The 56,774-nt window shown below is 54.7% G+C and carries 54 protein-coding genes (2 of these 54 running past the window's edge); 34 read left to right on the top strand and 20 right to left on the bottom strand.

What is annotated here, in order from left to right; all coding sequences use genetic code 11:
* From rlmD to BMF08_RS00820, 8 genes are all read left to right on the top strand, one after another.
* Positions 1 to 1,186: the 3' portion of a 23S rRNA (uracil(1939)-C(5))-methyltransferase RlmD gene (rlmD, locus tag BMF08_RS00855; RefSeq protein WP_072569954.1), read on the top strand. Its footprint begins 128 nt before the window's first position; the window shows 1,186 of its 1,314 coding nt (coding positions 129–1,314); its start codon lies beyond the left edge, outside the window; the stop codon is at positions 1,184 to 1,186.
* 48 nt (positions 1,187 to 1,234) lie between these two features.
* Positions 1,235 to 3,478, top strand: a complete 2,244-nt coding sequence (gene relA, locus BMF08_RS00850) for a GTP diphosphokinase (protein ID WP_072569955.1) — start codon at positions 1,235 to 1,237, stop codon at positions 3,476 to 3,478.
* Positions 3,479 to 3,537: 59 nt separating this feature from the next.
* Positions 3,538 to 4,329, top strand: a complete 792-nt coding sequence (gene mazG / locus BMF08_RS00845) for a nucleoside triphosphate pyrophosphohydrolase (protein ID WP_072569956.1) — start codon at positions 3,538 to 3,540, stop codon at positions 4,327 to 4,329.
* 227 nt (positions 4,330 to 4,556) lie between these two features.
* Positions 4,557 to 6,194 (top strand): glutamine hydrolyzing CTP synthase, encoded by a 1,638-nt coding sequence (gene pyrG / locus BMF08_RS00840; RefSeq protein ID WP_072569957.1) that lies wholly within the window; start codon positions 4,557 to 4,559, stop codon positions 6,192 to 6,194.
* 78 nt (positions 6,195 to 6,272) lie between these two features.
* Entirely contained in the window at positions 6,273 to 7,568 is a 1,296-nt protein-coding gene (gene eno, locus BMF08_RS00835) for a phosphopyruvate hydratase (protein ID WP_072569958.1), read from the top strand.
* A 199-nt stretch (positions 7,569 to 7,767) separates the two neighbouring features.
* A complete protein-coding gene (locus BMF08_RS00830; protein ID WP_072569959.1) occupies positions 7,768 to 8,085 on the top strand; it encodes a hypothetical protein in 318 nt (105 codons plus the stop codon).
* A 12-nt stretch (positions 8,086 to 8,097) separates the two neighbouring features.
* Positions 8,098 to 8,883, top strand: a complete 786-nt coding sequence (locus BMF08_RS00825) for a DUF4225 domain-containing protein (protein ID WP_072569960.1) — start codon at positions 8,098 to 8,100, stop codon at positions 8,881 to 8,883.
* A gap of 4 nt (positions 8,884 to 8,887) precedes the next feature.
* Entirely contained in the window at positions 8,888 to 9,235 is a 348-nt protein-coding gene (locus BMF08_RS00820; RefSeq protein ID WP_072569961.1) for a hypothetical protein, read from the top strand.
* 143 nt (positions 9,236 to 9,378) lie between these two features.
* Here the strand turns inward: BMF08_RS00820 and BMF08_RS00815 are convergent, their stop codons facing one another.
* A complete protein-coding gene (locus BMF08_RS00815; RefSeq protein ID WP_072569962.1) occupies positions 9,379 to 10,203 on the bottom strand; it encodes a MurR/RpiR family transcriptional regulator in 825 nt (274 codons plus the stop codon).
* A gap of 170 nt (positions 10,204 to 10,373) precedes the next feature.
* Here BMF08_RS00815 and BMF08_RS00810 point away from each other — a divergent pair, with 170 nt between their 5' ends.
* Genes BMF08_RS00810 through queE form a run of 3 tightly spaced genes read left to right on the top strand, consistent with a single transcriptional unit; the run spans position 10,374 to position 13,357 of the window.
* Positions 10,374 to 11,930, top strand: a complete 1,557-nt coding sequence (locus tag BMF08_RS00810; RefSeq protein ID WP_072569963.1) for a maltose/glucose-specific PTS transporter subunit IIC — start codon at positions 10,374 to 10,376, stop codon at positions 11,928 to 11,930.
* Complete coding sequence (locus BMF08_RS00805) at positions 11,927 to 12,631, top strand: N-acetylmannosamine-6-phosphate 2-epimerase (RefSeq protein ID WP_072569964.1); 705 nt, start codon at positions 11,927 to 11,929, stop codon at positions 12,629 to 12,631. The genes BMF08_RS00810 and BMF08_RS00805 overlap by 4 nt, the downstream gene beginning before the upstream one ends.
* A 54-nt stretch (positions 12,632 to 12,685) precedes the next feature.
* Positions 12,686 to 13,357: a 7-carboxy-7-deazaguanine synthase QueE gene (queE, locus tag BMF08_RS00800; protein WP_072569965.1), complete on the top strand. Its 672-nt coding sequence runs from the start codon at positions 12,686 to 12,688 to the stop codon at positions 13,355 to 13,357.
* 42 nt (positions 13,358 to 13,399) lie between these two features.
* On the opposite strand, the gene queD is transcribed toward queE, so the two are convergent.
* Positions 13,400 to 13,762 (bottom strand): 6-carboxytetrahydropterin synthase QueD, encoded by a 363-nt coding sequence (gene queD / locus BMF08_RS00795; RefSeq protein ID WP_072569966.1) that lies wholly within the window; start codon positions 13,760 to 13,762, stop codon positions 13,400 to 13,402.
* 304 nt (positions 13,763 to 14,066) lie between these two features.
* Between queD and cysJ the strand changes: the two genes are divergently transcribed.
* From cysJ to cysH, 3 genes are all read left to right on the top strand, one after another.
* A complete protein-coding gene (cysJ, locus tag BMF08_RS00790; RefSeq protein WP_072569967.1) occupies positions 14,067 to 15,884 on the top strand; it encodes an NADPH-dependent assimilatory sulfite reductase flavoprotein subunit in 1,818 nt (605 codons plus the stop codon).
* Complete coding sequence (gene cysI / locus BMF08_RS00785; protein WP_072569968.1) at positions 15,884 to 17,596, top strand: assimilatory sulfite reductase (NADPH) hemoprotein subunit; 1,713 nt, start codon at positions 15,884 to 15,886, stop codon at positions 17,594 to 17,596. The genes cysJ and cysI overlap by 1 nt, the downstream gene beginning before the upstream one ends.
* A 145-nt stretch (positions 17,597 to 17,741) precedes the next feature.
* Positions 17,742 to 18,476: a phosphoadenosine phosphosulfate reductase gene (gene cysH / locus BMF08_RS00780; RefSeq protein WP_072569969.1), complete on the top strand. Its 735-nt coding sequence runs from the start codon at positions 17,742 to 17,744 to the stop codon at positions 18,474 to 18,476.
* Positions 18,477 to 18,748: 272 nt separating this feature from the next.
* Here the strand turns inward: cysH and BMF08_RS00775 are convergent, their stop codons facing one another.
* The 3 genes from BMF08_RS00775 to BMF08_RS00765 all read right to left on the bottom strand — a co-directional run bounded on the left by BMF08_RS00775 (position 18,749) and on the right by BMF08_RS00765 (position 21,093).
* Positions 18,749 to 19,156, bottom strand: coding sequence for a hypothetical protein (locus BMF08_RS00775; protein ID WP_072569970.1), 408 nt, complete (start codon positions 19,154 to 19,156; stop codon positions 18,749 to 18,751).
* Complete coding sequence (locus tag BMF08_RS00770; RefSeq protein WP_072569971.1) at positions 19,134 to 19,523, bottom strand: polymorphic toxin type 44 domain-containing protein; 390 nt, start codon at positions 19,521 to 19,523, stop codon at positions 19,134 to 19,136. Before BMF08_RS00770 ends, BMF08_RS00775 begins: the two co-directional genes overlap by 23 nt.
* Before the next feature lie 529 nt (positions 19,524 to 20,052).
* Positions 20,053 to 21,093 (bottom strand): aminopeptidase, encoded by a 1,041-nt coding sequence (locus BMF08_RS00765; RefSeq protein ID WP_072569972.1) that lies wholly within the window; start codon positions 21,091 to 21,093, stop codon positions 20,053 to 20,055.
* A gap of 238 nt (positions 21,094 to 21,331) precedes the next feature.
* Between BMF08_RS00765 and cysG the strand changes: the two genes are divergently transcribed.
* The 13 genes from cysG to rpoS all read left to right on the top strand — a co-directional run bounded on the left by cysG (position 21,332) and on the right by rpoS (position 32,539).
* Positions 21,332 to 22,747, top strand: coding sequence for a siroheme synthase CysG (gene cysG, locus BMF08_RS00760; RefSeq protein ID WP_072570144.1), 1,416 nt, complete (start codon positions 21,332 to 21,334; stop codon positions 22,745 to 22,747).
* A gap of 9 nt (positions 22,748 to 22,756) precedes the next feature.
* Positions 22,757 to 23,665: a sulfate adenylyltransferase subunit CysD gene (gene cysD, locus BMF08_RS00755; protein ID WP_072569973.1), complete on the top strand. Its 909-nt coding sequence runs from the start codon at positions 22,757 to 22,759 to the stop codon at positions 23,663 to 23,665.
* Between the two features lie 9 nt (positions 23,666 to 23,674).
* Positions 23,675 to 25,102, top strand: coding sequence for a sulfate adenylyltransferase subunit CysN (cysN, locus tag BMF08_RS00750; protein WP_072569974.1), 1,428 nt, complete (start codon positions 23,675 to 23,677; stop codon positions 25,100 to 25,102).
* Positions 25,102 to 25,707, top strand: a complete 606-nt coding sequence (cysC, locus tag BMF08_RS00745; protein ID WP_072569975.1) for an adenylyl-sulfate kinase — start codon at positions 25,102 to 25,104, stop codon at positions 25,705 to 25,707. Before cysN ends, cysC begins: the two co-directional genes overlap by 1 nt.
* A 48-nt stretch (positions 25,708 to 25,755) precedes the next feature.
* Positions 25,756 to 26,076: a DUF3561 family protein gene (locus BMF08_RS00740; protein WP_072569976.1), complete on the top strand. Its 321-nt coding sequence runs from the start codon at positions 25,756 to 25,758 to the stop codon at positions 26,074 to 26,076.
* Between the two features lie 170 nt (positions 26,077 to 26,246).
* Positions 26,247 to 26,558 (top strand): cell division protein FtsB, encoded by a 312-nt coding sequence (gene ftsB / locus BMF08_RS00735; protein WP_072569977.1) that lies wholly within the window; start codon positions 26,247 to 26,249, stop codon positions 26,556 to 26,558.
* A 20-nt stretch (positions 26,559 to 26,578) separates the two neighbouring features.
* Complete coding sequence (gene ispD, locus BMF08_RS00730) at positions 26,579 to 27,289, top strand: 2-C-methyl-D-erythritol 4-phosphate cytidylyltransferase (RefSeq protein ID WP_072569978.1); 711 nt, start codon at positions 26,579 to 26,581, stop codon at positions 27,287 to 27,289.
* Entirely contained in the window at positions 27,289 to 27,768 is a 480-nt protein-coding gene (gene ispF / locus BMF08_RS00725) for a 2-C-methyl-D-erythritol 2,4-cyclodiphosphate synthase (protein ID WP_072569979.1), read from the top strand. The genes ispD and ispF overlap by 1 nt, the downstream gene beginning before the upstream one ends.
* Positions 27,765 to 28,814, top strand: coding sequence for a tRNA pseudouridine(13) synthase TruD (truD, locus tag BMF08_RS00720; protein ID WP_072569980.1), 1,050 nt, complete (start codon positions 27,765 to 27,767; stop codon positions 28,812 to 28,814). The genes ispF and truD overlap by 4 nt, the downstream gene beginning before the upstream one ends.
* A complete protein-coding gene (surE, locus tag BMF08_RS00715) occupies positions 28,795 to 29,556 on the top strand; it encodes a 5'/3'-nucleotidase SurE (RefSeq protein ID WP_072569981.1) in 762 nt (253 codons plus the stop codon). Before truD ends, surE begins: the two co-directional genes overlap by 20 nt.
* Entirely contained in the window at positions 29,550 to 30,176 is a 627-nt protein-coding gene (locus BMF08_RS00710) for a protein-L-isoaspartate(D-aspartate) O-methyltransferase (RefSeq protein WP_072569982.1), read from the top strand. Before surE ends, BMF08_RS00710 begins: the two co-directional genes overlap by 7 nt.
* A gap of 116 nt (positions 30,177 to 30,292) precedes the next feature.
* Positions 30,293 to 31,423, top strand: coding sequence for a murein hydrolase activator NlpD (gene nlpD / locus BMF08_RS00705; protein ID WP_072569983.1), 1,131 nt, complete (start codon positions 30,293 to 30,295; stop codon positions 31,421 to 31,423).
* A gap of 123 nt (positions 31,424 to 31,546) precedes the next feature.
* The gene (gene rpoS / locus BMF08_RS00700; RefSeq protein WP_072569984.1) at positions 31,547 to 32,539 is read left to right on the top strand and encodes an RNA polymerase sigma factor RpoS; all 993 of its coding nucleotides are present in this window, start codon (positions 31,547 to 31,549) and stop codon (positions 32,537 to 32,539) included.
* A gap of 81 nt (positions 32,540 to 32,620) precedes the next feature.
* On the opposite strand, the gene BMF08_RS00695 is transcribed toward rpoS, so the two are convergent.
* Positions 32,621 to 33,049, bottom strand: coding sequence for an OsmC family protein (locus BMF08_RS00695; RefSeq protein ID WP_072569985.1), 429 nt, complete (start codon positions 33,047 to 33,049; stop codon positions 32,621 to 32,623).
* Positions 33,050 to 33,197: 148 nt separating this feature from the next.
* Positions 33,198 to 35,759, bottom strand: a complete 2,562-nt coding sequence (gene mutS / locus BMF08_RS00690) for a DNA mismatch repair protein MutS (RefSeq protein WP_072569986.1) — start codon at positions 35,757 to 35,759, stop codon at positions 33,198 to 33,200.
* Between the two features lie 249 nt (positions 35,760 to 36,008).
* Here mutS and BMF08_RS21215 point away from each other — a divergent pair, with 249 nt between their 5' ends.
* On the top strand, positions 36,009 to 36,176 hold the full coding sequence (locus BMF08_RS21215) for a hypothetical protein (protein ID WP_199775940.1): 168 nt from the start codon (positions 36,009 to 36,011) through the stop codon (positions 36,174 to 36,176).
* Here the strand turns inward: BMF08_RS21215 and BMF08_RS00685 are convergent.
* The 3 genes from BMF08_RS00685 to mmuP form a co-directional block, all read right to left on the bottom strand.
* Positions 36,173 to 36,790 carry a Fic/DOC family protein gene (locus tag BMF08_RS00685; protein WP_072569987.1) on the bottom strand — a complete coding sequence of 206 codons (618 nt, stop codon included), beginning with the start codon at positions 36,788 to 36,790 and terminating at the stop codon, positions 36,173 to 36,175. The genes BMF08_RS21215 and BMF08_RS00685 overlap by 4 nt on opposite strands.
* 160 nt (positions 36,791 to 36,950) lie before the next feature.
* Positions 36,951 to 37,883: a homocysteine S-methyltransferase gene (gene mmuM, locus BMF08_RS00680; RefSeq protein WP_072569988.1), complete on the bottom strand. Its 933-nt coding sequence runs from the start codon at positions 37,881 to 37,883 to the stop codon at positions 36,951 to 36,953.
* Complete coding sequence (gene mmuP, locus BMF08_RS00675) at positions 37,870 to 39,270, bottom strand: S-methylmethionine permease (protein ID WP_072569989.1); 1,401 nt, start codon at positions 39,268 to 39,270, stop codon at positions 37,870 to 37,872. The genes mmuM and mmuP overlap by 14 nt, the downstream gene beginning before the upstream one ends.
* Positions 39,271 to 39,797: 527 nt before the next feature.
* Between mmuP and BMF08_RS00670 the strand changes: the two genes are divergently transcribed.
* The 3 genes from BMF08_RS00670 to BMF08_RS00660 all read left to right on the top strand — a co-directional run bounded on the left by BMF08_RS00670 (position 39,798) and on the right by BMF08_RS00660 (position 45,913).
* Complete coding sequence (locus BMF08_RS00670) at positions 39,798 to 43,616, top strand: glycosyltransferase (RefSeq protein ID WP_072569990.1); 3,819 nt, start codon at positions 39,798 to 39,800, stop codon at positions 43,614 to 43,616.
* 235 nt (positions 43,617 to 43,851) lie between these two features.
* On the top strand, positions 43,852 to 45,462 hold the full coding sequence (locus BMF08_RS00665; protein ID WP_072569991.1) for a reprolysin-like metallopeptidase: 1,611 nt from the start codon (positions 43,852 to 43,854) through the stop codon (positions 45,460 to 45,462).
* A gap of 274 nt (positions 45,463 to 45,736) precedes the next feature.
* The gene (locus BMF08_RS00660) at positions 45,737 to 45,913 is read left to right on the top strand and encodes a general stress protein (protein WP_072569992.1); all 177 of its coding nucleotides are present in this window, start codon (positions 45,737 to 45,739) and stop codon (positions 45,911 to 45,913) included.
* Between the two features lie 142 nt (positions 45,914 to 46,055).
* Here the strand turns inward: BMF08_RS00660 and BMF08_RS00655 are convergent, their stop codons facing one another.
* The 3 genes from BMF08_RS00655 to BMF08_RS00645 form a co-directional block, all read right to left on the bottom strand.
* A complete protein-coding gene (locus BMF08_RS00655) occupies positions 46,056 to 46,553 on the bottom strand; it encodes a 2-oxo-tetronate isomerase (RefSeq protein WP_072569993.1) in 498 nt (165 codons plus the stop codon).
* A gap of 65 nt (positions 46,554 to 46,618) precedes the next feature.
* Positions 46,619 to 47,518: a manganese catalase family protein gene (locus BMF08_RS00650; protein WP_072569994.1), complete on the bottom strand. Its 900-nt coding sequence runs from the start codon at positions 47,516 to 47,518 to the stop codon at positions 46,619 to 46,621.
* 63 nt (positions 47,519 to 47,581) lie between these two features.
* Positions 47,582 to 48,088 carry a ferritin-like domain-containing protein gene (locus BMF08_RS00645; RefSeq protein WP_072569995.1) on the bottom strand — a complete coding sequence of 169 codons (507 nt, stop codon included), beginning with the start codon at positions 48,086 to 48,088 and terminating at the stop codon, positions 47,582 to 47,584.
* Between the two features lie 527 nt (positions 48,089 to 48,615).
* Here BMF08_RS00645 and BMF08_RS21290 point away from each other — a divergent pair.
* Entirely contained in the window at positions 48,616 to 48,711 is a 96-nt protein-coding gene (locus BMF08_RS21290; RefSeq protein WP_318364272.1) for a hypothetical protein, read from the top strand.
* Positions 48,712 to 48,803: 92 nt separating this feature from the next.
* Here BMF08_RS21290 and BMF08_RS00640 read toward each other — a convergent pair whose 3' ends face one another.
* Both BMF08_RS00640 and BMF08_RS00635 read right to left on the bottom strand, forming a co-directional pair.
* Complete coding sequence (locus tag BMF08_RS00640; protein WP_072569996.1) at positions 48,804 to 50,051, bottom strand: MFS transporter; 1,248 nt, start codon at positions 50,049 to 50,051, stop codon at positions 48,804 to 48,806.
* Between the two features lie 121 nt (positions 50,052 to 50,172).
* Positions 50,173 to 50,379 (bottom strand): SymE family type I addiction module toxin, encoded by a 207-nt coding sequence (locus BMF08_RS00635; RefSeq protein WP_234007202.1) that lies wholly within the window; start codon positions 50,377 to 50,379, stop codon positions 50,173 to 50,175.
* A gap of 287 nt (positions 50,380 to 50,666) precedes the next feature.
* On the opposite strand from BMF08_RS00635, the gene BMF08_RS00630 reads away from it, so the two are divergent.
* The gene (locus BMF08_RS00630) at positions 50,667 to 51,632 is read left to right on the top strand and encodes a sensor domain-containing diguanylate cyclase (protein ID WP_072569998.1); all 966 of its coding nucleotides are present in this window, start codon (positions 50,667 to 50,669) and stop codon (positions 51,630 to 51,632) included.
* A 9-nt stretch (positions 51,633 to 51,641) separates the two neighbouring features.
* Here the strand turns inward: BMF08_RS00630 and BMF08_RS00625 are convergent, their stop codons facing one another.
* The 5 genes from BMF08_RS00625 to BMF08_RS00605 form a co-directional block, all read right to left on the bottom strand.
* Positions 51,642 to 52,829 carry an EAL and HDOD domain-containing protein gene (locus tag BMF08_RS00625; RefSeq protein WP_234007201.1) on the bottom strand — a complete coding sequence of 396 codons (1,188 nt, stop codon included), beginning with the start codon at positions 52,827 to 52,829 and terminating at the stop codon, positions 51,642 to 51,644.
* A gap of 291 nt (positions 52,830 to 53,120) precedes the next feature.
* Positions 53,121 to 53,942: an iron/manganese ABC transporter permease subunit SitD gene (gene sitD / locus BMF08_RS00620; protein WP_072570000.1), complete on the bottom strand. Its 822-nt coding sequence runs from the start codon at positions 53,940 to 53,942 to the stop codon at positions 53,121 to 53,123.
* Complete coding sequence (gene sitC / locus BMF08_RS00615; protein ID WP_072570001.1) at positions 53,942 to 54,799, bottom strand: iron/manganese ABC transporter permease subunit SitC; 858 nt, start codon at positions 54,797 to 54,799, stop codon at positions 53,942 to 53,944. Before sitC ends, sitD begins: the two co-directional genes overlap by 1 nt.
* Positions 54,796 to 55,635, bottom strand: coding sequence for a manganese/iron ABC transporter ATP-binding protein (locus tag BMF08_RS00610; protein WP_072570002.1), 840 nt, complete (start codon positions 55,633 to 55,635; stop codon positions 54,796 to 54,798). Before BMF08_RS00610 ends, sitC begins: the two co-directional genes overlap by 4 nt.
* A complete protein-coding gene (locus BMF08_RS00605) occupies positions 55,632 to 56,549 on the bottom strand; it encodes a metal ABC transporter substrate-binding protein (protein WP_072570003.1) in 918 nt (305 codons plus the stop codon). The genes BMF08_RS00610 and BMF08_RS00605 overlap by 4 nt, the downstream gene beginning before the upstream one ends.
* Before the next feature lie 190 nt (positions 56,550 to 56,739).
* Here BMF08_RS00605 and BMF08_RS00600 point away from each other — a divergent pair, with 190 nt between their 5' ends.
* A protein-coding gene (locus BMF08_RS00600; RefSeq protein WP_072570004.1) for a nitrous oxide-stimulated promoter family protein crosses the window boundary here: on the top strand, positions 56,740 to 56,774 show its start. Its footprint extends 310 nt past the window's final position; 35 of the gene's 345 nt are visible here — the first part of the coding sequence; the start codon lies at positions 56,740 to 56,742; its stop codon lies off the right edge, out of view.

The following is a 56,774-nucleotide window of genomic DNA, read 5'->3' as shown; positions in this document are numbered from 1 at the left end:
ACTACTGCCCGGCGAACGGGCGGAAATCATGGTGACGGAAGACAAACGTCAATATGCTCGCGGGCAGGTTAAGCGTCGTCTTAACGACAGCCCGGAACGGGAAACGCCGCTGTGCCCGCATTTTGGCGTCTGCGGCGGCTGTCAGCAGCAGCACGCCAGCGTGGCGCTGCAACAGCGCAGTAAGCGCAGCGCGCTGGCCCGCATGATGAAACGCGAGGTGGACGAAGTGATCGCCGACCAGCCCTGGGGCTATCGTCGTCGCGCGCGCCTGAGCCTGAACGTGGCGGCAAAAAGCCAGCGTCTGGAAATGGGTTTTCGCAAAGCGGGTTCAAACGACATCATCGACGTGAAGCGTTGCCCGATTCTGGTGCCCCGTCTTGAGGCGCTGCTGCCATCATTGCGCAGCTGTCTGCAGACGCTGGACAATCCGCACCATCTTGGACACGTCGAACTGGTGCTGGCCGATAACGGCCCGCTGCTGGTATTGCGTCATACCGCGCCATTAAGCGCCAAAGATCGTGAAAAACTGGAACGCTTTTCGCATTCCGGGGACGTGGCGCTGTTTCTTGCGCCGCAAAGCGACATACTGCAACCCGTAACCGGCGAGGCGCCCTGGTACACCTCGGACGGGCTACGCTTAACCTTCAGCCCGCGTGATTTCATTCAGGTGAATGATGGAGTGAATCAGCAGATGGTGGCAAAAGCGCTGGCGTGGCTGGACATTTCCCCTGGCGATCGGGTGCTGGATCTGTTCTGCGGGATGGGCAATTTTACCCTGCCGCTGGCGAAACGCGCTGCAAGCGTGGTGGGCGTGGAGGGTGTCGCGGCGCTGGTGGAAAAAGGGCGGCAAAACGCCGAACAGAATGCGTTGCACAATGTGACATTTTTTCATGAAAACCTGGAAGAAGATGTCACCACGCAGCCCTGGGCGCGCCACGGCATAGACAAAGTGCTGCTCGATCCGGCGCGCGCCGGTGCGCCGGGCGTCATGCAGCACATAATAAAACTTGCCCCGTCAAAAGTAGTCTATGTTTCCTGTAACCCGGCCACGCTTGCCCGCGACAGTGAAGCATTATTAAATGCGGGGTACCAGATTCAGCGGCTGGCGATGCTGGACATGTTCCCGCACACTGGGCATCTGGAATCTATGGTGTTATTTGCACGCAGTGTGAGCACAGGTAATTAACTTCGGCTTGTCGAATTCGACAGGCTTCGTCCCTGAAAGGAGAGGACAATGGTTGCGGTAAGAAGTGCACATCTTAATCGGGCAGGAGAATTCGATTCTGAAAAATGGATCGCCAGTCTGGGAATTTCCAGTCAGCCCTCGTGTGACCGCTTAGCCGAAACCTGGGCGTACTGCCTGCAAAAAACCCAGGGCCATCCTGACGCCGATCTGCTGTTGTGGCGCGGCGTCGAGATGGTGGAAATCCTCTCCATGTTAAGCATGGATATTGAAACGCTGCGCGCGGCGCTGCTGTTTCCGCTGGCGGACGCCAACGTCGTCAGCGAAGACGTACTGCGCGAGAGCGTCGGTAAAGCCATTGTCGATTTGATCCACGGCGTGCGCGATATGGCCGCTATCCGTCAGCTGAAAGCCACGCACAACGACTCCGTTTCTTCTGAACAGGTGGATAACGTTCGCCGGATGCTGCTGGCGATGGTCGATGATTTCCGCTGCGTGGTGATCAAACTGGCCGAGCGCGTGGCGCATCTGCGGGAAGTGAAAGATCTGCCGGAAGATGAACGCGTACTGGCGGCGAAAGAGTGCACCAATATCTATGCGCCGCTGGCGAACCGCTTAGGTATCGGTCAGCTGAAATGGGAGCTGGAAGATTACTGCTTCCGCTATCTGCATCCGGATGAATACAAGCGCATCGCTAAACTGCTGCATGAGCGCCGTATCGATCGTGAACATTACATTGATGAATTTGTGGGTCATCTGCGCGCGGAAATGAAAACCGAGGGCGTGAAGGCCGAGGTGTACGGCCGTCCGAAGCACATCTACAGCATCTGGCGCAAAATGCAGAAAAAGCAGCTCGCCTTTGACGAGCTGTTTGACGTGCGCGCGGTGCGTATTGTGGCCGAGCGCCTGCAGGACTGCTATGCGGCGCTGGGTATCGTACATACTCATTATCGCCATCTGCCCGACGAGTTTGACGACTACGTCGCCAACCCGAAACCCAACGGTTACCAGTCCATTCACACCGTGGTGCTGGGGCCGGGGGGCAAAACCGTTGAGATCCAGATCCGTACCCGTCAGATGCATGAAGATGCCGAACTGGGCGTGGCGGCGCACTGGAAGTACAAAGAAGGGGCAGCCGCGACAGGCGCGCGCGCGTCCGGCCACGAAGATCGCATTGCCTGGCTGCGTAAGCTTATCGCCTGGCAGGAAGAGATGGCCGACTCCGGCGAAATGCTCGACGAACTGCGCAGTCAGGTGTTCGACGATCGCGTTTACGTCTTTACGCCGAAAGGCGATGTGGTCGACTTACCGGCAGGCTCCACGCCGCTCGACTTCGCCTACCACATTCACAGCGACGTCGGCCATCGCTGCATCGGGGCGAAAATCAGCGGACGCATTGTGCCCTTTACCTATCAGCTTCAGATGGGCGATCAGATCGAAATCATCACCCAGAAGCAGCCGAACCCCAGCCGCGACTGGCTGAATCCTAACCTTGGCTATGTCACCACCAGCCGCGGACGGGCTAAGATCCATAACTGGTTCCGCAAACAGGATCGCGATAAAAATATTCTCGCCGGGCGGCAGATCCTTGATGACGAGCTTGAACATCTGGGGATCAGCCTGAAAGAGGCGGAAAAACAGCTGCTGCCGCGCTACAACTTCAACGAAGTGGAAGAGCTGCTGGCGGCGATTGGCGGCGGCGACATTCGCCTTAACCAGATGGTTAACTTCCTGCAGGCGCAGTTTAATAAACCGAGCGCCGAGGAACAGGACGCCGCTGCGCTTAAACAGTTGCAGCAGAAAACCTGGGCGCCGCCGCACCGTAACACCAACAAAGATAAAGGCCGCGTGGTGGTGGAGGGCGTTGGTAATCTGATGCACCACATCGCCCGCTGCTGCCAACCGATCCCCGGCGATGAGATCACCGGTTTTATCACTCAGGGGCGCGGCATCTCTATTCACCGCGCCGACTGCGATCAGCTGACCGAACTGCAATCCCACGCGCCTGAACGTATTGTCGACGCGGTATGGGGCGAGAGCTACTCGGCGGGCTATTCGCTGGTGGTGCGCGTGACCGCTAACGATCGCAGCGGTCTGCTACGCGATATCACCACCATTCTCGCCAATGAGAAGGTCAACGTGCTGGGCGTGGCAAGCCGTAGCGACACCAAACAGCAGCTGGCCACCATTGATATGAATATCGAAATCTATAATCTGCAGGTGCTTGGCCGCGTCCTCGGTAAACTGAATCAGGTGCCGGATGTGATAGACGCGCGTCGCCTGCACGGCGGTTAATTTTACTTTTTCGGCCCGATGGCGAATTGCTGTCGGGCCTGTGTTTTCAGGACATTCCAATGACGCAAATCGATCGCCTGCTGGGCATCATGCAACGCCTGCGCGACCCGGAAAACGGCTGCCCGTGGGATAAAGAGCAGACCTTTGCCACCATCGCCCCTTACACCCTCGAAGAAACCTATGAAGTGCTGGACGCCATTTCCCGGGAAGATTTTGATGATCTGCGCGGCGAACTGGGCGATCTGCTGTTCCAGGTGGTGTTTTACGCGCAAATGGCGCAGGAAGGGGGGCGTTTTGACTTCAATGACATTTGCGCGGCAATCAGCGACAAGCTGGAACGCCGTCACCCGCATATCTTTGGCGATGCCACGGCAGAAAACAGTACTGAGGTATTAGCGCGCTGGGAGCAAATTAAGCACGAAGAGCGCGCCGAAAAAGCGCAGCATTCGGTGCTGGATGACATCCCGCACAGCTTCCCGGCGCTGATGCGCGCGCATAAAATTCAGAAGCGCTGCGCCTCGGTCGGCTTTGACTGGGCCACCCTCGGCCCGGTGGTGGAAAAAGTTTACGAAGAGATCGATGAAGTGATGGACGAGGCGAAACAGGCGGTCGTCGATCAGGCGCGGGTGGAAGAAGAAATGGGCGATTTGCTGTTCGCCACCGTGAATTTATCCCGTCATCTGGGCGTCAAAGCGGAAGTGGCGCTGCAAAAAGCGAACCTCAAATTTGAGCGTCGTTTCCGGGAAGTGGAGCGTATTGTTGCTGCCCGCGGGCTGAGCATGACCGGTGTTGATCTGGAAACCATGGAAGAAGTCTGGCAGCAGGTAAAGCGGCAGGAATCTGATCTCTAACGACTTTTGCGGATCAAGCGCGATTTGTGTGATTTTTTAAATAACAAGCGCTTGATTTGCGTCAAAAACATTTAGCCAAAAGGGGCTATTTTCTCACTCCTTATTATTGTCAGAACCTGTGGAAGAGGAGGAAGAATGAAAGTTTGTGGCAACTGCCCGGTTCCGGTATACTGCTTTCCCGTCCTGGTTATTCCATCGTCTTTTAAACCTAACTTCTCAGGTTCAGCATGACAACGAACTATATTTTTGTGACCGGCGGGGTCGTATCCTCTCTGGGAAAAGGCATTGCCGCAGCCTCCCTCGCAGCCATTCTTGAAGCCCGTGGCCTCAGCGTAAGCATTATGAAACTGGATCCGTACATCAACGTCGATCCGGGCACCATGAGCCCAATTCAGCACGGGGAAGTGTTCGTTACTGAAGACGGCGCTGAAACCGATTTAGACCTGGGCCACTACGAGCGCTTCATTCGCACCAAAATGAGCCGCCGTAACAACTTCACTACCGGTCGTATCTACTCCGACGTGCTGCGTAAAGAGCGCCGTGGCGACTATCTGGGCGCGACCGTTCAGGTTATTCCGCACATCACCAACGCCATCAAAGAGCGCATCATCGAAGGTGGCGAAGGCTACGACGTGGTGCTGGTTGAAATCGGCGGCACGGTAGGCGACATCGAATCCCTGCCGTTCCTTGAAGCGATTCGCCAGATGGCCGTGGAAGTGGGCCGTGAACACACCATGTACATGCACCTGACGCTGGTGCCATACATGGCGGCGGCAGGTGAGGTGAAGACCAAACCGACACAGCATTCTGTGAAAGAGCTGCTTTCTATCGGTATCCAGCCGGATATTCTGATTTGTCGCTCAGATCGCGCGGTTCCTGCCAACGAACGTGCAAAAATTGCTTTGTTCTGTAACGTTCCAGAAAAAGCCGTTATTTCTCTGAAAGACGTCGATTCTATTTATAAAATTCCGGGCCTGTTGAAATCTCAGGGACTGGACGATTATATTTGTAAACGATTCAGCCTGAACTGTCCGGAAGCTAACCTGTCTGAATGGGAACAGGTTATTTACGAAGAAGCGAATCCGGCGGGTGAAGTCACCATCGGCATGGTCGGCAAATACATTGAGCTGCCGGATGCCTATAAATCGGTGATCGAAGCGCTGAAACACGGTGGTCTGAAGAACCGCGTAACCGTCAACATCAAGCTGATCGATTCGCAGGATGTGGAAACGCGCGGCGTTGAGATCTTAAAAGGTCTGGACGCGATCCTGATCCCGGGTGGTTTCGGCTACCGCGGCGTTGAAGGTAAGATCGCCACTGCACGCTTTGCGCGTGAAAATAATATTCCTTATCTGGGCATTTGCCTGGGTATGCAGGTTGCGCTGATTGAGTTTGCGCGCAACGTAGCGGGAATGGACAACGCCAACTCAACGGAATTTGTGCCAGACTGTAAGTACCCTGTCGTGGCGCTCATTACCGAATGGCGTGATGAAGATGGCAATGTCGAAGTCCGCACTGAAAAGAGCGACCTGGGTGGTACGATGCGTCTCGGCGCACAGCAGTGCCAGTTGGATGACGACAGCCTCGTTCGTCAGTTGTACGGTGCGTCTACCATTGTTGAACGTCACCGTCACCGCTATGAAGTCAACAATATGCTGTTGAAACAAATTGAAGCTGCGGGTCTGCGTGTCGCGGGCCGTTCCGGCGATGATCAGTTAGTTGAGATCATCGAGGTGCCAAACCATCCGTGGTTTGTCGCCTGTCAGTTCCACCCGGAATTTACTTCAACGCCGCGTGATGGACATCCGCTGTTTGCAGGCTTTGTTAAGGCCGCAAGCGATTTCCAGAAGCGTCAGGCGAAGTAAGAGTTAGAACGACAATGCACCCTGCCGGGTGCATTGTTTGTCTGGAGTTTTAGTTTAACTTGTACTGAGGAAATCCTAATGTCCAAAATCGTTAAAGTCATCGGTCGTGAAATCATCGACTCCCGTGGTAACCCGACTGTTGAAGCCGAAGTACACCTTGAAGGTGGTTTCGTCGGTATGGCTGCTGCCCCGTCAGGTGCTTCTACTGGTTCCCGTGAAGCTCTGGAACTGCGCGATGGCGACAAATCCCGTTTCCTGGGTAAAGGCGTAACCAAAGCGGTTGCTGCGGTTAACGGCCCGATTGCTCAGGCAGTGCTTGGCAAAGACGCCAAAGACCAGGCTGGTATCGATAAGATCATGATCGATCTGGACGGTACTGAAAACAAATCTAACTTCGGTGCGAACGCTATCCTGGCTGTGTCTCTGGCTAACGCCAAAGCCGCTGCGGCTTCTAAAGGTCAGGCGCTGTACGAGCACATCGCTGAACTGAACGGCACTCCGGGCAAATACTCCATGCCGGTTCCGATGATGAACATCATCAACGGTGGCGAGCACGCAGATAACAACGTTGATATTCAGGAATTCATGATCCAGCCTGTTGGCGCTAAAACGCTGAAAGAAGCTGTGCGTATGGGTTCTGAAGTGTTCCACAACCTGGCTAAAGTTCTGAAAGCTAAAGGTATGAACACTGCGGTTGGCGACGAAGGCGGCTACGCGCCGAACCTGGGTTCCAACGCTGAAGCACTGGCTGTTATCGCTGAAGCGGTTAAAGCAGCAGGCTACGAACTGGGCACCGACATCACTCTGGCGATGGACTGCGCAGCGTCCGAGTTCTACAAAGACGGTAAATACGTTCTGGCCGGCGAAGGCAACAAAGCCTTCACCTCTGAAGAATTCACCCACTTCCTGGAAGATCTGACCAAACAGTACCCGATCGTTTCCATCGAAGATGGTCTGGACGAATCTGACTGGGATGGTTTCGCATACCAGACCAAAGTGCTGGGCGACAAAATCCAGCTGGTTGGTGACGATCTGTTCGTAACCAACACCAAGATCCTGAAAGAAGGTATCGAAAAAGGCATCGTTAACTCCATCCTGATCAAATTCAACCAGATCGGTTCTCTGACCGAAACTCTGGCTGCGATCAAAATGGCGAAAGACGCTGGCTACACCGCGGTGATCTCTCACCGTTCTGGCGAAACTGAAGATGCGACCATTGCCGACCTGGCAGTAGGTACCGCTGCAGGCCAGATCAAAACCGGTTCCATGAGCCGTTCTGACCGCGTTGCTAAATACAACCAGCTGATCCGTATCGAAGAAGCGCTGGGCGAAAAAGCACCGTACAACGGTCGTAAAGAGATCAAAGGCCAGTAATTCTGCCTTTTAATCTGATTGATAAATGCCAGTCTACGGACTGGCATTTTTTTACCTATTTTTTGCGAAGTTCCGGGCACGAACCAATAAATGTGAGTTATATCAAGCTAAAATTTTTATTTGCAGTGTAGTTTAGCAATAATAATATATAGTGTTATTGGTGCAGTGAATTAGTATTTGATAAGGATAGTTTTATATTATGGATGATGATGAAATAAAAATATTCATGATTAAATCTGGAGTGAAAAAAAGAGAGGCTGCTTTTCTGATTAAATTGGCAAAAAGGAAAAAGATCAGCATAGGAAGGGCATTCTTTCTCTATGTATGGAAATATTATGCCTGGAGTGGTGTATTGTTATTATCTGTGATTTTTGGCTCGATAGCTGGTGGAGTGGAGTCCTTTTTAGTTAACTTTCTTTTTTGCAGCGTGATTGCTTTTTTATCCTTATTCTTTACACCTTTTTTTATGAATTTAGTATGGAGTATTAAAATTCAGGTTAAGTTGATTGGGAAATGACAGGAGGTTTTAATGTGCAGTTATGGACTAATGAATTTGCAGCGTGAAGAAGAGAAAGTTAGTAGGCTTGTATTTGACATTGGTTTTAAATATTTACATGGAATCAAATTACGTTCGAGATTTATGTGTGAAGAGAATTCTCTTTCGAAAGAATATATTAATGACTATCTTTCAGGAAAAATAATTTTTTCTGAAGCAATGAACCGGTTACGAAGTCAGTATGAACGTTTGATTCGAAACCAAAGCCAATTACAGATGGGAAGCATAAAGTTATATGCTATCGCAGAGCGCGAAAAAGACAGGCATTCGCTTTTAACGATTACGCTCAAGCGAGTGGGTTTTGTTAGTGGCTCGATGCAGGCAATCGGGGGATTCGGAATATGCAAGGCGAATATTGGAGCTGCATGTAGATATTTTGGTGTTCCTTTAATGATCCAGGGAAGTGAAAATGTCTGGGAGAATGGCTACTACTTGCTTTATCACGAGGATCCAAAAGTAGTGCCTGTACGTTATGCTTATCGGCAGGCTGCTAAGTTTTTCGGTGGTGAAGGAAGGGATGGTGACATCGCTTTTTCAAGTGGAGATATTGCCCTTTCTCTCGGGTCGGCATCGACATTGACATTAAAGTCTGATTCATGGAAATTATTCCACTATATTCGGGAGGATTATATCCATAACTGGAGAACATTGGGCGCTGTCGGCGGAATCAATGAATTAGCGGGTGATGCAGCCAGTGGATTTTCTATTTATCAGATTGCGGGAGTGGGGAGTACAAACTGGGAGGCGTTGGGGAGGTAAACAGATGCATGAAAAAAAATATGATCCGAATGATAGAGATTTAGTCGAAAGGGTAATGAACACAGGATTAAGTGAATATAAAACGCAAAAAATTATTAACGCTGCCAATGCAAAAGGGTTAAGCTTACAAAAAACGTATCGGCTAACGGAAGCAAGAATATTCAGCGTAGATGTCATTATTGCTACGATTATGCTTTTTTTTATTATCTCGATAGTGTTACTCGATCCTGGCGCTTTGTGGGTGTTCATTTTTGTATTTGGGCTTCTATTTATAACGATTGAAGTAGTAGTTCGGTCTCATAAAAATTACTGGAAGATGTTGAAAATCTATCACGGTCTTAGGGGGTTATGAAACCTTCTTCTATACAGAATCATTATAATAGATGTTCTTTACCTCAATTATAGTGAATGCGTGCTGATATAAAAGAGAGGAATTCTGCAAAAACCAATAGTGACTCATATCGAATTTGTAGTCTTCCCCAATGTATTAGCGTTCTACAGCAGCAGCGGTAAGGTCGCGCTGGCGGTTTGCTGGCTGGTATCGCTGTAATGCGCGTCATAAGACATTAAAGCAGTGATCAGCAGTTCCACCAGCAGCATGGCCCCCACTTTGGCATTCAGCGCCCCGGCGCTGAGCGGCCCTTCAGGTTTCGCCGCCACCAGCAGCATATCGCTGATCGACGCCAGCGGACTGCGCGGCGTATTGCTTAACGCCAGCACCGTCGCACCACGTTTACGCGCCAGTTTCACCACATGCAGCAGATCGCGCGTGGAGCCGGAACTGGAGATCGCGATCACCAGCTCATCACTTCCCAGCGTGGTGGCATTCATCGCCGCGCGATGCATATCGCTGAACAGCTGCGCCGTTTTGCCGAGGCGTAAAAGTTTGTAGTGCAGATAATCGCCAATGATGGCGCTGGCCGCCACGCCGTAAATCTGCACTGTGCGCGCCTGATGCAGTGTCATTGCCGCCCTGGCCAGCACCTCGCGGTCAAGCAGCCTCGACGTATCCCGCAGCGCCATGACCGACTCTTCCACCAGCGTATCAATCTCATCGCCCTGCTCACGCGGCGTCCCGGCGCGCTGCACATCCAGCGCCAGCGCCATTTTGAATTCCGTATAGCCTTTGCAGCCCAGCACACGACACAGGCGCGTCACGCTGGCTTCGCTGGTGGCGCTCTCCCGCGCCAGCTCGGTGATGGTCTGATAAAGCACCCGCGAAGGTTCTGCCAGTATGTATTCCGTCAGCTTCTGCTGCGTGGGGCTGTAACCCGACATTCCCTGGCGGAGGCGCAGCAGCACATTTTCATTTTCAGACATTCCGGGATCCTTTACGTCGTTAATGCCCGATAGTGTGGCGGAAAGAGGGGACAGGTTGCCAGTCATTTTAAAATAGTATGATCCGCTTCCGCTTTTTTGGTGATAATTTTCACGTTAAATATTTATTGTGGTAAAAATTTTCATCAACAAGCAGCGAGCGGAGATAGAGTATGACAATGTTCAGTGGTGCCTCCCCCGGGGGCTGGTTTGAAAAAGCGCAGCGTTTTGGTAAATCTTTTATGCTGCCGATTGCCGTACTTCCGGCGGCGGGGCTGCTGTTGGGGATTGGCGGCGCGCTGTCGAATCCCAATACGCTGACGGCCTGGCCTTTCCTGGATGTGGCCTGGCTACAGGCGATTTTCACCATCATGAGCAGCGCCGGGGCGATTGTTTTTGCCAACCTGTCGGTACTTTTTGCGGTGGGCGTGGCGGTGGGGCTGGCGAAAACCGATAAGGGCACGGCGGGACTGGCCGCGCTGCTGGCGTATCTGGTGATGAATGCCACCATTAATGCGCTGCTGACGCTCACCGGTACGCTGGCGAGCAGCAATCCCGGCGCGGTCGGGCAGGGCATGACCTTAGGTATTCAGACGCTGGAAACCGGCGTGTTTGGCGGCGTGGTCATCGGCCTCGTCACCTGCGCGCTGCATCACCGCTTTAATAAGATCGCGCTGCCGCAGTTTCTGGGCTTTTTTGGCGGCTCGCGCTTTGTACCCATTATCAGCTCGCTGGCGGCGATCCTTGTCGGCGCTATCATGACGGTGGTCTGGCCGCATTTTCAAAAGCTGATTTTCGGTCTTGGCGGGCTGGTGGATGCCACCGGCTACCTAGGCACTTTTCTCTACGGCTTTATTTTGCGCATGCTTGGCCCCTTCGGGCTGCATCACATCTTTTATCTGCCTTTCTGGACGACGGCGCTGGGCGGCAGCGAGATAGTCAACGGGCAACTGGTGGAAGGCACGCAGCGCATTTTCTTCGCGCAGCTGGCCGATCCCGCGACGCAGCAGTTTTACGAAGGCACCTCACGCTTTATGTCCGGCCGCTTCATCACCATGATGTTCGGGCTGGTGGGGGCATGTCTTGCGATGTACCACACCGCGAAACCCGAAAACAAAAAGCGGGTAGCTGGCCTGCTGTTCTCGGCGGCGCTGACGTCCTTCTTAACCGGCATTACCGAACCTATTGAGTTTTCGTTCCTGTTTGTCGCGCCTGTGCTGTACGTTCTGCACGCGTTGTTCGACGGGCTGGCTTTCATGCTGGCGCATATGCTGCATATCACTATCGGGCAGACATTTTCCGGCGGCTTTATCGACTTTGTGCTGTTCGGCATTATGCAGGGCGAAGCGAAGACCCACTGGCTGTATGTGCCGCTGGTCGGCATTCCGTGGTTCTTCCTGTACTACTTCACCTTTCGCTTCCTGATTAAGCGCTTTAACTTCCTCACGCCAGGCCGCGAAAAAGAGCAGGCGGAAATCGCTGCCGTCAGCGGCACCGAACGGGCAGAAGCCATAGTGGCGGCGCTGGGCGGGCGCGGGAATCTGGACGAGGTCGACTGCTGTGCCACACGCCTGCGCGTAACGGTAAAAGCGGGCAGCAAAGTGGATGAAGCCGCCCTGAAAGCGACAGGCGCGCGCGGGGTGATCGTTCGTGGTAACGGGGTTCAGGTGATTTACGGGCCGCACGTCACCATCATCAAAAACGAAATGGAAGAGATGTTAGCGTTATGAATGCATTAGAACAGATCAAAAAGGCGCTGGTGGTGTCCTGCCAGGCGCTGGAAAACGAACCGCTGCACAGCGATTTTATTATGTCCCGCATGGCGCTGGCCGCAGTGGAAGGCGGTGCCGCAGGTATTCGCGCCAACAGCGTGGTGGATATCAAAGCCATCAAGGCGCAGGTGTCGCTGCCGGTGATCGGCATTATCAAGCGTGATTACCCTGACAGCGACGTGTTTATCACCGCCACGCTGCGCGAAATCGACGAGCTGATGACGGTCGCCCCGGAAATCATCGCGCTGGATGCCACCCAGCGTAAGCGGCCTGGCGGCGACACCCTGGCCGCGCTGGTCAGTGCGATCCGCCGCCGTTATCCGCAGGTCTTGCTGATGGCGGATATCGCCACCCTGGATGATGCGCGTATTGCCGGTGAGCTGGGCTTTGACTGCCTCGGCACCACCCTTTATGGCTATACGGCTGAAACGGCGGGACGCCGGCTACCGGAAAACGATCTGCAATTTTTAAAAGAGGTACTTTCCATCGCCACTATCCCGGTGATCGCCGAAGGCAATGTCGACACGCCTGAGCTTGCCGCGCAGTGCCTTGCGCTGGGGGCGCATTCGGTGGTGGTGGGCGGCGCCATCACCCGGCCGCAGCAAATTACCGCGCGTTTTACCCGCGCGATTAATGCGCAGGGCGCGAATGGCACATGATCGTCTGGCCGGGATCTGCGATACTTAGGGTTTAGATCCTGAACAGAGATGAGTATGCAGTACCCGATTAATGAAATGTTCCAGACCTTGCAAGGCGAGGGTTACTTTACCGGCGTTCCTGCCATTTTTATTCGTTTGCAGGGATGCCCGGTTGGCTGTGCCTGGTGCGACACCAAACACACATGGGACAAGCTCTCCGATCGGGAAGTGTCGCTCTACAGCGTTATCGCCAAAACCAAAGAGAGCGATAAATGGGGCGCGGCGAGCAGCGAAGATTTGCTGGCTATTATCAGCCGTCAGGGTTACACCGCGCGTCATGTGGTGATCACCGGCGGTGAGCCCTGCATACACGATCTGCTGCCGCTGACCTCACTGTTTGAGAAGAACGGTTTTAGCTGCCAGATCGAAACCAGCGGCACGCACGAAGTTCGCACCACGACGGGCACCTGGGTCACGGTATCGCCGAAGGTAAATATGCGCGGCGGGTATGACGTGCTGACGCAGGCGCTGGAGCGCGCCGACGAGATCAAACATCCGGTAGGCCGTGTGCGGGATATTGAAGCGCTGGATGAACTGCTGGCGCGTCTTGACGATGACAAACCCCGCGTTATCGCCCTGCAACCCATCAGTCAGAAAGAAGACGCCACGCGTCTGTGCATCGAAACCTGTATTGCCCGCAACTGGCGGCTGTCGATGCAGACGCATAAATATCTGAACATCGCCTGACCAGACGCCCTCTCCCACGGGAGAGGGTGATATGACAGGAGATCACTCCCCGCGATAAATACAGCCCGCCGTACAGGTTTCTTTCACCATCACCGCGCTCAGCTGCGGCACCAGCGGCTTCATTTCGTTCCAGATCCACGCGGCCAGCACTTCGCTGGTCGGGTTCTCAAGCCCCGGAATATCATTCAGATAATAGTGATCCAGGCGGTCATATGTCGGCTTAAACGCGCGTTTTAGCTCGGAAAAATCCATGATCCAGCCGGTATGCGGATCGACTTCACCGGTAATTTCCAGGCGCACCATAAAAGAGTGACCGTGCAGGCGACCACATTTATGGCCTTCCGGCACGTGCGGCAGGTGATGAGCGGCTTCGAAGGTGAAATCTTTAAACAAGGTGGTGATCATTATCATTTCTCTGTAAGGCAAAAACCGCCGTAGGGTAGCGGATATGACCTTTTTTAGCATTAACAAAAACCGGTAAAAGTGTTTAACCAAAGTATTTGTCAGGGTTATGGGTTTTTTATTATTAAAATTCAAAGATTTAATTGACCGGTTTTAGTGTTAATAACTATAGCTAAAAGAGGTTAGTCATTTTGGTTATTTGTTATTTCCAACCCTTCTTTAGTTGTTATTATTCGCGCCGTTAACCTTACTCTCTGTTCTGTTTTTCCCCCTTATAAAAACGGCTTTTACTGGAACTGGACGACGCATGACGACTCAGGCCCCACCTTCCGCTTTGCTGCCGCTTAACGCGGAGCAAATGTCGCGCCTAACGGCGGTGACATCCGAACTTACTCCGACTCAGCTTGCCTGGGTTTCCGGCTATTTCTGGGGCGTGCTTAATCAGCAGCCTGGAACCGTTGCGGGCACAACCACGCCTGCCGCGCCTGCCGCGAAAGAAACGCCAGCTATCACGCTGATTTCCGCCTCGCAAACCGGCAACGCCCGCCGCGTGGCGGAAGCCCTGCGCGATGATCTGCTGGCGGCGAAGCTTAACGTCAACCTGGTGAACGCGGGCGACTATAAATTCAAACAAATCGCTCAGGAAAAACTGCTGGTTGTCGTGACCTCCACGCAAGGGGAAGGGGAGCCGCCGGAAGAAGCCGTCGCGCTGCACAAGTTCCTGTTCTCGAAAAAAGCGCCCAAACTTAACGGTACGGCCTTCGCCGTATTTGGCCTGGGCGATTCCTCTTATGAATTCTTCTGCCAGAGCGGCAAAGATTTTGACAGCAAGCTGGCGGAGCTGGGCGCTGAACGCCTGCTCGACCGCGTTGACACTGACGTTGAATATCAGGCCGCTGCCGCCGAATGGCGCGGGCGCATCCTGGACGTTCTGAAATCCCGCGTTCCGCAGGAAAGCCCGGCGCAGGCTGCGGCTACCGCCAGCGGCGTGGTCAACGAAGTCACTTCCAGCCCCTATACTAAAGAAGCGCCGCTTTGCGCCACGCTGTCGGTCAATCAGAAGATCACCGGGCGCGATTCCGAAAAAGATGTGCGTCATCTGGAGATCGATCTGGGCGACTCCGGCCTGCGCTATCTGCCGGGCGATGCCCTGGGCGTGTGGTATCAGAACGATCCGGCGCTGGTCAAAGAACTGGTTGAACTGCTGTGGCTGACCGGCGACGAACAGGTGAATGTTGATGGCAAAACTCTGCCGCTGTCCGAGGCGTTGCAATGGCATTTTGAGCTGACGGTGAATACCGTCAACATCGTGGAAAACTACGCCACCCTGACCCGCAGCGAAACATTACTGCCTCTGGTGGGCGATAAAGCGAAGTTGCAGCACTACGCCGCAACGACGCCGATTGTCGATATGGTGCGTTTCTCCCCGGCGCAACTGGATGCCGACGCGCTTATTGGTCTGCTGCGTCCGCTGACGCCGCGCCTGTACTCCATCGCCTCGTCCCAGGCGGAAGTGGAAAGCGAAGTGCACATTACCGTGGGCGCGGTGCGTTTTGACATTGAAGGCCGCGCGCGGGCTGGTGGCGCCTCCAGCTTCCTCGCCGATCGCGTGGAAGAAGACGGCGAAGTGCGGATCTTTATCGAACATAACGATAACTTCCGTCTGCCTGAAAACCCGGAAACGCCGGTGATCATGATAGGGCCGGGTACCGGCATCGCGCCGTTCCGCGCCTTTATGCAACAACGTGCTGCCGATGAGGCCCCCGGTAAAAACTGGCTGTTCTTTGGCAATCCGCACTTTACGGAAGACTTTTTATACCAGGTGGAGTGGCAGCGCTACGTTAAAGACGGCGTGCTGAACCGCATCGACCTGGCCTGGTCCCGCGATCAGAAAGAAAAAATATACGTACAAGACAAACTGCGCGAACAGGGCGCAGAGCTGTGGCGCTGGATCAATGACGGTGCCCACATTTATGTCTGCGGCGACGCCAATCGTATGGCGAAAGACGTTGAGCAGGCTTTGCTGGATGTGATTGCCGAATTCGGTGGCATGGATACCGAAGCGGCGGATGAATTTTTAAGTGAGCTGCGCGTTGAGCGCCGTTATCAGCGAGATGTCTACTAATGAGCGAAAAATATCCAGGTCCGCTGGTGGTCGAAGGAAAACTGACTGACGCCGAGCGCATGAAGCGGGAAAGCAACTATCTGCGCGGTACTATTGCGGAAGATTTACATAACGGTCTGACCGGCGGTTTTTCCGGTGACAACTTCCTGCTGATCCGTTTTCACGGCATGTACCAGCAGGACGATCGCGACATTCGCGCCGAACGCGCCGAGCAGAAGCTGGAGCCGCGCCACGCGATGATGCTGCGCTGCCGTCTGCCGGGCGGCATCATTACGCCGCAGCAGTGGCTGTCGGTGGATAAATTCGCCACCGAAAAAACCATCTACGGCAGCATCCGTCTGACCAACCGTCAGACGTTTCAGTATCACGGCATCCTGAAAAAGAACGTCAAACCGGCGCACCAGATGCTGCACGAAGTGGGGCTGGACGCGCTGGCAACGGCGAACGACATGAACCGTAACGTGCTTTGCACCTCTAACCCGGTGGAATCGCAGCTGCACGCTGAAGCCTACGAATGGGCGAAAAAGCTCTCTGAGCACCTGCTGCCGCGCACCCGCGCCTATGCGGAAATCTGGCATGATGCCGAGAAAGTGGCGACCACCGACGAAGAACCCATTCTCGGTCAGACCTACCTGCCGCGTAAATTTAAAACGACGGTGGTGATCCCGCCGCAGAACGACATCGATCTGCACGCCAACGACATGAACTTTGTCGCCATTGCCGAAAACGGCAAGCTGGTGGGCTTTAACCTGCTGGTAGGCGGCGGATTGTCCATTGAGCACGGCAACAAGAAAACCTACGCCCGTACCGCGACTGAATTCGGCTTCCTGCCGCTGGAGCATACGCTGGCGGTTGCCGAAGCCGTGGTCACCACGCAGCGCGACTGGGGCAACCGTACCGATCGTAAAAATGCCAAAACCAAATACACGCTGGAGCGCGTCGGCCCGGACGTCTTCAAAGCGGAAGTGGAACGTCGCGCGGGCATTAAATTCGCGCCGATCCGCCCGTATGAATTTACCGGTCGCGGCGATCGTATCGGCTGGGTGAAAGGCATTGATGATAAGTGGCACCTGACGCTGTTTATCGAGAATGGCCGTATCATGGATTACCCGGATCGTCCGCTGAAAACCGGTCTGCTGGAGATCGCGAAGATCCACAAAGGCGACTTCCGTTTAACCGCCAATCAGAACCTGATCGTGGCGGGCGTACCGGAAAGCGACAAAGCGAAGATCGAAAAGCTGGCGCGCGATCATGGCCTGATGAACGCCGTGAAACCGCAGCGCGAAAATTCCATGGCCTGTGTCGCCTTCCCGACCTGCCCGCTGGCGATGGCGGAGGCCGAGCGTTTCCTGCCGACCTTTATCGATAAAGTGGAAGCGGTAATGGAAAAACACGGCCTCGGCCATGAGCATATCGTGCTGCGTGTTACCGGTTGCCCGAACGGCTGTGGCCGTGCGCTGCTGGCGGAGCTGGGGCTGGTCGGTAAAGCGCCGGGACGCTACAACCTGCATCTGGGCGGCAACCGTATGGGCACGCGCATCCCGCGGATGTACCGTGAAAACATCACCGAACCGGAAATTCTCGACACCATCGATGAACTGGTGGGGCGCTGGGCGAAAGAGCGCGATGCCAACGAAGGCTTCGGTGATTTCACCGTTCGTGCTGGCATCATCCGTCCGGTGCTGGATCCGGCGCGGGATTTCTGGGAATAACGTAACACGCCGGATGGCGGCGTGAACGCCTTATCCGGCCTACAGGGCTAAACCGTAGGCCGGGTAAGCGTAAGCGCCACCCGGCACACCCGCCATTCTGTAGGCCGGGTAAGCATAAGCGCCACCCGGCATAAGTGAGGAATCTATGTCCGTACTCGATCTAAACGCGCTCAACGATCTGCCAAAAGTAGAACGCGTACTGGCCCTCGCCGAAACGAACGGCCAGCTTGAAAAACTCAGCGCAGAGGAGCGCGTTGCCTGGGCGCTGGAAAATCTGCCGGGCGAATATGTGCTGTCGTCGAGCTTTGGTATTCAGGCGGCGGTCAGCCTGCATCTGGTGAATCAGATCCGCCCGGATATTCCGGTCATCCTCACCGATACCGGCTACCTGTTCCCGGAAACCTACCAGTTTATTGACGAGTTAACGGACAAACTCAAACTGAACCTGCAAGTGTATCGCGCGAAAGAGAGCGCCGCCTGGCAGGAAGCACGCTACGGTAAACTGTGGGAGCAGGGCGTCGAAGGCATCGAAAAGTACAACGACATCAACAAAGTCGAGCCGATGAACCGTGCGCTGAAAGAGCTGAATGCGCAGACATGGTTTGCCGGCCTGCGCCGTGACCAGTCCGGCAGTCGTGCCAGCCTGCCGGTGCTGGCCATCCAGCGCGGCGTTTTTAAAGTGCTGCCGATTATCGACTGGGATAACCGCACCGTCTTCCAGTACCTGCAAAAGCATGGCCTGAAATACCATCCGCTGTGGGATCAGGGCTACCTGTCGGTTGGGGATACCCACACCACCCGTAAATGGGAACCGGGTATGGCTGAAGAAGAAACCCGCTTCTTCGGGCTGAAGCGTGAATGCGGATTGCATGAAGGTTAATCAATAAATATCCCTCCGCCCGGCAGTGCAATTCTGCCGGGTGTCACTTCTTATATACTGACGTTGTGATTATATGGTTGGTATCTGTTCATTCTTTTTTGTAAAGCAATACTTGCTAGCTTCATCTTACCAGGTTCGCATCAGCTGTATTACATCAAGATTCACTGCCCAAATATTCTTTGGAAATTTACAGGTGATGATTTACAGAAGTGCATTACAATCCCAAAATGGACCAAGAAATGCGGGTTGGTTCGAGGAAAATCAACGTGACACTATTGTTTGATTTTTAGACGAACATTCGTGAACGAGCCATTCAACGAGAGAACATCTCCTGAATAGGTTATGTCGATGTCACCATTTTGATCGACCCTGGCCTCGCTGACGCTACCGCGACCCTCAATGACAGGTCTTCCCATGCTAAGCTGGCGAACAACCTCTTCATCACTGCCGCTGAGATGGTCTGCCAGATAGTAACGGTAAACTGTCGGAACGGTTGCCCCGCCATCGCGGCTAACAGTCATATACAGCCATTGATGATCGGACAACTGATAAGCGCGCTTAAGCTCGTCGTTCACCCTGACGTTCGGCTGATGATTGAGCCACCAGAACCCCACGATCAGTACGAAAAGAACCAGTGTCACGACTCTATGCAGCCATTTAATAGCCGTTCTGAATGGCATATTCGATCCCTTCCTGAATATAGCGCTGATCGGTTGGGTCATCGCCATAAGGAGGCTTTTCGTGCCACTGCCCCCACTCTGGTTTAGACGTACCTGCGCGACTCTGGGCCCATCCCGCTCCCATAAGGAGTATTCGCGCAGGAATTCCGGCAGCTGTGCCAGCTGCGCCAAAATTGAAATTACCGAATGCCTGAAAATATGGGTCAAACTGTTTATAGTCCCATGGCCCACCACGGCGAACTTTCTCATAAAACCAATAGTAGGTTGACGCCGTCGCCATGTTGCGCGACATCCCTTTTTGACGAGCCTCGCGCATATTATTAGCGATAACGATAGAACCTGGACCGGGAATTGGGACGGATGCCATAAAATCTCCTTATTTTTTCGCTTCAAAGCTCCCTGAATAAATGAAATACCTCCAATTTAATACCGAGGATACATATTCACCAACAAAAAAAACATTACACTTTGTATTGTTATTGGGCAAGTTTTTGCCGCGCTTTATTGTGATTTTCATCACGGAGGTATTCGCCCCTTTTAGGCTCGAATACATCTGCCCTCTCGCTTAACGGCGCAGAATTGTTTATCTATATTTTTTGGTTTGCTGAGGAACGTTTCTACTTTCCCCTTTAAGTCATACTTCTACGCCAGTCCAGCAGCACCGTAATGTTATCCATTACGTTATCTTTGGCTTAAAAAGTCTCCCGCAGAGTAGTTAAGTAACGTCAGAGAATGCGTGTATATGTATCCTCTGCGACATGCTAAAAGTGAGCATGATGTATTTGCTTAGCTGCCAGCCCTCACCGATTCTGGAAGTTGAATTTATGTTACCCTTATGAGTAAGAATGCCTTTATCAGGCATTCCCGATTCACACTTTTTAAAACCATCAAGCAATTTACGTTTTCGCCCGTGCCAGTTCCTTCACCAGCGGCAGCATGATGCGCATTACGTCGCGGCTGCGGCGTTCGATGCGGCCTGGCAGGGCGCTGTCGATGTGCTGCTGGTTATCCAGACGCACATCGTGCCAACTGGTGCCGTCCGGGAATGAACGGGTTTTGGCGCGCTGCTGGTTACCGTCTTTATTGCCCAGCGACCAGTTTGTCGCTTCCACCGACAGCACCGGAATTTTTGCTTTATCAAACACCTCAACATCGTGGCAGCACGACGTGCCTTTCGGGTATTGCGGATTCAGGCCAGGATTGGTGGCGGCGGCGATGCCGCGACTGCGGGCAATGGCCAGCGCGCGGTCGCGGGTCAGCTTGCGTACCGAGGCGGGGGTATTTTTGCCGCTGTTGAAATAGAGCTTATCGCCGACGATCAGATTATCGAGATTAATCACCAGCAGGGTATTTTTCCGCTCTGCCTCGCTCATGCGCTTCAGAAAGTTTTCCGCGCCGAGCTGGCCTTCCTCCTCGCCGCTGGTGGCGACAAAACGGATACTGTACTGCGTCGGAACATCTTTCAGCGCGTCGGCCAGCTCCAGCATCACGCCAACGCCGGCAGCGTTATCGTCCAGCCCCTGTAAGGTCAGGCCGCCGAGATTGTTATCAATATCCGCATCGCTGCGCGGCGCGTAGGTGTCGAGGTGCGCCATGATAATAATCTGCTCAGGCTGCTTGCCCTCATGCGCGGCGATCACCGTGCTGCCGGTAATGTTGTGCCAGTTACGCTGATTGGTTTTCGAGGTATAGATAAAGCGGCTGGTGAACTTGCGGATATCGCTCTGGTAACCCATTTGCGCAAACTGCTGTCGCACATAATCCGCCGAAAGCATCTCTGCCGGCGTGCCGGTCATACGGCCGGGGAAATAGGTTGCAATATAACGTGCCTGGTGGCTTGCCATGTCACCGGGAGGCAGCAACGCCGCCTGAACGGGAAGAGTAAAGCATACGCCGAACGCCAGGGCAGCGGTACGGTGGCGCAATGCGGAAAACATAGTGAGTCCTTAAACATGCCGGAAATTTTTGACCGGCTTAGTATGAAACTGTGATCGGCCTTACACAATTTGAATTGCGCCTAAACGCACGAATTTTCTGGCGTTAAGCACTTTTTGATATTTGCTTTCCCGCGCCGTTATTCCTTTGCGGAACTACTCATTCCAATTCGTAATTTCATTCGCTCACAGCCGCCCCCTATAGTCCCCTTATTCCTGAATGTTAGCGAGCTGTTACCTTGTGGATCACCTGCCCATTTTTGCTGCGGTAAAAAACCGACCCGTGCTGGTTATTGGCGGTGGCGAAATCGCCGCCCGTAAAATTGCGTTCTTATTACGCGCGGGGGCGAAGGTGCAGGTCGTCGCCCGTGAACTGGGCGCAGAGGTGCAGCGTCTGGTGGATGAACAGGCGCTGGTGTGGCTGGCAACCGAGTTCGATGAAACGCAGCTTGATGCTGTGTTTCTGGTCATTGCCGCCACCAGCGACCGCGCGCTTAATCGTCGCGTCTATGACGCCGCCGACGCCCGCCAGCGGCTGGTGAACGTGGTGGACGACCAGCCGCTGTGCTCCTTTATTTTCCCGTCAATCGTCGACCGCAGCCCGCTGGTGGTGGCGATCTCCTCCGGCGGTAACGCCCCGGTGCTGGCGCGTCTGCTGCGGGAAAAAATCGAAGCGCTGCTTCCGGCAAATTTAGGCCGCATGGCGGAGGTTGCCGGGCAGTGGCGCGAGCGCATCAAAACCTTTCGTAAAACCACAGACGCGCGTCGTCGTTTCTGGGAAGCGGCCTTTCGCGGGCGCTTCGCCAGCCTGATGGCTGCCGGAAACGAACAGGCCGCCGAAGCGGTGCTGGCGGAAGAGCTGGCATCGCCAGGCAGTGCTGGCGGGGAAATTATCCTGGTGGGCGCAGGGCCAGGCGATGCCGGGCTGCTGACGCTGCGCGGTCTGCAGGTTATTCAGCAGGCTGACGTGGTGTTTTATGACCATCTGGTCAGCGATGAGGTGCTGGAGCTGACGCGGCGCGATGCCGACAAAATCTGCGTCGGCAAACGGGCTGGCGGCCATGCGGTGCCGCAGCATGAAACCAATCAAATGCTGATTGATGAAGCGCGGGCGGGCAAAACCGTGGTGCGGCTGAAAGGCGGCGATCCCTTTATTTTTGGGCGCGGCGGCGAAGAGCTTCAGGCTGCTGCCGCTGCGGGCGTGCCTTTCCAGGTGGTGCCTGGCGTCACTGCCGCTTCCGGCGCAACGGCTTACGCAGGCATTCCGCTCACGCACCGTGATTTTGCCCAGAGCGTGACCTTTGTGACCGGGCATTACAAAGCCGACAGCACGCCTTTCGACTGGTCGCAGCTGGCGCAGAGCCGTCAGACGCTGGCGGTGTATATGGGCACCATGAAGGCGGCGGAAATCAGCCAGCAACTTATTTCGCACGGTCGCGATAAAGCGACGCCGGTGGCAGTGATCTCGCGCGGTACGCGCCGCGATCAGTCAGTCAAAACCGGCACATTAGAACAATTAGAGAACCTGGCGCTTAACGCCCCGATGCCAGCGCTGCTGGTGGTGGGCGAAGTGGTGCACTTACGCGATGCGCTCGCCTGGTTTCAACACTCTACAGGCACGGGATCTTTTGATAACTCCGTGGTAAATCTGGCTTAAGGAACGGTTATGGATCAAAAACGACTCACTCACCTGCGACAACTGGAGGCGGAAAGCATCCATATCATTCGCGAGGTGGCGGCAGAATTTGGCAATCCGGTGATGATGTATTCCATCGGCAAAGACTCCAGCGTGATGCTGCATCTGGCGCGCAAAGCGTTTTATCCGGGCACGCTGCCGTTCCCGTTGTTGCATGTGGATACTGGCTGGAAATTCCGCGAGATGTATGAGTTCCGTGATCGCACCGCCAAAGCTTACGGCTGCGAGCTACTGGTGCATAAAAACCCCGAAGGCGTGGCGATGGGCATTAATCCCTTCGTGCACGGCAGCGGCAAGCACACCGACATCATGAAAACCGAAGGGCTGAAGCAGGCGCTGAACAAATACGGTTTTGATGCGGCCTTCGGCGGCGCGCGCCGTGACGAAGAGAAATCACGCGCCAAAGAGCGTATTTACTCGTTCCGCGATCGTTTCCACCGCTGGGATCCGAAAAACCAGCGCCCGGAGCTGTGGCATAACTACAACGGCCAGATCAACAAAGGCGAAAGCATTCGCGTATTCCCACTCTCCAACTGGACCGAGCTGGATATCTGGCAGTACATCTTCCTCGAAAATATTGAAATCGTACCGCTGTACCTGGCCGCTGAGCGACCGGTGCTGGAGCGTGACGGTATGCTGATGATGATCGATGACGATCGCATCGACCTGCAACCGGGCGAAAAAATTGAGCAGCGCATGGTGCGTTTCCGTACCCTCGGCTGCTGGCCGCTGACCGGCGCGGTGGAATCCGAAGCGCAAACGCTGCCGGAGATCATCGAAGAGATGCTGGTGTCCACCACCAGCGAACGACAGGGACGCGTCATTGACCGCGACCAGGCCGGCTCTATGGAGCTGAAGAAACGCCAGGGTTATTTCTAAGGAGCCGCCATGAATACGACTATTGCACAACAAATTGCCAGCGAAGGTGGCGTGGAAGCCTATCTGCATGCGCAGCAGTACAAAAGCCTGCTGCGTTTTCTGACCTGCGGCAGTGTCGATGACGGTAAAAGTACGCTGATTGGGCGTCTGCTGCACGATACCCGCCAGATTTATGAAGATCAGCTCTCGTCGCTGCATAACGACAGCAAGCGTCACGGCACCCAGGGCGAAAAACTGGATCTGGCGCTGCTGGTGGATGGTTTACAGGCCGAGCGCGAGCAGGGCATCACCATCGACGTGGCCTACCGCTATTTCTCCACCGAAAAGCGTAAATTTATTATCGCCGATACGCCGGGTCACGAGCAGTACACCCGCAATATGGCGACCGGCGCGTCCACCTGCGACCTGGCGATCCTGCTGATGGATGCGCGTAAAGGCGTGCTGGATCAGACCCGCCGCCACAGCTTTATCTCCACGCTGCTGGGGATCCGTCATCTGGTGGTAGCGGTGAATAAAATGGATCTGGTGGAATTCAGCGAAGAGAAATTCAATCAGATCCGCGAAGAGTATCTGACCTTCGCCGAACAGCTGCCGGGCAGCCTCGACATCCGCTTTGTGCCGCTGTCGGCGCTGGAAGGCGATAACGTGGCGAGTCAGAGCAGTAATATGCCGTGGTACAGCGGCCCGACGCTGCTGGAGGTGCTGGAAACCGTTGAGATCCAGCGCGTGGTGGAGACGCAGCCGATGCGTTTTCCGGTGCAGTATGTGAACCGCCCCAATCTCGATTTCCGCGGCTTCTCCGGCACCATTGCCTCCGGCAGCGTCAACGTTGGTCAGCGCGTTAAAGTGCTGCCGTCGGGCGTTGAATCGACGGTGGCGCGTATCGTCACCTTTGATGGCGATCTGCAACAGGCCGGGGCAGGGGAAGCGGTCACGCTGGTGCTGAAGGACGAAATCGACATCAGCCGCGGCGATTTACTGCTGGATGCGCAGGACGGGCTGAAAGCGGTGCAGAGCGCGTCGGTAGACGTGGTATGGATGGCGGAGCAGCCGCTGACGCCGGGCCAGAGCTACGACATCAAAGTCGCCGGTAAGAAAACCCGTGCGCGCGTCGATGGCATTCAGTATCAGGTGAACATCAACACCCTCGAACATAATCAGGCTGAAAACCTGCCGCTGAACGGCATCGGGCTGGTGGATCTGACCTTTGACGAACCGCTGGTGCTGGATAAGTACCAGGAAAACCCGGTGACCGGCGGCATGATCCTGATCGATCGTCTGAGCAATGTCACCGTGGGCGCAGGTATGGTGCGGGAGCCGAACGAGCAGGCAAACCATGCGCCGTCGGAATTCAGCGCCTTTGAACTGGAATTAAACGCGCTGGTGCGTAAACACTTCCCGCACTGGGGCGCGCGTGATTTGCTGGGAGGCAAATAATGGCGCAGCACGATGAAAACGTCGTCTGGCATCCGCATCCGGTGACCGCCGGGCAACGAGAACAACTCCACGGTCATCGTGGGGTTGTGCTGTGGTTTACCGGGCTGTCTGGCTCGGGGAAATCCACCGTTGCCGGGGCGCTGGAAGAGGCGCTGCACGGGCTTGGCGTCAGTACCTATCTGCTTGATGGCGATAACGTGCGCCACGGGCTGTGCAGCGATCTGGGCTTCAGTGATGATGACCGCAAAGAGAACATCCGTCGCGTCGGGGAAGTGGCGCGTCTGATGGTGGATGCCGGGCTGGTGGTATTGACGGCGTTTATCTCTCCGCACCGTGCGGAGCGTGAAATGGTGCGCGAACGCGTCGGGGAAGGGCGCTTTATTGAGGTGTTCGTCGACACGCCGCTGGCCATCTGCGAAGCGCGCGATCCCAAAGGGCTGTACAAAAAAGCCCGTGCCGGGGAACTGCGTCACTTTACCGGTATCGATTCGGTCTACGAAGCGCCTGAAACGCCGGATGTGCATCTCGATGGCGAACAATTGGTAACAAATTTAGTGGGTCAATTATTAGACCTGCTGAGACAGAACGATATTATCAGATCCTGAGACATGTCCGGTTTTGCTATCACGGACAGTCAGGTCACAGGATCCAATATGCGCAATAGCCAGAACATTTATCTGTCACGGTCTGAGACCGCTGCCCGCGAGGAAACCACCTGGTCATTTCCGGGGGCGATCGTTGGCTTTGTGTCGTGGTTGTTGGCGCTCGGCATACCCTTTCTGCTCTATGGCCCGAATACACTGTTCTTTTTTCTGTATACCTGGCCCTTCTTTCTGGCGCTGATGCCCGTCGCCGTGGTGGTGGGCATCGCCATGCACTCATTGCTGGACGGCAGACTGCTTTACAGCAGCGTGGCGACGGTAATTATCGTGGTCACCATGTTCGGCGCGTTATTTATGTGGCTGATGGGCTAAGCCGTTCCATACTTCAAAGCGTAACGCTCGTTAAGGCAATGTGTCAGAAATGCGCACCTGTGCGCCCGCCCGTAAATAGTGCTACATTTGGCCGCGATGACGCGGTATCGGCTTAGTGTGGAGTCTGCGCGCAAGTTATGGGATGATGATGCCGATTTTCAGGGGGCACGATGGGTAAATTAACGCTGCTGTTGCTGGCACTGCTGGTCTGGCTACAGTATTCACTGTGGTTCGGCAAAAACGGCCTGCATGACTTCAGCCGTGTCAACGACGATGTGGCCGCGCAGCAGATAACAAACGCCAAACTTAAAGCGCGCAACGATCAACTTTTCGCCGAAATTGACGATCTCAATGGCGGCCAGGAAGCGATTGAAGAGCGCGCACGTAACGAACTCAGTATGACCAGACCAGGCGAAACCTTTTACCGTCTGGTACCGGATGCGTCTAAACGCACGCCAGGGTCACTGCAAAATAATCGATAAGCGAAGCCCGGGTTTACGACATGGCAGCAATAATTCCGGACGTTTGTGCCGTGGTGCCGGCCGCCGGATTTGGCCGCCGCATGCAAACGGAATGTCCTAAGCAGTATCTCTCAGTTGGCAATAAAACGATCCTCGAACACGCGGTGGCGGCGCTGCTGGCGCATCCGCGCGTGGCAAGGGTGATCATCGCCATCAGCCCCGGCGACGCGCGCTTTGCGCAGCTGCCGCTGGCGGATCATCCGCAGGTCACCGTCGTTGACGGCGGGGCCGAGCGGGCAGACTCCGTGCTGGCGGGGCTTCAGGCCGCAGGGGATGCGCCGTGGGTGCTGGTGCACGACGCCGCGCGCCCCTGTCTGCATCAGGACGATCTCGCCCGCCTGCTGGCGCTCAGCGACACCAGCCGCGTCGGCGGTATTCTTGCCGCTCCGGTGCGCGACACCATGAAGCGCGGCGAGCCTGGCATCGCCGCCGTGGCGCATACCGTGGATCGTAACGATCTCTGGCATGCGCTGACGCCGCAATTCTTCCCGCGTGAACTCCTCCATGACTGCCTGCAACGCGCCTTAAATGACGGCGCGACCATCACCGACGAAGCCTCGGCGCTGGAGCATTGCGGCTATCACCCGGTGCTGGTCAGCGGCCGCGCGGATAACATTAAAGTCACGCGACCGGAAGATCTGGCGCTGGCAGAATTTTACCTCACCCGAATGACCGGAAAGGAGATGGCATAATGCGTATTGGACACGGTTTTGACGTACACGCCTTTGGCGGCGAAGGCCCGATTATTATTGGCGGCGTGCGCATTCCTTTCGAAAAAGGTCTGCTGGCCCACTCCGATGGCGACGTGGCGCTGCATGCGCTGACGGATGCGCTGCTGGGCGCGGCGGCGCTTGGCGACATTGGCAAGCTGTTCCCGGATACCGATCCGGCGTTTAAAGGCGCCGACAGCCGCGAGCTGCTGCGCGAAGCCTGGCGTCGTATTCAGGCGAAAGGCTTTACGCTCGGCAACGTCGACGTGACCATTATCGCCCAGGCGCCAAAAATGCTGCCGCATATCCCGCAGATGCGCGTGTTTATCGCCGAAGATCTTGGCTGTCATATGGATGATGTGAACGTTAAAGCCACCACCACGGAAAAGCTTGGCTTTACCGGCCGTGGCGAAGGTATCGCCTGTGAAGCGGTGGCGCTGTTAGTCAGGGCGGCAAAATGATTGCGTTCGACGACCTGACGTTTCTGCATGGCAAACCCCAGGCCTCCGGCGCGCTGAAAGTCAGCCCGGAAGATTTTGTGGTGGTGGAAGATTTAGGTTTTGAACCTGACGGTGAAGGCGAGCACATTCTGGTGCGCATTCAGAAAACCGGCTGTAATACCCGTGCGGTGGCCGACGATCTGGCGAAATTCCTGAAAATTCCCGCCCGCGAAGTGAGCTTCGCCGGGCAAAAAGATAAGCACGCGGTCACCGAACAGTGGCTGTGCGCCCGCGTGCCGGGCAACGGTATGCCGGACATTTCCGCCTTCCAGCCGGAAGGATGCAGGGTGCTGGAATATGCCCGCCACAAGCGTAAGCTGCGCTTAGGCGCGCTGCGCGGCAACCAGTTCAGGCTGGTGCTGCGCGACATCAGCGATCGCGCGGAGGTGGAGACGCGCCTGCAAACTATCGCGCAGCAGGGCGTGCCGAACTATTTCGGCGCGCAGCGCTTTGGTCTGGGCGGCAGCAACCTGCACGGCGCGCTGCGCTGGGCGCAAAGCAATGCGCCGGTGCGCGATCGCAATAAACGCAGTTTTATGTTGTCGGCGGCCCGCAGCGCGTTGTTTAATCAGATTGTCAGCGAGCGGCTGAAAAAAACAGACTTTAATCAAGTTGTTGACGGCGATGCGCTACAATTAGCCGGGCGCGGAAGCTGGTTTGTCGCCACCCCTGAAGAACGCGCAGATTTACAGGCCCGCGTGAATCAACGCGAGCTGATGATTACGGCTGCCCTGCCGGGGAGCGGTGACTGGGGAACGCAGCGTGAAGCGCTGGCGTTTGAGCAGGCGGCGATTGCCGATGCCCCCGAATTACAATCCTTGCTGTTGCGTGAAAAGGTTGAGGCGGCGCGGCGCGCCATGCTGCTCAACGTGCAGCAGTTAAGCTGGAACTGGTGGGATGACGTGACCGTCGAGTTACGTTTCTGGCTACCGGCAGGTAGTTTTGCCACCAGTGTGGTAAGGGAACTTATCAACACATCGGGTGATTATGCGAATATTGCTGAGTAACGATGACGGGATCCATGCGCCAGGCATTCAGGCGCTGGCGAAGGCCTTGCGCGAATTTGCCGACGTACAGGTCGTCGCGCCCGATCGTAACCGCAGTGGCGCGTCCAATTCGCTGACCCTCGAATCTTCATTACGCACCTTCACCCATGAAAATGGCGACATCGCCGTGCAGATGGGTACGCCTACCGACTGCGTCTATCTGGGGGTCAATGCCCTCATGCGCCCCCGTCCGGATGTTGTCGTCTCCGGTATTAACGCCGGGGCTAACCTGGGCGACGATGTGATTTACTCCGGTACCGTCGCGGCGGCTATGGAAGGGCGACATCTCGGCTTTCCGGCGCTGGCGGTGTCGCTTAATGGTTATAAGCATTACGACACGGCCGCGGCGGTGACCTGTTCGATCCTGCGGGCATTAAACCGGGAGCCGCTGCGCACCGGACGTATTCTGAATATCAATGTCCCGGACCTGCCGCTTGCTGAAATCAAAGGCATTCGCGTCACGCGCTGCGGCACCCGTCATCCGGCGGATAAAGTGATCCCGCAGGAAGATCCGCGCGGCAATATGCTCTACTGGATCGGCCCGCCAGGGGAGAAACACGACGCCGGGCCGGACACCGATTTTGCCGCTGTCGATGAAGGCTATGTGTCGGTCACGCCGCTGCATGTCGATCTCACCGCCTACAGCGCGCAGGACGTGGTGAGCGGATGGCTGGAGCGCGCCGGGGTGAATACGCAATGGTAACAAAACGCATACAGGCGCTGCTGGAACAGTTACGCCAGCAGGGGATCCGTAGCGAGCCGGTGCTTGACGCGCTGGCGCAGGTGCCGCGTGAAAAATTCATTGATGAGGCGTTTGAACACAAAGCCTGGGAAAACGTCGCCCTGCCTATCGGCCAGGGGCAGACCATTTCGCAGCCTTATATGGTGGCGCGCATGACCGAGCTGCTGGAACTGACGCCGGAGTCGAGGGTGCTGGAAATTGGCACAGGTTCAGGCTATCAGACGGCGATCCTCGCCCATCTGGTGCACCATGTTTGTTCCGTCGAACGTATTAAAGGCCTGCAATGGCAGGCCCGTCGTCGTCTTAAACAGCTGGATCTACATAATGTTTCCACCCGTCACGGCGATGGCTGGGAAGGGTGGCAGGCACGTGCGCCCTTCGACGCCATTATTGTGACGGCTGCACCGCCGGAAATCCCTGTGGCGCTGATGTCGCAGCTGGATGAGGGCGGCATTCTCGTTTTACCTGTGGGGGACGAACACCAGCAACTTAAACGGGTTCGTCGACGGGGAAGCGAATTTATCATCGATACCGTGGAAGCCGTACGCTTTGTTCCACTTGTGAAAGGGGAACTGGCCTGATTCCTGGAATTGTCTGAGGGATTTCAGCGCATATCCGCGTAGGGTGTAGCTCATTTGCTAATGACCGCCACGGTCATCATTAAGTCACTGACAGTTAACACATTCCTGGAGGATAAATGAGCACGGGAAGCCCAAAATTTACCGTAAGTCGCCTCGCGGCATTATCACTGGTTTCGCTCTGGCTTGCAGGATGCTCAAGCTCGGATAACGCGCCAGCGCCGGTCAGCTCCGTCGGCGGCAACAGCGCTTCCAGTTCAGGTTCCGGAATGTTAATTACGCCGCCGCCCAAAATGGGCGCGTCTGCGCAACAAACGCCGCAAATTCAACCCGTCCAGACGCCTGCTATTCAGCCGATGCCTGCGCAATCCCAGACCCAGCCAATGGCAGAACAGCCGGTTCAGACCGAAAACGGTCGTATTGTGTACAACCGTAAGTATGGGAACATTCCGAAAGGTAGCTATACCGGCGGCAGCACTTATACGGTCAAAAAAGGTGACACGCTGTTTTATATCGCCTGGATCACCGGGAACGATTTCAGGGATCTGGCCCAGCGAAACAACGTTGCCGCCCCGTATGGCCTGAATGTCGGGCAGGTTCTGCAGGTTGGTAATGCATCGGGTACGCCGATAACGGGCGGAAATGCTATCACTCAGGCTGATGCTTCTGCGCAGGGAATCGTCACTCCGCCTGCACAAAATTCAACCGTGGTGGTTGCGCCGAAACCGACAATTACGTATTCTGAGGACTCAGGTGAACAAAGTGATAACAAGATGTTGCCAAACAACAAGCCTGCGACTACCGTCACAGCGCCTGTAACCGTGCCATCTGCTACCACTACCGAACCGACCGCCAGCAGTGCATCTACCAGCGCCCCTATATCGACCTGGCGCTGGCCGACTGAAGGCAAAGTTATCGACAACTTCTCTGCCACCGAGGGTGGTAATAAAGGGGTTGATATCGCTGGCAGTAAAGGGCAGGCTATTATCGCGACCGCTGACGGACGCGTGGTATATGCCGGCAACGCACTGCGCGGTTACGGTAATTTAATCATCATTAAACATAACGATGATTACCTGAGTGCCTACGCCCATAACGATACAATGCTGGTCCGGGAACAACAAGAAATCAGGGCGGGGCAGAAGATAGCTACCATGGGTAGCACCGGAACCAGTTCAACACGTTTACATTTTGAAATTCGTTACAAGGGGAAATCCGTCAACCCGCTGCGTTATTTGCCGCAGCGATAATTTGGCAGAGTCATTGGCTCACTCTTGTTTCGTCCCTGCAGCGCGCTTAATCGCCGTTGCAGGGTAAAAAAACAAACAGTGAAGTTAATGCTTTGTCCAGGGATCACGGGTAGGAGCCACCTTATGAGTCAGAATACGCTGAAAGTTCATGATTTAAATGAAGACGCGGAATTTGATGAGAACGGAGTTGAGGTTTTCGACGAGAAAGCCTTAAATGAAGAGGAACCCAGTGATAACGACCTGGCAGAAGAGGAACTGTTATCGCAGGGCGCCACGCAACGTGTGCTGGACGCGACTCAGTTATACCTTGGAGAAATTGGTTACTCTCCGCTGTTAACTGCTGAAGAAGAAGTTTATTTCGCACGACGCGCACTGCGTGGGGATATTTCCTCCCGCCGTCGGATGATTGAAAGTAACCTGCGTCTGGTGGTGAAAATCGCCCGTCGCTACAGCAATCGTGGACTGGCGCTGCTGGATCTGATTGAAGAGGGTAACCTCGGCCTGATCCGCGCGGTAGAGAAATTTGACCCTGAACGTGGGTTCCGTTTCTCCACTTATGCCACCTGGTGGATCCGTCAGACCATCGAACGGGCGATCATGAATCAAACCCGTACGATTCGACTGCCAATCCACATTGTTAAAGAGTTAAATGTCTATCTGCGTACCGCTCGCGAGTTGTCCCATAAGCTGGACCACGAACCGAGTGCAGAAGAAATTGCAGAACAGCTCGATAAACCTGTTGATGATGTCAGCCGTATGCTGCGTCTCAACGAGCGCATTACCTCGGTAGACACCCCGCTGGGTGGCGATTCCGAAAAAGCGCTGCTGGACATCCTGGCCGATGAAAAAGAAAACGGTCCGGAAGACACCACGCAGGACGATGACATGAAACAAAGCATCGTCAAATGGCTGTTCGAACTGAACGCCAAACAGCGTGAAGTGCTGGCGCGTCGTTTCGGTCTGCTGGGTTATGAAGCCGCCACGCTGGAAGATGTTGGCCGTGAAATTGGACTGACGCGTGAACGTGTCCGCCAGATTCAGGTAGAAGGTCTGCGTCGTCTGCGTGAAATCCTGCAAGCGCAGGGGCTGAACATCGAAGCACTGTTCCGCGAATAATCGATTCTGTACAAAAAAGGCCAGTCACATGACTGGCCTTTTTCTTTGCCCGCTCCTGAGCAAGCGGGCGGAGCACACGCCTTAGTTCAGCGTATAATCCAGTGTGATTTCAGCGTTGAACAGCTGAGATACCGGGCATCCGGCTTTCGCTTTCTGGATGATCGGATCAAACTGATCTTTCTCGATCCCCGGCAGTTTCACCGTGCTGTTAAGCGCAATTTTGGTGATTTTAAAGCCGCCATCCACCTGATCCAGCGACACATCCGCCGTGGTGTCGATGCTTTCCGGCGTAAAGCCCGCTTCGCCCAGCATTAGCGACAGCGCCATTGAGAAACAGCCTGCGTGGGCCGCGCCAATCAGCTCTTCCGGGTTAGTCCCGGCTGCGCCTTCAAAACGAGTATTAAAACCGTAAGGCTGCTGCTTCAGCGCGCCGCTTTCCGTGGAGATGGTACCTTTACCGCGCTTAATATCGCCTTCCCAGTGTGCCTGCCCTTTCTTATGAATGGTCATGTATTTACTCCATTTTGTTGCTGAATGAAGTAACAAGTATAGAAGCTCAGCCAGGGCTTGCCCGGCAACTCGGAATACTACGAAGAGGTGCAGACACAACAGGGGGAGGTTGTAGGCCCGGCAAGCCTGCGCCGCCGGGCGGAGGGCGTCAGACCAGACTCTTCAGACGATAGATCCACTCCAGCGCCTGACGCGGCGTCAGCGTATCCGGATCGAGCGCCTCCAGCGCTTCCACCGCCGGGCTGGTTTCTTCCGCAGGCATCAGCAGCGACATCTGCGTACCGTCCACCTGGGTTGCTGCCGCGTTCGGGGTAATGCTCTCCAGTTCGCGCAGCTTCTGGCGCGCCCGCTTGATCACCTCTTTCGGCACGCCCGCCAGCGCCGCTACCGCCAGACCATAGCTCTTACTGGCCGCGCCGTCCTGTACGCTGTGCATAAAGGCGATGGTGTCGCCGTGCTCCAGCGCGTCCAGATGCACATTCGCCACGCCTTCCATTTTTTCCGGTAGCTGTGTCAGCTCGAAATAGTGCGTAGCAAACAGGGTCAGCGCTTTAATGCGGTTCGCCAGATTTTCCGCACAGGCCCAGGCGAGGGAAAGACCGTCATAGGTCGACGTGCCGCGGCCGATCTCATCCATCAGCACCAGGCTGTTCTCGGTGGCGTTATGCAGAATATTGGCGGTTTCAGTCATCTCCACCATAAAGGTCGACCGACCGGAGGCCAGATCGTCCGCCGCGCCCACGCGGGTAAAGATACGGTCGATGGGACCAATCTCCACTTTTTGCGCCGGGACGTAGCTGCCGATATAGGCCAGCAGGGCGATCAGCGCCGTCTGGCGCATATAGGTGCTTTTACCGCCCATATTCGGGCCGGTGATGATCAGCATCCGGCGCTGCGGTGACAGCGACAGCGGGTTGGCGATGAATGGCTCGTTCAGCACCTGCTCGACCACCGGATGACGTCCCTCGACGATGCGGATCCCCGGTTTATCGCTGAAGGTCGGACAGCTGTAATTGAGCGTGTCAGCGCGCTCGGCAAGGTTCACCAGCACGTCGAGTTCTGCCAGCGCGGTGGCGCTCTGTTGCAGATCCCCCAGATGCGGCATCAGCAGATCGAACAGCTCTTCATACAGCTGTTTTTCCAGCGCCAGCGCTTTGCCTTTTGAGGTCAGCACCTTGTCTTCATATTCCTTCAGTTCTGGAATGATGTAGCGTTCGGCGTTCTTTAACGTCTGACGGCGTACGTAATGAATGGGCGCAAGATGGCTCTGGCCGCGGCTGATCTGAATGAAGTAGCCGTGCACGCCGTTATAGCCCACCTTCAGCGTATCCAGCCCGAGTTTTTCACGCTCGCGAATTTCCAGTTTATCCAGATAATCGGTCGCGCCATCCGCCAGTCCGCGCCACTCATCCAGTTCGGCGTTATAGCCCGGCGCGATCACGCCGCCATCGCGCACCAGGACCGGCGGCGCGTCAATAATTGCCCGCTCCAGCAGTTCACGCAGTTCGCTGAACTCGCCCATTTTTTCACGCAGCTGCTGTACCGGCTTGCAGTCGACGTCCGCCAGCTGCTCGCGCAGGATCGGCAACTGCTGGAAGGCGTGACGCATACGCGCCAGATCGCGCGGGCGGGCAGTGCGCAGCGCCAGACGCGCCAGAATACGCTCCAGATCGCCAACCTGACGCAGCACTGGCTGCAACTCAGCGGTCAGCTCCTGTAACGCGCCAATGGTCTGCTGACGTTCTGTCAGCACTGCGGTATCACGCACCGGCATATGCAGCCAGCGCTTGAGCATACGGCTGCCCATCGGCGTGACGGTGCAGTCCAGCACCGACGCCAGCGTATTTTCAAAGCCACCGGCCAGGTTCTGGGTGATCTCCAGATTGCGGCGCGTGGCGGCATCCATAATGATGCTGTCCTGCTGGCGATCCATGGTGATGGAGCGGATATGCGGCAGCGAGGTGCGCTGGGTATCTTTGACATACTGCAACAGGCAGCCCGCTGCACAGAGGCCGCGCGGCGCGTTTTCCACGCCAAAACCCACCAGATCGCGGGTGCCGAACTGTAAATTCAGCTGCTGGCGGGCGGTGTCGATTTCAAATTCCCATAGCGGACGGCGGCGCAGACCGCGGCGGCCTTCAATCAGCGAGGTCTCCGCAAAGTCTTCGGCGTAGAGCAGCTCCGCCGGATTGGTGCGCTGCAGCTCTGCCGCCATGGTCTCCCGGTCTGCCGGTTCACTGATGCGAAAACGGCCGGAACTGATGTCCAGCGTGGCGTAACCGTAGCCTTTGTTGTCCTGCCAGATGGCGGCGAGCAGATTATCCTGACGCTCCTGCAACAGGGCTTCGTCGCTGATGGTGCCCGGCGTGACGATGCGCACCACTTTGCGCTCCACCGGGCCCTTGCTGGTGGCCGGATCGCCGATCTGTTCGCAAATCGCCACCGATTCGCCAAGGCTGACCAGCTTCGATAAATAGTTTTCCACCGCGTGATGAGGAATGCCCGCCATCGGGATTGGCTCGCCTGCCGATGCGCCGCGTTTGGTAAGCGAAATATCCATCAGCTGTGACGCGCGTTTGGCATCGTCATAAAACAGCTCATAGAAGTCGCCCATACGGTAAAACAGCAAAATATCCGGATGCTGCGCCTTGAGCTTCAGGTACTGCTGCATCATTGGGGTGTGGGCGTCGAAATTCTCTGATGTACTCATTGGCGTATGATGTCCATGTTCTTAACTTTTAATGAATGAGTGAGTTTTTTATTTTTTTACGTCTCACCGCAACCTGTTCGGTTTATAAGGCATAGCGAGCATGATAACGGAGTCTGTAGGGCAGGAAAACAACAGGGGAAGGCTTTACCCGTTTAAGTGCGCCAGAAGGTATGCAGACAGGCTGCGGTATGACGTTATGGGTAATACTTGATATACTATTAGTCTTACATGTGACTGACAGGAGACGCTATGCGAAACAATCAAAAAGGTCAGCAAGGCTATACCAGCCCTTCACGCGCTGACATTGCGCGCGCTGTTGTGACCTCAACAGCGGTTGAAACCGGTCAGCCTTCAGCCAAAGTTGAAGCTTCGCTTGAAGCGGCGCGTAAAAAATTCGCCCATCTTCGTCTTGCCTAATCCTTTCTTAACGCCTGGCTCACCCAGTATTTCATCGGTTCGTAATTCATCACCATGCCCGCATGAATAGCTGAGATGTACCGGGTTTTGTTCTGCTCCCAGCGTTGATAGTCCAGCGGCTTATAGCCCCCCTGAACCGCCATCACATCGGCTAAAAGTCGTGATAATCGCCCATTTCCTTCTCTGAAAGGGTGGACGAGTATGAGTTCCACATGTGTGATTGCGATAGCTTCAATCAGCTGCTCTTCGCTCATACCAGTACAGGGTGTGTAACGGGCAAGGTATTTCACATCAAAATCCTTCAGCAGTTTGGGCAGCTGTGCTGAAGGAGCAAACATAAAGCCGCCTTTACTGATATTGACCGTCCTTTCTTGCCCCGCCCACGCATAAATATTGCCTAACCAGCGTCGGTGCCAGCTTTTTAGGATCTCAACTGTGATCAACCCCAGCGGAAAATGCTGTTCAAAGACAGCGTGATAGAGTTGCTCGAGGAGTACCAGTTCTGCGTCATCAATGTCATGAGCATCACTAATCCCGAGCTTATTCGCCAAAATTTGTTCGCCAGAGCCTTTCTCAAACTGGCCTTCGCTATTGGTTACATGGTATCGGCTCATTGCAATACCCTGGTTTATAAGGCACAGCGAGCATGATAACGGAGTCTGTAGGGCAGGAAAACAACAGGGGAAGGCTTTCGTTTAAAGGGACATCGCGCAGGATGAAAAGCCGCTATGCTGCCAGTCGGTTTCAGAGCCTGCGCGTATCATTAAAGATGCATCAGCGGCGTTCACGCAGCGCGGCGATATCCTCTGGCGTCGTGCGGCAGCATCCGCCAATCAGTTTCGCCCCGGCCTCTAACCACTGTGACACATGTCCCGCCAGGGATCCGCAGCTGTCGCCATGCGTATGCCAGGCCTTGCTTACCGCGTCATAGGTTTCACCGGAATTAGGATAAACCACCAGTGGCAACGCGCTCAGGCTTTGCAGGTGCTTCAGCGCGGCGGTGGTTTTATTCAGCGCGATACAGTTAATCCCCAGCGCAATAACTTGTGGATAGGCGGCAAGCGTATTCACCACCTGAGCGAGCGGTGTGCCATCGCTCAGATGCTGGTCATCCCTTAAGGTAAAGGAGAACCACGCCCGTGCCTGCGGGTACTCTGTCAGCAGGTCAGCCAGCGCTGTGATCTCGGCAAAAGAGGGTAAGGTTTCACAGGCCAGCAGATCGGCCCCGGCATTGAGCAGGGCTTCAATGCGCGGGCGATGAAAGGCCTTAAATTCTTCCGCAGGGCGTACATAATCGCCGCGATATTCAGAGCCATCGGCCAGATAAGCGCCGTATGGCCCGACGGATCCCGCCACCAGCAGCGGACCCGCGGCTGGATTTTCACGCAGATAGATTTCCCGCGCTTCTTTCGCCAGCGCAACGCTCTGTTCAATCAGCGCTGCCGATTGTGCCTCCGTCAGTCCACGTGCCGAAAAGCCCAGAGGCGTGGCCTGGTAACTGGCGGTAATGGCGATTTGCGCGCCCGCGCGGAAATAGTCCAGATGCACGTCCCGGATAAGCTGCGGATTTTCCATTAACACTTTTGCGGACCAGAGATTATCCGCAAGGTTGCATCCGCGCGCTTCCAGTTCGGTGGCCAGCGCGCCATCAAGTACGGCAAAGGGATGACTTTCAAGCAGAGCGGTAAGGGGATTAATCTGCGGCATAGTCAGTCTCCTTCGATGTGGTTTTATGAGTCAGAAAATAGCTGGCATAGCAGAGGGCAACGAAAGGTATGCCGCACCAGAGCGCAATGCGCTGATCGGGATCGAACGCCAGGCCGATACAGGCGAGCAGACACAGCAGGAAGCCGAGCACCGGCACCAGGGGATACCAGGGCGCCCGGTATTGCAACCCGGCGAGCGGCTTACCCGACCGGATGTGGCGGCGACGAAATACAAAATGAGAGGCGCAGATGCTGAGCCAGACGGCTACCACGGCAAAGCCAGATATGGCGCTGAGCGCAACAAATACCGTATCAGGGGCGATCACGCTGGATAACAGCGCCAGCAGGCCGCCGATCATAGAAGCGGAAAGCGCCACCAGCGGCACGCCGTTTTTATTAACGCGGGCAAAACAGCCCGGCAAGGTTTTTTCATTGGACAGCGACCACAGCATGCGGCCCGATGCATAGAGACCGGAATTCGCCGCAGAAAGAATCGCCGTCAGGATGACAAAGTTGAAAATATCCGCCGCATACGGAATGCCAATTTTTTCAAAGACCAGCACAAAGGGGCTTTTCTCAACGCCCGCGACTTCCATGGGGATCAGCGCTGCGAGAACAAAGACCGTACCGATAAAAAACACAATCAACCGGGCGATAGTGGCCCGGATCGCCACCGGGATCGCCTGATGCGGATTTTCCGTTTCCCCTGCCGCTATGCCTATAAGCTCCGTGCCGGAAAACGCGAAATTCACCGCCACCATGGTCATCAGAATGGGCAGACCGCCGTGGGGGAACCAGCCCTCGCGGGTGAGATTAACCAGCCCAGGCGCGGAGGATCCATCCTTCATCGGGATAAAACCGAAGATCGCCCCGCAGCCCAGGATAATAAAGACGAGAATAGTCGCGACTTTAATCAGGGAGAACCAGAATTCCCCTTCGGCAAAAAAGCGCGTTGAGACCGCGTTAAGGGAAAAAATCAGCACGCAAAACAGGGCGCTCCATATCCAGACAGGGACGTGTGGAAACCAGTACTGCATACAGAATCCGGCGGCGGTGAAGCTCGATCCCAGCGCCACTGTCCAGGTAAGCCAGTATAACCATGCCACGGTGTAGCCGGTTGCCGGGCCAATATAGCGCGCCGCATAAACATGGAAAGCGCCTGTCACGGGCATCGCCACGGAAAGCTCCCCGAGGCACTGCATCACCAGCCAGACTACCAGCGCGCCAATCAGGTAAGCCAGCAGCGTCCCTGCCGCGCCTGTGGTGGAAATGATGTAGCCCGTGTTAAAAAACAGCCCTGTGCCAATGACGCCGCCCAGGGAAAGCATGATCAAATGCCGGGGTTTCATGGTGCGCTTAAGCTCGCCATTTTCTTGTTGCCTTTGCATATCACCTTCTAAACGTATGGATGTCTGAATGTCCGTATGGCGTTCTTTATAGCCTGATTGTTAACAAAAGACCAGCCCGGGGCATGGGGGAGCGCGCGCCAGTGGTCACCGGGTGCCGGATGCAGAAATTTTTCAGGGTAAAGGTTAATAATTATTAAAACGCCATAAATATTGGTCGCGTGTTTTAACACCGTTATGAATTGATTAATCTCACAATTAAAATTTCCATGATAGATATTTATTATTTTAACGAAGTTTTTATTAGCACTTTCTTGTGCAAATTATTTCGTTGATTAGCAGACGAACTAAAATTAATTACAGCCAGGATTAATCTTATAAGTACCCTTAAACATTTATCTTTCTGCCCGTTTGCTAATTAGGCTCTATTCTTATAAAGCAGCGCAATCTCTTAATAAAACTCTCTTTAATGCTAAAGAAACCGAGCGGTTCCCCGGAATAATTTATCAATTTTATTTTTCATTCACGTCCCGTGTGCGCATGAAAAGTATCATTGCGGAGACGTTGCTATGCAGGTGTTCAGATCGTTCTGGCAGGCGGGGTATGAGGGTGCCGATCATATCACCCGAAATAATGATGCGCTTTCAATGAATAACGCCACAGCCCATGATAAAAAGCATCGGCAGGATTATCAGGCGCTCGCGCCATTTCAAATTACCACCGTCAGGGAAAGCGTCGGCTGGCGGCTGGTGGAACAGGAAAATGGCTACGACTTTTCTTCCGTTGCTGAAAAAATGGCAGCAGCGCAGGACAACGGCATTCAGATTTGCTGGACCATTTGTCATTACGGCTGGCCGGAAAATATTGAATTCTTTTCCGAAGATTTTATTTCGCGCTTCGCTCAGCTGTGCGGAGCGCTGGCTACATTCCTGCGCCCGTATTATGACGAGGCGCCAGTTTATTCGCCGATCAATGAAATGTCTTTTACCAGCTGGGGGATATCGGTCGGACTATTTGCGCCTTCTCTCAGCGTGCGCGATCCGACCGGTATTCGCAGCAAACGTCAACTTGTTCGCGCCACGCTTGCCGCCTGCGATGCCATCTGGCAGGCGGATCCCCGGGCGCGATTTTTACACTGCGATCCCATTATTCATCTGGTATCGCCGGACGACAGCCCCGAATCGCAGCAGAACGCGGCAGGCTGGCACAACGCGCAGTTTCAGGCCTGGGATATGCTCGCCGGGCGTCTGGAGCCGGAACTGGGCGGCGCGCCGCGTTATCTGGATCTGATTGGCGCGAATTACTACCACGACAACCAGTGGGAAAGCGAAACCAACCGCCGTCTCTGGTGGCATCTGGGCGACAGTCGGCGCAAAAGGCTGCACAGCCTGCTGGCAGAACTTTATCAGCGTTACGAGCGCCCCCTCCTGCTGGCTGAAACCAGCCATGTGGGCAGCGGGCGGGGTGCCTGGATCACGGAGATTGCCCGGGAAGTCGCCCAGGCGCAGATCGCGGGCGTGGAGATGATGGGGATCTGTCTTTATCCCGTCATTGACCGGCCGGACTGGGAAAACCACGCCGTCTGGCATCGCAGCGGCTTATGGAATATCGACCCCGAAGGACATGACCCTTTTGAACGTCAGCTCGATCCGGTCTATGCGCAGGCGCTCAACCGCGCCCGGCAGATGCTCGATCATTTCCAGTGTTTATTTAGCGTGGCGCACAGGGCCTGCAAAGAGAGAAAACCTATGAAAAGAATCTATGTTTTTAGCCATCTGCGCTGGGATTTTGTATTTCAGCGCCCGCAGCATTTGATGACCCGTCTGGCTGAGCACTATTCGATATTTTTTATCGAAGAGCCGGTATTTTCCGCCGATGAACCGGCGCTTTACCTGAGCCAGCCCGCGCCTAATGTGACCGTCGTGAAGCCGCATACGCCATCGCCGGTTACCGGTTTTCATGACGGGCAGATCGAGTATATGCAGTCGTTGCTGGCGGAAATTACCGAAGACGACGAAACGCCCATCGTCTGGTTTTATACCCCGATGGCGCTGCCGCTGCTGAAAGTCTTCTCGCCCGCGCTGGTGGTTTACGACTGCATGGATGAGCTGGCCGCCTTCGAAAAAGCGCCGCGTCAGCTGCTGCAACGTGAATCCGCGCTGCTCTCACGGGCGGATATTGTTTTCACCGGCGGGCCAAGCCTGTATGCAGCGAAAGCCGGGCGGCATCACAACGTGCACTGCTTCACCAGCAGCGTCGATGCGGTGCATTTTGAACAGGCGCTGGATCGCGCTAACCATCATCCTTTACAGGACGATATTCCCCATCCACGTTTGGGATTTTGCGGCGTGATTGATGAGCGTATGGATCTGGACATTATCAGCGCGCTGGCGGACGCGCATCCCGACTGGCAACTGGTAATGGTCGGGCCGGTGGTGAAAATCGATCCGGCTTCGCTGCCGCAGCGACAAAATATCCATTATCTCGGCATGCAGCCCTATCAGGCGCTGCCGCAGTTCCTGGCGGGATGGGATGTGTGTCTGATGCCTTTTGCGCTCAATGCCGCGACGCAGTTTATCAGCCCCACCAAAGTGCTGGAGTATATGGCGGCGCAGTTGCCGGTGGTCAGCACGCCCATTACCGACGTGGAAAAACCATATGGCCACGTGGTGGCGATTGCCCGTACGCCCGCAGAGTACGTTCGCGCCTGTGAAGCGGCGCTGCAGATGAGTGACGCGGCCCGCCAAAATCAGCAGCAGGCGATGCAGGGCATTGTGGCGGCGACTTCATGGGATCACACTGCCGAAAAAATGCATACGCTGATGGATAATCTGCTGCACAGCACGCCGCCGGAAAATGTGCTCAGCGCCGCAACGGACATGGCGGAGATCAACGACCCTTCGGTATTACGCCTGACGCCGCCGCACCATGCGCCGGCAGTGTCCACCCGCTGTCTGATTCTGGGAGCCGGACCGACAGGGCTGAGCGCCGCCTTTCATTATGGCGAAGGCGCGACCCTGCTGGAGCGCAATGCCACCGTTGGCGGCCTGTGCCGATCCATCGAGGACAAAGGATTCACCTTCGATTACGCCGGACACATTATGTTTTCCGAAGACAGCTACGTGAAAGCGCTGTACGACATGCTGCTTGGCAGTAACCTTCACTGGCAGGCGCGAGAGGCCTGGGTCTACACCGAGGGCGTCTATACCCGCTATCCTTTCCAGGGCGCGCTCTACGGCCTGCCGCCCAATATCATCAAAGAGTGTATTCTCGGCGCGATAGAGGCGCGTTATGGCGTGGCATCCGCGGCGAAAACCGTGTCGATCCGTAGCGATAAAGAGGCCTCCTGTGACAGCAGCGCCGGTCAGGTGGTGGACTGCTGCGCGGATGGCAGCATCCCGGATCTGAGCAGCAATGACAGCGTGCAGGACGCCATGCCGCCGGACAATTTTGAAAGCTTCATCTATAAAACCTGGGGCGCGGGCATCGCCAGGCACTTCGCCATTCCGTACAACAAAAAATTGTGGGCGGTGCCGCTCGCCGAGATGGAAACCTCCTGGCTGGGCGGACGCGTACCGCTGCCGGATCTGGCACAGATCATTGAAGGCGCGCTGACCGAAAAGGGCAAACCGATGGGGCCGAACGCTTTCTTCGGCTATCCGCTGAAAGGCGGCTTCCAGGCGCTGATGACGGCATTTTTACCCTATATTAAAGGTACGGTGGAAACCGGGGCGGAAGTGAAGCAGATCTTTGCCCAGCAGCATCTGGCGGTGCTGGCGGACGGCAGACAGTATCGTTACGAACAGCTGATCAGCACCATGCCGCTGCCGCAGCTTATCCATATTATGGGCGATGAAGTGCCGTCATCGGTACGGGCGGCGGCAAATGGCCTGCGCCATGTGTCGGTGCGCTGCGTCAATCTGGGAATAGGCCGGGCGAATTTAACCGATAAACACTGGATCTATTTTGCGGGCAGAACCGTCTTCCACCGTATTTTTGTTCAGGGCAACGCCAGCCCACACTGTAATCCGGAAAATGGCTTCGGGCTGACCTGCGAGATCACCTATTCACCGGACAAGCCGCTGCCGGAGCAGGGACAGGCGCTGATCGACAGATGCATCCGGGAATGTATTGAAGTGGGGATCTTTACCGCTGACGATCCCGTGCTGACCGCAAGCCAGGTCGATATTCCCTGCGCGTATGTGCTTTACGATCATCAGCGTAAAGCAAATGTTGAAACGGTCAGAAAATGGCTGTTATCCCGTGACATCATTCTGTCCGGACGCTACAGCGAATGGGAATATTACAATTCCGATCATGCTTTTATTGCCGGTAAAGTTGCCGCGGAAAAAGTGAAAAACGACGAATATCGTCATTCAGGTTTATAGTCTGTGTTAACACCGGGCAGGTATCTGCCCGGTGAATATAGTCAATGTTATTAATCTATTACCCGCCTGCATTTCCCCGCCTTTTCAGATTTCATCAAGAGATATCAATTACCTGTTTATTTAAGATGTGTCGCTAACTGACAGGGGCGATTGTTTTTTAAACATATTACCGGTCAGTCACACTATTTCATGGAATACGCCCATCAGGAAGATGAGCGTTAAAAGGAAGACGACAATGAAACGACACCCACTATTATATTTATTAGGCACCTCGCTGTTATTGGGCGCCAGCCAGGTCAGCGCCGCGGATAATAGCCTTTTTATCAAAAGCAAATTACTGAAATCCTCCAGCGAAACCCGCGCCATCGCCGCGGATCCTGCAACGGCCTCGGTTGAGGTTATCGGCATTAACAGCAACATTATTGCCGACTCCACGCCTTTTCTGACGGTGCTGCTGCCGGGCCAGACGAAGGAAGAAAAGGTCTGGTTAGCCAGCTTCAGCAAAACCGATCGTGGGATGCAGGTCTGGCGCGGCCGCTATAACCGCAAAATGCTGAAAAATACCGCCATGAAGTCACTGAAGGCGGCTGACTTTGATTCGGTGATCCTGGTACGCAAAGGCGATAAGGTCACCGGCACCGTGCGTCGCAACGGACAGCTGTACCGCATCCAGCCGCTGAGCAGCGGCCAGCATGCGGTGATCAAAATCAACGAAGCCGCCGTACCTTACGACACAGAACATCTGGAAACGGTGATTTCTGATGTCACCTACGAAGAAAGCGACGCGCCTGATTTATCCCGCCTGGGTTATACGCTGCCGTGCCAGTCATCCTGGGGGGCCGATACTACCTATCCGGAAAAAGGCTGGATGGTGAGCTACAACGAGCGTAACTACCGCAGCCGCTGGGAAACCAAAGGCGAAATGCCGGGCGTATCGCCAGTATGGGAGCCAAACGGCGTATGTATTCAGATTGGCGAAGCCCCGGCGCCACTACCATTACCTGTACCCGTGCAGGTCTGTGCGGCGGAATGGGCGGCGCAGAACAGCTATCCGCAGGCGGATCTGTTGGTGAGCTACCAGGGCATCAACTATCGCAGCCGTAATAAGGTGGCGGCGGATGATGTGCCGGGCGTTAACCCGGTGTGGGAGCCGCAGGGCACCTGCTATGTGCCCGCAGTGCCGCAGCCTGAAAAGTCCACGGTGAGCGTGCTGGTTGCTGCCACACCGGCGGCGGCGAAAAGCCTGGGCGATCTGGACGCGGTGGCGCAGCTGGCGGTGGAAGAAACGAACGAAGGCTATGAAAACAGCGGTATCGATCTGAAACTGGTGCTGGCAGGGACCATGATCGATCCGTCCTATGTAGAGCCTGCGAATTCATCCGACATGCTGCGCGATCTGAAAAACACCAATGACAACAAGCTGGAAGAAGTGCACTACCAGCGCGGCCTGACCAATGCCAATATTGCGGTTCTGCTGGCGAAGAAGTACGGTTTCTGCGGCCAGGCCTATGTAAACGCCAGGGCGTCAACCGCCTTTGCGGTGGTGGAGGCTTCCTGCGCGGTGGGCGGTTACAGCTTCGGTCATGAAATTGGCCATTTGCTGGGGGCGGCGCATAACAAATCCAGCGCCAACGCTTATGCCTACAGCTATGGTTTCGGCTGGCAGGATCCGGAATTCCTGTTCCGTACCATCATGTCCTATGGCTGCGCCAAATCCTGCCCGCGCATCAACTATTACTCTCATGCCACTATGGAGTACAACGGTAAACCGATGGGCAATGCGACTGAAGCAGACAACACCCGTGTGCTGAAAGAGCGTAAGGAAACGGCTACCACCTGGCATTAATCCTGTCGCGCTCTGCGATATATCGTATTTAATCAGAAGGCGGGCATAATGGCCCGCCTCTTTTTTTTGTAAGATTATTAAATATAAATAAATATATTCTTACTCTGCCGCTTCGTTATATTCCATGTCTCGCTTTAAGATAATTCCAGGCACTCCTGGCACAATTAATATAATGGCTTTTATATTTGCATCTTCGCTGGCAGACGCTATAGTTAATATTGCCTGACGGGGAAATACTTCCCCTGATTTACCAAAACTCAATGAGGTATTAATTATGACTCAGCAACGTGGCGGTTCCGGTAATTTCTCACAAGATCGCGAACGCGCATCCGAAGCAGGGAAAAAAGGCGGCCAACAAAGCGGCGGCAACTTTAAGAATGACCCTGAAAGAGCCTCAGAAGCGGGTAAAAAAGGCGGTAAAAACAGCCATGGCGGCGGACGTTCTTCCTGATCCGTCAATGCGCTAACCGGTGTTCTTTCATTTGCTGACGTGAATGATGACGTTAAAAATTAAAGAACCGGTACTGGCAATCCTGCACTTACGTGTGGGGTTGCCATTTTGTTTTTCAGGAAATGATAAATAAAAAGTGCTATCAGGATTTTAATTCTTCCAGCAGCAGAATAGTGCCGGCCATGGCGTAATTCGCCGCCTGCAATAATACTGCCTCACTGTCCCCTTCAAATTGTTTACACTGGGTATAGGTTTCTGACCCTGGTAATTGCCATGCAAACCAGATAGTTCCCGCGGGCGTGCCGTCTTCGCCACCATCAGGCCCGGCGTAACCGCTGACCGCAATTGCCACGTCCGCGCCAGAATGAGCAATAGCACCGGCCGTCATCTCAATCACTGTCTGCTGACTTACGGCAGTGTGCATCTCAATGGTTTTCTTCTTAACGCCGAGAGTGGTGATTTTTGCTTCATCCGTAAAAGTGACAAAACCGCTGCCATAAAAAGAGGGGGTGTCTTTTGCCGCACACAATGCAGAGGCAATTTGTCCGCCGGTACAGGACTCAGCAGTGGTCAAAAAGAGTTTTTTTTCCGTCAGTAAGCGACCTAATTCATTGGCAATAGACGCCGAAGGCATTGTCATAACAAACTCCTTAACTGCGCGAGCCCGGAATAAGATCCGGGCTCGCTCAGAATGCATTGAAAAAATTAAACGTCTTTTTTCGCTGCGGTATTTTCAATCGGCTCTGCAACGGATCCCAGGTCAGTGCCGGTGACCGGATTGATAGCTGGGTCGGACTGCGTGCGCTTGATCATCGCCAGCAAATCACTTTCCTGCTGCGGAGGCAGCGTCACAGAGGCTTTACCGTCGCCGCCGTCAACAGCTGGCTGCGGATCGGCAACATAGTTGAAGTTCTCGTCGCTGTTCCAGCTGCCACGAACTTCTTCCCCTTCAGACATATTGAAGTAGGTGTTGGCATACTGCTCAATTGGCGGCAATTTACCCGGCGGGAAATTGTTGCGAATAGAGTACAGGGCTTTTTCGAAAGACATCTGGTGCGCCACTTCGCGCGTCATCAAAAAGCCCAGCGCATCTTTCACGCCCGGATCGTCCGTCAGGTTAATAAGGCGTTCATAGATGATTTTCGCACGTGCTTCAGCAGCGATGTTAGAACGCAGATCCGCGGTCGGTTCGCCGATGGTATCGATATAAGCTGCGGTCCAGGGCACGCCCCCGGAGTTCGTCAGCGGCGTACCGCCGCCGTACAGCAGAGAGGTGATATGGCTGTCGTTGCCGCGGCCGGTCAGCGAGCGATAAAGCTCTGCTTCTTTTTCAGTCCCTTCCGCTAGTTCACCTTTGGCACCCTTGTTCAGCATGCCGACCAGCGTACCGATGATTTCGAGGTGGCTCAGCTCTTCGGTGGCGATATCCAGCAGCATATCTTTGCGTCCCGGATCGTCGTCACTCAGGCCCTGGGTAAAGTAGCGGCAGGCAGCAGCCAGTTCGCCCTGCGGGCCGCCAAACTGCTCAAGTAAAAGGTTAGCGAGGCCTGGATTAGGCTCCGCTACACGAACGGTGTACTGTAATTGCTTCACATGTCTGAACATAATTTCCTCTGTTTTATCATCATCGCCCGAAGGCGTGGTCTGCGCCGGTTCTCAGTGGAAAGATTACTTTTTAGCTTCGGTGTCCGGTGTCGCCGAACGGATCAGGAACTGCTCGGTGACGTCTGGAATATGGGTGATGCACCATTCCGCCATCGCTTTTTCCTGCTCCAGAATTTGTGCAAATACGCGTGCGCCTTCTTCATCACCGGCCATTTTCGCCGCAGCGATCAGGGAGGTGTAACAGGCAATTTCGAAGTGCTCAAACACATAACCGCTGATGGCGCCTTTTACCACTTCATCAGGCGTCATCATGCCGCCAACGGCCTGGCCCAGCGCCGCCATTTTGCTCATGGCATCTTTTACGATTGAGGTGGAAACACCATTGCGTTCGATCACCTGATCAAGCAGGACTTGTTGCTGACGGGTTTCTTCAATGTGCTGCACAATGCGGGCTTTCAGATCGGGGTAATGCTCCAGGCGGTCTGCCATTTTGGACAACATTGACTCAGCTTGTTTTTCCATCGCATGAGCATCACGTAACCAGTCATGATAATTTTCCAGATGAGTCATATTAATTTCTCCTGATAGAACATTGTTGTAGGCAATATATGTGGCGGAAAAGTTGCTATCATCACAATGATAATTCCCCCCCCACATTTTTGTTTACCGGACACAATGGAAACAGCGAAACATCATCATTATTATGTTTCAATGTTTTCATTGTTTTACTTTCTGATAGTTAAGCGTAGCACAGGCTTCGGGTTGCGCTAATTTAATGCAAATTTTTTTGTAAATCAGTGGCTCATGCGCAGGTATTAGTTTTTGACCGGAATCAAGAAGTTCAGTCTGCATAATATATTTTACATTTTATTTTTACGTTTATTAGTTCAGCTTCGTTTTTTGTACATAAGACAAATCCTGAACGTTTGCTGAAATTTTTCGGGCAAGTGTCACTTGACAGTGTTTAATATGAGTCCAGACTTAAAGAGTCTTTTTTGAAAATAAAAGACTGGAATTAATAATATTCCTGAGTTTATTTGCGCTTCGTTATTGATGCGTATTTAGTAGCCTGAACATATGTAATAAAGGAGGGCACGATGAAATATATGATGAACCCTATGGCTGGTCAAAAAGACGATCCATCTGAAGCGCCGGAATCCGGCGACAAAACTGATGCCGATCCGAAAAAGTAATGCCAGTCCGCTGATATAACCAGTCAGCGGCAGACTCTGGCAACGGAAGGGGAAAAACCAACGCTTAGCGGCGTCTGTTTTTCCCCTTTTGCTTATCTGGCGACAGACGTCAATGGCGGCGTATTATCCAGCTGACGAATGGAAGGAGTGAAGCAGACGGCGATGGTCGCCGTCACAATGGCCACGGCTGACGCCAGCAGCACATTACTGCTGCCATAGTGTGCCGCCAGTGGCCCCGCAGCCAGTTCGCCTGCCGGGATAGCCACAAAGGAGCCGAGCGCATCATAAGCGTACACGCGGGCCAGCTTATCAGGTGGGATATGCGTTTGCAGCGACTGCGCCCAGGACACGCCGAATAATCCGAATCCTGCGCCTGCCATAAAAAAGGCCGCCATCAACAGCGCGGGCGAAGGTAACAGGCTGAGCAAGGCTACCGGCAGGGCGCAGAGGTTGACCAGTATGACGCCGATAAACAGATCCCGGCGGGGCCGCCAGCGAAGCGCGATAAGCGATCCTGAGATCAGGCCGAGGCTTTGCGCGGCAATAATAAATCCCCAGTTTGCGCGGCCGAAGGTGGCGTCGGCGACTACCGGACCCAGCACCATTACGATACCGCTGAACGCCGCGTTGACGATGGCGAACTGCGCGACAATCGCCCAAACCCATGAACGGGCGATGAACTCTTTCCAGCCGTCGCGCAGGTCCTGCAAAATATGGGACGCCGGGCCGTCAGACGCGTGCGCGACGGCGCGGGTCAACAGATACAGCGGCGCGGCGGCGGCAAAGCCCAGCGCATCCACCGCCAGTCCCCAGCCAGGGCCAATGGCGCTGATCAGGATCCCGCCCAGCGAAGCGCCGATAACGGTGCCGCCGTAAATTCCCAGTTGAATAAAAGCGTTGGCTTCGCGCAGCGTCGGCGAGGGCACCGTTTGCGGTACCATCGCGGAAGAGGCCGGAAGCGCAATGCCCGCCGCTGCGCCGTTGATGGCGCCCAGCACCGTCAGCAGGGTAAAGGTCGCCGCGCCATCCAGCACTGACCATGCCACCAGGCCCTGCGACAGCGCAGCGATGATGGATGATGACACCAGCACCATACTGCGGGAGTAACGATCTGCCAGTACGCCGCCAATCAGCAGAAAGGCGACGTTAAAAATCGAACGCGCCGCCACGACGATCCCAAGCTCGGTAGCGCTGCCGCCCATATCCAGCACCGCGAACGCCAGCGCAATAGGCGCGATGCCGTTACCTAATACGGTAAACAAGCGGGCAAAAAACAAATGGCGAAACGGCGCATAAGAAAAGGCCCGTCGGGTTCGCGGCGCGTGGTTATCTGACGTCATGGGATGTCCCCGGTGGCGTTAACCTGCCCAATCCAGGTCGTAAAGCGGGCTATACCCATGCTGATTTCCTCTCCCTTGCAGGTAATTTACCCGGTGATATACCGGATAAAGGGGCATTACACTACTCCGTGCACGGGCGGATGATCAACTGCCCGAATTCGACCACAACCGAGACCGCGGCCCCGGTGGGAAAGCCCGCTTCGGCGAGCCAGTCGCCCTGTAAGGACAAACTCGGGTGCAGGCTGTAACGCCTGGGGATTTTGGTTTTGCGCTCTTCATGACGTCTGCGCACATACCCCACCGTGATACGGCGCATCGCTTTAGACATTTTTACCTCTGAAACTACTGGCTTCCCGGTCATACACCACTCCTTTTCCACTTATCGGTTGTTGAACATACCGTCATAAATTGCTGTATAAATTAACAGTAAAATACCGGAAGGCAAGGTGAGGAATTGCGAGGCGGATTCCAGAAATGCAATGCAAAAACAGCAACGCGTTTCATTCACGTAAGAATATATTGTGCAATAAGCTTTTCCTTATTTTCCTCATGCGAAAGTGTTAGTGGATTTGTATATATGTCTTATATTAATAAGACTATTTATGAGGGACGCCGATGAACATACCCGCACTGCCCGCCAATGAAACTGAACGTCTTAAATCTCTCTATATGATGGATTTGCTGGACAGAAAAGATGATGAGCGATTATCACGCTTAACCCGTGTGGCAAAGGCGACCTTCAATGTGCCTATTGCGCTGATCTCTCTGCTGGATCGCGACAGGCAGTGGCTGATCTCGCCGATTAATGAGAATTTACGGCAGACCTCGCGTAATGTTTCCTTCTGCGCCCATGCCATTTTGTTGCAGGGGATTTTGATCGTCAAAGATGCCCATAAGGATGAGCGCTTCGCGAAGAATCCTTACGTCACAGGCGCGCCTTTTGTGCGCTTTTATGCCGGGTGCCCGGTACATTTGCCCGACGGTTCCATTGCCGGCACCATCTGCATTATTGACTCAAAACCCCGTGATTTCAGTTCCGATGAAATTAATTTACTGCTCGACCTGGGGGCAGTAGTGGAAGATGAATTTTTGATCATCAGCCAGGCGATGACTGACAAGCTGACCGATCTGCCTAATCGTCGTGGTTTTTATCGCCTTGGCGACAAACGTTTTAAAGAGATGACCAGCACACAGACGCCGTTCAGCTTGCTTTATTTCGTGGTAGACAACTTACAGTCAATTAATGACATCTGGGGGCATGCCGAGGGCGATAATGTACTGCGCGGGTTTGCCCGCAGTCTTGGCAGTTGTCTGCATAAAGATGATATTTGTGGGCGGGTGGATGGTAGCGCCTTTGCGGTATTGCTACAGCAGAAAAACGATCACGACGCCGATGCGTTTCTGTTTAAACTGCAAACCAAAATCGATGAGTTAAATCTTAATGCGGATAACAAATATCACATCAACTATGCCTATGGCCTGCTGCAAAGCGATGCGGAAAAATACACTGATATAATTGAAATGCTCAATGACAGCGATACGGTGATGTATTCCGAACATCGCAAGAAAAAGCACAGATAAGCGCCAGACTTAACGCCAGCGCGTGCGCTCAATGCCGCTTTTTTGAGGCTTACCGATGGGCATTTCATCTGCCCATTTGGTGGCATCGTTAATCATTTCGGCGACAATACCCCGCGTCAGCCCGACCTTTTTCGCTTCCAGGCTGGCTTCTTCCCACTGGCGGTTTTCATACAGCTGCGCCAGATTCACCAGCTGAAAAAGCATGCCTTTGCGTTCCTGTAACGCAATGCGCACGTCGGCGGAGATCACCACCTGTTCGATCAGTTCTTCCTGAGGAACACCGAGAATGACATCCAGCAGGGAAAACAGGCCGACCATAAAAGCATCGTTTGAAGAGTGGATGCCGAGTAGCCGGTTGGCGGCGAGTTCGCAGAAACGGGCGCGGATCAGGCTTAAATAATAAATTTCGTTAGTTTTGGCGCTGCTGAACGACGTCAGACAGGCGACCAGCACAAAACGGCGCAGCTCGGTGACGCCAAGATAAACCACAATGTCTTTAATTGACTGGCTGCGGCTGCCGCGAATGCCGCGCGCATTGTATAAAATATTCTGCGCATAACGCATAATTTTGAACGAGAGCGCGATATCACGCTTGAGCAATTCCTCAATCTGCATGAGATCCGGGGATTCTGCGTTAACTTCCTGAATAAGCTTTAGCGCAATGATCTGATTCTGAATAATTTTTTTACTTTTGAAGATTACCGGCTTGCTAAAAAAATGTCCCTGAAACAGGGTGAAGCCCATATTTTTGCAGGTGTCGAATTCTTCGATGGTTTCCACTTTCTCCGCGAGGAAAATCGTCCCGTTGAGCAACGCACGGTGGTGCAGAATATAAGCCTGAATTTCCTGTAAGGTACTTTCGCGCACATCAAATTTAATAATGTGGACATAGGGCAGAAAAGCATTCCAGTTATCGCTGAGCGAAAAATCATCCAGCGCAATACGAAAGCCTTTTTTATGCAGTTGCTTAACGGTTTCCAGCAGACGCGGATCCGGCTGTGCGGTTTCCAGAATTTCGACAACTACCCGATCTTTGGGCAAGGTTTCTGCCAGCCCTTTAATCAGCAGTTCATAGGGAAAGTTAACAAATACCGCGCTGGCAGCGCTCTGACGGTCGGTTGGTACACCGAGAAATTGTTCTTCAATAAGCTGAGCAGTCGCTTGTTCAGGCGAGACATTGGGAAACTGGTTAGTCATGCTATCTCTGAAGAGCAGCTCATACCCGAAAGTATTGAGATTTTCATCAAAAATTGCCTGCCTTGCGACAAAAGAAAACATTCTCCATCCTCACCCGGAACCATCAGCTGGTCGCTGAAAAAAGCCGCAACCAATTTAAGTTTAAGACAGGAGCCATTTTGCTGCCTGCTGGCGTGATTTGTAAAGTTTAGTCACAGTAAGTTGATGGTTTTTTATCGTTTTAAAACAATAAATTGACATTAATAACGTTTTTACCCTACCTGGGGGCGTCTGACGCCCCCAGGCGGGCGCTTAATTTATGGCTGTCGCCCGGCGATCCCGCCAGCCTGCGACCAGAAAGGCGAGGATAAATACCGCAGTGAAAAGCACGACAATGGTTGGCGCGGGGGCGCTGTCGAGCCAGAAAGAGAGATAGACCCCGGCAAAAGAGACCACCACGGCCAGTATCACCGCCAGCCACAAGGCATGGGCGAAACGGCGCGTCAGCAGCACCGCGACCGCACCGGGGGCGATGAGCAGCGAAATTGACAGAATAATTCCTACCGATTTTAAGGTGGCGACTATCGTCAGGGCGATCATGCACAGCAGGCCATAATGGAGCAGGGCGGTGTTCAGACCGCAGGCTTTTGCCTGCTGCGCATCAAAGGCATGCAGTAAAAAATCCTTCCATTTTACCAGCATCACCAGCGCCACTCCGGCGGCTATCAGGCTGCTTTGCAGGATGTCGCTTGTTGCCACGCCCAGCATATCGCCAAATAAAATATGGTCGAGATGCACTTCCGACTGGATGGAGATATAGAGGATCAGTCCTGCGCCAAACATGCCGGAAAAGACAATGCCCATCAGCGTATCGCGCTTAATGCGGCTGTTATCGTCGAGATAGCCGGTAGCGATGGCGCAGAACAGTCCGGCGATAAAGGCACCTATGGCGACGGGGATACCGATGATCCAGGCGATCACCACGCCGGGAAAGACGGCGTGGCTCATGGCGTCACCCATCAGCGCCCAGCCTTTCAGCACCAGAAATACCGACAGCAGGGCGCAGGGCACGGCGACAATCACCGAAATCGCCAGCGCGTTTACCATAAAATCAAACTGGAAGGGTTCGAACATTATGCCGCCTCCTGATTTGCCAGCCGCGCCCGGCGGCGGTTCGCCAGCAGACCATGTTTAGGCGCAAACACAAAGGCCAGCAGGAACAGCAGCGTTTGCGCCACCACGATGATGCCGCCGGTTGCGCCGTCCAGGTAATAGCTGACCCAGGCACCGAGAAAGCTGGTGATACTGCCAATCGCCACCGCAATCGCCAGCAGGCGGGGGAAGCGGTCAGTGAGCAGCCAGGCGGTCGCGCCCGGCGTCACCACCAGACAGATCACCAGAAAGGCCCCGACGGTTTGCAGCGCGGCGACGGTGGACACCGACAGCAGCGTAAAGAACAGTAGCTTCAGACGCGCCGGGTTGAGGCCAATGGAGCGGGCATGGTTCTCATCAAAAAAGGTCACCATCAGGTCTTTCCATTTCAGAAACAGAATGACCAGCGAGACGATGCCGATAATGGCGAGCTGAATGACGTCTTCCGGCGCGATGGCCAGAATATTGCCCAGCACGATGGTCTGAATATTTACGGACGTGGGATTGAGCGACACCATAAACAGGCCAATGCCGAAAAAGGATGAAAAAATCAGGCCGATAATGGCATCTTCTTTCAGGCGCGAGCGCTGATTAAGAAACAGCATCGCGCCCGCCGCCAGCCCCCCGGATAAGAACGCGCCGAGGGAGAAGGGCAGACCGAGCATATAAGCGCCCGCTACGCCCGGCACAATGGAGTGAGACAGCGCGTCGCCGATCAACGACCAGCCTTTAAGCATCAGATAGCAGGATAAAAACGCGCACACGCCGCCCACCAGCGCCGATACCCACATGGCGTTAAGCATGTATTCGTAACCGAACGGCTCCAGGATCCAGTTCACGGCTGCTCTCCTTTTGCAGGCGGACGGCGGGAAATAAAGGGGCGCTCGTCATCGGTGATGATGTGCTCCTCACTGCCGCTTAACACCACGTGACGCAGCACGCCGCTGAACGCCTGTTCAAGGTTTTCTGCGGTAAAGGTGGTTTCCGTCGGCCCGCTCGCCAGCACCGTGCCTTTGACCATCACTGTGTAATCACAGAACTCTGTGACCGAGCCTAAATTGTGCGTCGATACCAGCATAGTGCGCCCCTCGTCGCGCAGTTCGCGCAGCAGTTCGATGATCTTCGCTTCGGTCTGTACATCGACACCGGTGAATGGCTCATCCAGCAAAATGACCTGCCCGTCCTGGGCGATGGCGCGGGCAAGAAACACGCGCTTTTTCTGCCCGCCGGATAGCTCGCCGATCTGCCGGTGACGAAATTCCAGCATCCCCACGCGGGCAAGGGCGGCGTCCACAGCCTGATGATCCGGCGCTTTCGCCCGGCGCAGCATTCCCATATGCCCGTAACGGCCCATCATCACCACATCTTCCACCAGTACCGGAAACGACCAGTCCACCTCCTCGGCCTGCGGGACGTAAGACACCAGATTTTCACGCAGCGCCTGTTTAACAGGCCGCTGAAGGATGGAAATCTCACCGCCCGCCAGCCGCACAAAGCCCATCAGTGCCTTGAACAGCGTGGATTTACCCGAGCCGTTGATGCCCACCAGCGCGGCAATGGAACCCCGCGGCACGCTAAAACTGGCGTCACGCAGCGCGGTATGGCCGTTGCGATAGGTGACGGTAACGTGCTGAATATGGAGGCCTGGCGACTGGGTTTGCGCTGAGGTATTCATTTTTGCGCCTCCACGCCCTGCTGAATGCCTTTCACCAGGGTTTCACTGGTTACGCGCAGCAGATCGAGAAAGGTCGGCACCGGGCCGCCGGCGGCGCTGAGGGAGTCAACGTAGAGTACGCCGCCGTAGAGCGCGCCGGTTTCCCGCGCCACCTGTTTCGCCGGTTTATCCGATACCGTACTTTCGCTGAACACCACCGGAATATGATTTTTCTTGATCGCGTCGATCACTTTGCGCACTTGTTGCGGTGTGCCCTGCTGATCGGCATTGATCGGCCACAGGTACAGCTCTTTGAGATCATAATCCCGCGCCAGATAGGAGAACGCCCCCTCGCTGGTCACCAGCCAGCGTTTGTCCGCAGGCAGTGAGTCCAGCTGCGCGCGCACCGGAGCCAGCGTTGCCTGGATCTTCGCTTTATAGGCTGTCGCGTTTTGCTGGTAGATTTGTGCGTTGTCCGGATCGTATTTCACCAGCGCATCACGAATGTTATCCACGTAGATCAGCGCATTTTCGGCAGACATCCATGCATGAGGATTAGGTTTACCGTTATAGGGGCCTTCGCTGATGCCCATCGGTTTTACACCATCAGATACCACCACCTCCGGCACGCCGGACAGATGCTGATAAAAACGCGCAAACCACAGCTCCAGGTTCAGACCATTGGCGAGGATCAACTGCGCGCCCTGGGCGCGTTTAATGTCGCCGGGCGTCGGCTGATATTCGTGGATCTCCGCCCCCGGTTTGGTGATCGAACTGACCTCTGCCGCATCCCCCGCCACGTTTTGCGCCATATCTGCGATCACGGTGAAAGTGGTGATGACCCTGAATTTCTCTTTTGCCTGCGCGGGCGAAAGGGCGAACAGCGAAACCAGGGCAGCGGCGAACACGAATCTCAGACGTGATGAGTACGGCATGGTATCCCTCATGATGGCGTGGTTAATAATACAGCGAATATAGCCTTTGCTATGTTATATAGCACACGCTATAGGTCTGAGCGAAAATTATTCGCATTTAATAGCCAGGCAGACAAAAAATCACCGATCTGGTGGCAGGGAATGTAAAGTTGTAAAATAAAAGCATGTTTATATTCAGGAGCGCGTTCCTATGTCCGGCAAACGCATTGCCCGCGAAAAACTCAC

The organism is Enterobacter sp. SA187 (assembly GCF_001888805.2).
GTDB lineage: Bacteria > Pseudomonadota > Gammaproteobacteria > Enterobacterales > Enterobacteriaceae > Enterobacter_D.
Note: the sequence above shows the minus strand (reverse complement) of the source record. Positions and strands in the feature narration are given on the sequence as shown.

Coding starts and splice junctions, on each gene's coding strand:
- relA (WP_072569955.1), top strand. CDS start 1,235: ATGGTTGCGGTAAGAAGTGCACATCTTAATCGGGCAGGAGAATTCGAT.
- mazG (WP_072569956.1), top strand. CDS start 3,538: ATGACGCAAATCGATCGCCTGCTGGGCATCATGCAACGCCTGCGCGAC.
- pyrG (WP_072569957.1), top strand. CDS start 4,557: ATGACAACGAACTATATTTTTGTGACCGGCGGGGTCGTATCCTCTCTG.
- eno (WP_072569958.1), top strand. CDS start 6,273: ATGTCCAAAATCGTTAAAGTCATCGGTCGTGAAATCATCGACTCCCGT.
- BMF08_RS00830 (WP_072569959.1), top strand. CDS start 7,768: ATGGATGATGATGAAATAAAAATATTCATGATTAAATCTGGAGTGAAA.
- BMF08_RS00825 (WP_072569960.1), top strand. CDS start 8,098: ATGTGCAGTTATGGACTAATGAATTTGCAGCGTGAAGAAGAGAAAGTT.
- BMF08_RS00820 (WP_072569961.1), top strand. CDS start 8,888: ATGCATGAAAAAAAATATGATCCGAATGATAGAGATTTAGTCGAAAGG.
- BMF08_RS00815 (WP_072569962.1), bottom strand. CDS start 10,203: ATGTCTGAAAATGAAAATGTGCTGCTGCGCCTCCGCCAGGGAATGTCG.
- BMF08_RS00810 (WP_072569963.1), top strand. CDS start 10,374: ATGACAATGTTCAGTGGTGCCTCCCCCGGGGGCTGGTTTGAAAAAGCG.
- BMF08_RS00805 (WP_072569964.1), top strand. CDS start 11,927: ATGAATGCATTAGAACAGATCAAAAAGGCGCTGGTGGTGTCCTGCCAG.
- queE (WP_072569965.1), top strand. CDS start 12,686: ATGCAGTACCCGATTAATGAAATGTTCCAGACCTTGCAAGGCGAGGGT.
- queD (WP_072569966.1), bottom strand. CDS start 13,762: ATGATCACCACCTTGTTTAAAGATTTCACCTTCGAAGCCGCTCATCAC.
- cysJ (WP_072569967.1), top strand. CDS start 14,067: ATGACGACTCAGGCCCCACCTTCCGCTTTGCTGCCGCTTAACGCGGAG.
- cysI (WP_072569968.1), top strand. CDS start 15,884: ATGAGCGAAAAATATCCAGGTCCGCTGGTGGTCGAAGGAAAACTGACT.
- cysH (WP_072569969.1), top strand. CDS start 17,742: ATGTCCGTACTCGATCTAAACGCGCTCAACGATCTGCCAAAAGTAGAA.
- BMF08_RS00775 (WP_072569970.1), bottom strand. CDS start 19,156: ATGCCATTCAGAACGGCTATTAAATGGCTGCATAGAGTCGTGACACTG.
- BMF08_RS00770 (WP_072569971.1), bottom strand. CDS start 19,523: ATGGCATCCGTCCCAATTCCCGGTCCAGGTTCTATCGTTATCGCTAAT.
- BMF08_RS00765 (WP_072569972.1), bottom strand. CDS start 21,093: ATGTTTTCCGCATTGCGCCACCGTACCGCTGCCCTGGCGTTCGGCGTA.
- cysD (WP_072569973.1), top strand. CDS start 22,757: ATGGATCAAAAACGACTCACTCACCTGCGACAACTGGAGGCGGAAAGC.
- cysN (WP_072569974.1), top strand. CDS start 23,675: ATGAATACGACTATTGCACAACAAATTGCCAGCGAAGGTGGCGTGGAA.
- cysC (WP_072569975.1), top strand. CDS start 25,102: ATGGCGCAGCACGATGAAAACGTCGTCTGGCATCCGCATCCGGTGACC.
- BMF08_RS00740 (WP_072569976.1), top strand. CDS start 25,756: ATGCGCAATAGCCAGAACATTTATCTGTCACGGTCTGAGACCGCTGCC.
- ftsB (WP_072569977.1), top strand. CDS start 26,247: ATGGGTAAATTAACGCTGCTGTTGCTGGCACTGCTGGTCTGGCTACAG.
- ispD (WP_072569978.1), top strand. CDS start 26,579: ATGGCAGCAATAATTCCGGACGTTTGTGCCGTGGTGCCGGCCGCCGGA.
- ispF (WP_072569979.1), top strand. CDS start 27,289: ATGCGTATTGGACACGGTTTTGACGTACACGCCTTTGGCGGCGAAGGC.
- truD (WP_072569980.1), top strand. CDS start 27,765: ATGATTGCGTTCGACGACCTGACGTTTCTGCATGGCAAACCCCAGGCC.
- surE (WP_072569981.1), top strand. CDS start 28,795: ATGCGAATATTGCTGAGTAACGATGACGGGATCCATGCGCCAGGCATT.
- BMF08_RS00710 (WP_072569982.1), top strand. CDS start 29,550: ATGGTAACAAAACGCATACAGGCGCTGCTGGAACAGTTACGCCAGCAG.
- nlpD (WP_072569983.1), top strand. CDS start 30,293: ATGAGCACGGGAAGCCCAAAATTTACCGTAAGTCGCCTCGCGGCATTA.
- rpoS (WP_072569984.1), top strand. CDS start 31,547: ATGAGTCAGAATACGCTGAAAGTTCATGATTTAAATGAAGACGCGGAA.
- BMF08_RS00695 (WP_072569985.1), bottom strand. CDS start 33,049: ATGACCATTCATAAGAAAGGGCAGGCACACTGGGAAGGCGATATTAAG.
- mutS (WP_072569986.1), bottom strand. CDS start 35,759: ATGAGTACATCAGAGAATTTCGACGCCCACACCCCAATGATGCAGCAG.
- BMF08_RS21215 (WP_199775940.1), top strand. CDS start 36,009: ATGCGAAACAATCAAAAAGGTCAGCAAGGCTATACCAGCCCTTCACGC.
- BMF08_RS00685 (WP_072569987.1), bottom strand. CDS start 36,790: ATGAGCCGATACCATGTAACCAATAGCGAAGGCCAGTTTGAGAAAGGC.
- mmuM (WP_072569988.1), bottom strand. CDS start 37,883: ATGCCGCAGATTAATCCCCTTACCGCTCTGCTTGAAAGTCATCCCTTT.
- mmuP (WP_072569989.1), bottom strand. CDS start 39,270: ATGCAAAGGCAACAAGAAAATGGCGAGCTTAAGCGCACCATGAAACCC.
- BMF08_RS00670 (WP_072569990.1), top strand. CDS start 39,798: ATGCAGGTGTTCAGATCGTTCTGGCAGGCGGGGTATGAGGGTGCCGAT.
- BMF08_RS00665 (WP_072569991.1), top strand. CDS start 43,852: ATGAAACGACACCCACTATTATATTTATTAGGCACCTCGCTGTTATTG.
- BMF08_RS00660 (WP_072569992.1), top strand. CDS start 45,737: ATGACTCAGCAACGTGGCGGTTCCGGTAATTTCTCACAAGATCGCGAA.
- BMF08_RS00655 (WP_072569993.1), bottom strand. CDS start 46,553: ATGACAATGCCTTCGGCGTCTATTGCCAATGAATTAGGTCGCTTACTG.
- BMF08_RS00650 (WP_072569994.1), bottom strand. CDS start 47,518: ATGTTCAGACATGTGAAGCAATTACAGTACACCGTTCGTGTAGCGGAG.
- BMF08_RS00645 (WP_072569995.1), bottom strand. CDS start 48,088: ATGACTCATCTGGAAAATTATCATGACTGGTTACGTGATGCTCATGCG.
- BMF08_RS21290 (WP_318364272.1), top strand. CDS start 48,616: ATGAAATATATGATGAACCCTATGGCTGGTCAAAAAGACGATCCATCT.
- BMF08_RS00640 (WP_072569996.1), bottom strand. CDS start 50,051: ATGACGTCAGATAACCACGCGCCGCGAACCCGACGGGCCTTTTCTTAT.
- BMF08_RS00635 (WP_234007202.1), bottom strand. CDS start 50,379: ATGTCTAAAGCGATGCGCCGTATCACGGTGGGGTATGTGCGCAGACGT.
- BMF08_RS00630 (WP_072569998.1), top strand. CDS start 50,667: ATGAACATACCCGCACTGCCCGCCAATGAAACTGAACGTCTTAAATCT.
- BMF08_RS00625 (WP_234007201.1), bottom strand. CDS start 52,829: ATGACTAACCAGTTTCCCAATGTCTCGCCTGAACAAGCGACTGCTCAG.
- sitD (WP_072570000.1), bottom strand. CDS start 53,942: ATGTTCGAACCCTTCCAGTTTGATTTTATGGTAAACGCGCTGGCGATT.
- BMF08_RS00610 (WP_072570002.1), bottom strand. CDS start 55,635: ATGAATACCTCAGCGCAAACCCAGTCGCCAGGCCTCCATATTCAGCAC.
- BMF08_RS00605 (WP_072570003.1), bottom strand. CDS start 56,549: ATGCCGTACTCATCACGTCTGAGATTCGTGTTCGCCGCTGCCCTGGTT.